Below are 57,671 nucleotides of genomic sequence, written 5' to 3' on the forward strand. Positions count from 1 at the left end.
TCCGCATCAAGAACATTACCTTCGGATACACATTCCAGAAAAAAACAGTACAAAGTTTGGGGATAGACGCCCTGAAATTATACGTATCAGCAGAAAATCCGTTCACGATCCGTGCCGACCACAGGATGGAAGACTTCGACCCGGAAACAGCATCAGGTCGTGGAACCAATACACGCGGAACATCTTCCGTATCACTTGGTGTAAACTTAACATTCTAATATAAATAAAATGAAAACATTCAATAAACTATTCAAAAATATCTTCTTCTGTACGCTTCTGGGAACAGCCGTCTGCAGTTGCGACCTGGAAGTGGAACCCACTTCCAATATTGCAACGGAAACATACTGGAAAACAGAAAAAGACGCATGGTATAATCTGAATGCCATTTATTCAGCCAGTATCCCCGGATCGGCAGTGCACAGTGACTCCTATTCAAATGATGCATATTGCCAATATGCATGGGAATCAAACGGTCCGGTCTATCAGCAAAACGGATTGAGTGCCCTGTATGATGAAGGTTGGAATTTCGAAACAATCCGTAAACAAAACATCTTCCTGCAAGAGGTGGACAATTGTGAAATGGACGAAGCTCTAAAAGAACGTTTCAAAGTAGAAGTCCGTGCAATGAGGGCCTGGAGCTATCTAGGTATGACTCTCACTTTCGGTAAAGTTCCACTGATCACAGATGTATTGTCTTATGATGCGCCAAATATTCCGCGCGATGAAGTCAGTGTAGTCCGTGAATTTATCATGAAAGAGCTAACAGAGGCTGCCGAGGCTCTACCAGCCAGCTATTCCGGCGGTTACCCGAATGAAAAAGGGCGCATTACCAAATATGCCACATTGGCGGTAAAAGCAAGAGCTGCCCTCTATTTCGGTGACTATGCGACAGCCGAAACAACAGCTAAAAGGATCATGGATGAAGGTGGTTTCTCGCTGTTCAGGATTTCCCAGTTGTCAGAAGCCCAGCAAAAAGAGGCAGAAGAAATGAGCCTGTTCATTGATTTCGATAAATATGGCATAGACAAAGATAAATTCATCAAAGGAATGTTCAGCTATGAAACCCTGTGGCATACAGAAAATGGGAATCCGGATAACCCCGAATATGTCATGACACGGCAATATACCGCATCCAGTTGGGATTATCAGGATATGGCACGCTATACAAGCATACGCCCGAACCAGTTAGGTGGTTGGTCATCCGTTACCCCGACACAAAACCTGGTGGATTCTTATTGGGCTGTCGACGGAAGCGAACCTAATGTTCCAACGACCGATCAACGAAAAGAGGCCTACAATAAAATAAAAAGTGACCTGGATGCCTATACACCACCGGCAGGGGAAGCTAAATTTCTCTCTTTCGCATCAAACCTTATCGATAATGGGAAATTGAAAGAATATGACTACATAAAGGAATTCAGAAACCGCGACAGCCGCCTATATGTATCCATCCTGTTCCCGTTCAAGAGTTGGTATGAAACAAACTATGGCAACGACTTCATCTATGAATGGATCAAGAACGGTAACAATGAATCAAAAACCGGTTTCAACTTCCGTAAAATGTCTCCGTTGGAAAACGATGCGAACAACGACGGACAAGCGACAGGTGATTATCCTTGCATCCGCTACGCCGAAATCCTGCTGATTTTTGCCGAAGCACATACGCAAACAACAGGTTTTGATGCACAGACACAAGCCGCTCTGAATCAACTGCGTGACCGTTGCGGCATGCCGAACGTACCAACCAGCCTCAGCAAGGAAGCCGGACTTGCATTGATCCGGAACGAACGCCGGATTGAACTGGCTGGAGAAGGACTACGCAACGACGACCTGTGCCGCTACGGCAACGATTACTGGAGTAAACAAATGAACAATGTTGATATCACGACCCCGGACGGCGAAAGAATCATCACCATGAAATGGGATACGCGCATGCAGTTGAGGCCGATCCCTCAAACCGCTATCGACCTGAATCCATTGCTGGCTACTGACCAGAATCCAGGTTATTGATCATATCGGTTAACTGATAAAAACAGGAGGCTGCCGGGTTTACATAAAAGTGAACCGCAGCCTCTCTATTTAAAGAAGAACCGCATCAGATGAAAAAATAGACACTGAATGATCGAATTATACAATGAATGCTAATTGCCATTATCATATAAATTGTTATCTTCGTCCCCAAATTAACTACTAACAATTTATAATTCATGAGGAAAAAAGGTTTAACGTTATTAGTGGCAACTACTTTAGCCAGCAGTGTTCTATTTTCATCTTGCATCGGATCATTCGGCTTAACTAACAAACTTCTTGACTGGAATAAAAATATTGACAGTAAGTTCGTTAACGAATTAGTATTCATTGCATTCTGGATCGTCCCCGTATATGAAATTTCTGCACTTGCAGACATACTGGTCCTGAACTCTATCGAATTCTGGAGCGGAGATAATCCTGTTGCCGATGCCGGAACAGTAAAAACAATCAACGGAAAAGACGGTGTTTACACGGTTGAAACCAAGAAAGACGGATACCATATCCAAAAAGAAGGTGAAGAAAAGGCAATTGACCTTGTATTCAACGAAAGCGATAAAAGCTGGAGCGTAGAAGCTGACGGTGAAGCTACAAAACTGTTAAAGTTCAAAGACAACGACGAAGTTGTCATGTACCTGCCGGATGGTAAGGAAATGAATGTTGAATTAAACCAGGCAGGTGTATTAGCATTCCGCCAGGTTGCAGAAGGTTATTCTTTTTACGCAGCTAAATAAGAAATAACATTTGAATGGAGGTGTATCAAAAGTCACTATCCTGTCATCCCGGGTCAAGTCCGCCATGACAAAACTGACTGTTGTAACACCTCTATTTTTTTATCAGATACTACCAACCTAAATAAATACAAATGAAACACTTGGTTAAGAAAGCAATGCTCACCGGAGCATTCGGTTGCTTCCTTTTGGGTACTGCATTGGCTGATAATGCGACTGCATCCCAGGACACGAAGCCTTACTGGCAGGACGTTCAGGTCGTTGCCGTAAACAAAGAACTGCCGCGCAGCTCGTTTATGACGTACGGCGACCGTTCGACAGCCCTTACTTCACGTTTTGAAAAGAGTCCCTACTATTCATTACTGAACGGAACCTGGAAATTCTATTTTGTAAACTCCTACAAAGATCTTCCGGCAAATATCACAGATCCTTCCACAAGCACTTCTTCCTGGGATGATATTACCGTGCCGGGCAACTGGGAGCTTCAGGGACATGGTACAGCCATCTATACAAACCATGGCTACGAGTTCAAACCCCGTAACCCGCAGCCTCCGTTATTGCCGGAAGCAACTCCGGTAGGCGTTTACCGTCGTGATTTCGAAATCCCGGCAAACTGGGACGGACGTGATGTGTATCTGCACATTGCAGGTGCCAAATCAGGCCTATACGTTTATGTGAACGGCAAGGAGGTCGGATACAGCGAAGATTCTAAAAATCCGGCAGAGTTCCTGATTAACGACTATCTGCAACCGGGAAAGAATGTTCTTACCCTGAAGATATTCAGATGGAGCACCGGTTCATATCTGGAATGCCAGGACTTCTGGCGCATCAGCGGTATCGAACGTGATGTATTCCTGTGGTCACAACCCAAGATTGCAGTAAACGATTTCCGCGTAATCTCTACCTTGGACGATACTTATAAAAACGGTATCTTCAACCTGGCCGTAGACATCAAAAACCATACGAAAGCAGCAAAAGACATCACTGTATCTTACGAACTGCTGGATGCAAAAGGACAGACTGTTGCAACTGCCGACAACAAGTTATGGGTCGGAGCCAACAGTATCAAGACAGCTTCTTTTGAAAAAGAGCTGAACGATGTCGCCACCTGGAGTGCTGAACATCCGAATCTTTACAAACTGTTGATGACGGTAAAGGAAGACGGTAAAGTAACGGAAGTCATTCCTTCGAACGTTGGTTTCCGCCGCATCGAAATCAAACCGATCGACCAGATTGCCGGCAACGGGAAACCCTACACCGTGCTATTGTTCAACGGACAGCCGATTAAGTTCAAAGGGGTGAATATCCACGAACATAACCCACAGACTGGCCACTATATGACAGAAGAACTGATGCGTAAAGACTTCGAACTGATGAAGAAAAACAACATCAACTCTGTACGTTTGTGCCACTATCCGCAGGACCGTCGGTTCTATGAACTCTGCGACGAATACGGATTATATGTCTATGATGAAGCCAACGTGGAATCGCACGGTATGTATTATAGCCTGAGCAAAGGCGGTTCGTTGGGTAACAATCCGGAATGGTTGCTGCCGCACATGGACCGTACGATGAATATGTACGAACGTAACAAGAACTATCCGTCGGTAACTATCTGGTCTTTGGGTAACGAAGCCGGTAACGGATATAACTTCTACCAGACTTACCTGTATGTAAAGAATAAGGAAAAAGGATCAATGAACCGTCCGGTCAACTACGAACGTGCTCTTTGGGAATGGAATACCGACATGTATGTACCGCAGTATCCAAGTGCTGGATGGCTGGAAGAAATCGGAAAAGAAGGTAGCGACCGTCCGATAGCTCCTTCCGAATATGCCCATGCCATGGGTAACTCGACCGGTAACCTTTGGGGACAGTGGAAAGCTATCTACAAATATCCGAACCTCCAGGGTGGTTGGATTTGGGACTGGGTAGACCAGGGACTTCTTGTTAAGGATGAAAACGGCAAAGACTATTATGCATACGGTGGCGACTTCGGTGTTAATATGCCTAGCGACGGTAATTTCCTTTGCAACGGTATCGTAAATCCGGACCGCACTCCGCATCCAGCCATGAAAGAGGTGAAATTTACACATCAGAACGTTGGTTTCGATGCCGTGGATGTAGCTAACGGCGTGTTTAAAATCACGAACCGCTTCTACTTCACCAACCTGAAGGATTATACGATTACATATACTGTAAAAGCAAACAACAAGGTAATCAAGAGTGATAAAGTTTCACTTGACCTGGTTCCGCAGGCTTCACAGGAAATCACTGTTCCCGTAGCAGGTCTGAAACCACAGGCCGGCGTCGACTATCTGGTTAATTTCGTTGTTACTTCTAACAAACAGGAAGGTGTAATTCCTGCCGGTTATGAAATAGCTCAAGACCAGTTCCGCTTACCGATAGAAGCCGATAAAGTTGCTTATAAGGCAGGTGGTCCTAAACTGGCCGTATCAGAAGAAGGTGACAATGTAAAAGTAACTTCTTCCAAAGTGAACTTCGTGTTCGACAAGAAGTCAGGTGTTGTTAGTTCCTATAAGGTGGGCGGCACGGAATATTTCAACGAAGGCTTCGGTATCCAGCCGAACTTCTGGCGTGCTCCTAACGACAATGACTACGGAAGCGGTAACCCGAAACGTTTAGAAATATGGGAACTGTCAAGTCGTAACTTCAACGTGACTAAGGCTGCTGCCGAAATCGTCGACGGAAATGCCATCGTAAATGTGGAATATAAATTACCGGCCGGTAACGAATTCCTTATCACTTATAAGATTTATCCCGACGGTGTAATGAATGTGGCTACCCACTTCACCCCGGCTCATCTGGATGGCGTAAAGATTGGAATCTCCGAAGCGACTGCCACTGCTACGTTTTCACCCGGACGTGACAAAGTCAGCGACCGTGACAAAATGGTTGTTCCCCGTATCGGCGTACGTTTCCGTCTGCCGGTGACTATGGACCAGTTGGAATACTTCGGTCGCGGACCAGTAGAGAATTATTGGGACCGTAAAGCCGGTTACATGATCGGGCAATACAAGAGCACGGCAGAAGAGCAATACTTCCCCTATGTTCGTCCGCAGGAAAACGGCCACCACTGCGATACTCGCTGGCTCACATTAGGCGGCAAAGGCAAGAACCTGTTAATCGTTGCTGACGATGATATGGAATTCAACGCCATGCGTAACTCAGTAGAAGATTTCGATGCCGGTAAGACAACCAACCGTCCGTACCAGTGGAACAACTTCACACAGGAAGAAATCAACAACCGTCCGAACATCGGTCCGTACGATAAACCTCGCCAGACACACATCAATGATATTACCCCGCGTAACTTCGTTGAAGTATGTGTTGACCTGAAACAACAGGGACTGGCCGGTTACGACAGTTGGTATTCACGTCCTGAACCTGAATATACATTACCTGCTGACAAGGAATACAAGTGGGGCTTCACTTTAATCCCGGCAGAAAATGCCAGCAGCGCACAAAAGAAAGCGGGCTATAGCTACAAATAAATAAAGCAATCATAAGATAGAAAGGGGACTCTGTGTATTCAGGGCCCCCTTTTTTATATTATGTGAATTCGGTATAACTAATTTAGAAATAATTGAGCTATCGGTTTTGTGACTGGTTGTAACTGGCTCCCCTCTCGAGAGGGGGCAGGGGGTGTGTTAAAGCCAGTCAATAAAACAAGCCTTGTTACAGGTTTATTTGCCGTCTGCTTCAGCTGACGGATTAGTAAAGGATCTATCTCATTGGACTTTAGTCCCATTTCTTACAGTTTTCTATCTAAGAGAAATGTGGCTGAAGCCAAAAGAGAGAAACAACTTGTAAACCGTCAGCTGAAGCAGACGGCAAATGAACCTGTAATAGTCAAGTGACTCTGATTATGGTGATTGTATGGGCGGGAATATGACACACCCCCTTCCCCCTCTCAAGAGGGGAGCCAGTTACAACCAGTTGCTATAAACAAACACTCATATCTGATAATAACTGAAACAAATTAATTCCGCGAACAGGTAAATAAACAGAATAGAAAGATACTACACAAAGTTTTGTATATTTATCTACCATCTGCAACCAATCCATATAACACACTGTATATATGCCATATAGATGGTGACAGATACCTGATTTTATCTGCAACCACATCTGTCATCTACCACTCTTTAATTAATATTATTCTGAAGCGTTTACTATATATGCAGGTGACAGATGGCAGATACAGTGGCAGATAAACACACTGCATCTGCAACCCTTAATTTATTGGTAATTAATAATATATCCGAGATAGTAACAGATGGCAGATGTTTTTGTAAAACATTATGTATTATATTTGTATCAGCTTAGAGAAATTGTCACTGAATATTATCTCAAAAGTTACTACTTATTATCACTAAAGTCACTGCTAACTAATGCATAAGTCGTTAGTAAGTATTACTACCCTGTACAGGATAGCCGATTACGGTGTACAGGTTGTCAGACTAAGGTGTACACCGTAATTCACCAGGGTGTACAGGATAATTTTACTGAGTCAGGACTTTAGAGATAGAAGTTAAGGAGGTATGTAATTGTTTATCCTTTACTTCTTTATAATAGATGAAAGAAGTAATCTTTCCGTGCCTACTACATCATGAAACTAAGTAACGCCAGCCGTATATCCGAATAACGGAATACATACCCTGCTGAAAGTAACCGGGCCGGATAAGCCTGTTGTCCTTTGGTGATTAATTCTTCTCCTTCTCCATAAAGATACCTGAATACTCTCCGGGGAAGGGGTAACCAAGCCGGGCGATGCATCACTTCGGCAACCACCTTTGTAAAAGCCCGGTTCGTCAGTGGTTGGGGAGCAACCAGGTTGACAACTCCCGACAAATCCTTATGTTCGATAATAAACTGCATGGCATGCAGCACATCTTCCATATGTATCCAGGAGAATCCCTGTTTGCCGGAAGCAATCTTTCCTCCGACAAAAAAGCGGAATGGAAGCAACATCTTAGGTAATGCCCCTCCATCCTTTGACAATACAACTCCAAAACGGGCTACCACCAACCGGATGTCTCTCGACAACTTCTGCGCCTCATCTTCCCAACGGATACAGACCTCAGACAGGAAACCCGTTCCCACAGACGTACTGCTTTCCGAATAAATACCGTTATCCGGATAAATGCCGACAGCTGATGCGGAGATAAATACCTCCGGCTTCACCTCCATCTCATTGATGATAGATACCAACCGCCTGGTAGTATAAATACGGCTGTTCATTATTTTACGTTTGGCTTTCCTTGTCCAACGCTGGTTTATCGTAGCTCCGGCCAGATTGATTACAACATCACATCCGGTCAATGCCTGTTTCAGCTTTTCGTCCGACCTCGAACGGAACATCGCATGTTTCAAAGGGACAACGACATCTCCGCCAACAGATAGAAACTCTGTCAGATGCTGTCCTATAAAACCTGAATTACCGCTGATTGCAATTCTCATCTCCTTCTTCTTCAATATTCTTCTTCAATAATAAAACAAGAAGGGTTTATAGTTTGTTGTAACTAGTTGGATGACAATTGTATTAAAGGTTGTAATTCTTGTTCAAAAATTTCTTTACTGATGATACGGTAATGCGGAGAGTAACTGTCGGCTCTGCAATCTCCCCTTCCGTTTCCGTATAGGAAGCCATTTCGCGGCGAAGATAATTACCGGCGGCTGTTGTGTCGCTGACGATATGCCCCGGACCGAACTTATCCTGGAAAAAGTTCTTGTACGGCAGAGAAGACTGAAAAAAGAGATAAGCAGATTGCGCTTCATGCTTATTTGATTACTTCTTTTAATGTATTAGGCAAATCTTCGCCAGTGATATTCTTGGCGATGATTACACCGTCAGGATCGAGCAATACGTTTGCCGGAATGCCGCGGACACCATACAAGGCAGGTATCTCTGAATCCCAATATTTCAAATCGGAGACGTGTGTCCAGGTCAGGTTGTCATCGGCGATGGCCTTCAACCATTTGTCTTTGTTGTTATCCAGGGAGATACCGATAATCGTAAAGTTCTTATCCTTGTAATCCTGGAAAGCCTTCACTACATTCGGATTCTCACGACGGCAGGGAGGACACCAGGAAGCCCAGAAATCAAGTAATACATATTTACCGCGGAAGTCGGACAGAGAGACAGCCACACCGGCTGTATCCGGCAAAGAAAATTCGGGAGCCGTCTTGCCAATCTGCACATTCTCCAACTGGCCGATGATGCCATCCAGGTCTTTTACATAAGGACAGTCAGCCAGTGCCGAAGCTATCTTGGCACGGGTCGCCTTCAACTGGTCCAACGGAAGCTGATAGGTGAAATAACGATACAGGTAGAAAGCCGCAGCCGGCGAATCCGGGTACTTGCTTATCAGGCTATCTATATTGAAACCTTTCTCAAAGACCTTACTCTGGTTTTCCTGGAAAATCGTATTGACCGGAGAGTTCTGAACGATAATCGTCTCGCCGTCATTTCCGAGCGTTACGTCCATATTCGTATTCTCAACAAAGAGTTGTACCGGATAATTCATATCCTCGGTAGCCAGGCCATACAGCAGGGGCTGGCTCACTTCTCCCTTGAATGTAAATTTACCATCCTTAATCTCGGCGGTATCCACATCGAAGAACATTTTATTACGGAACGTTTTCAGGTAAATCTTACCGTCAGGCATATTCTCCACGACTCCGTTTATCACATAACCTTTAGGCGTTTCCTGGCAACTTGCCAACAGGAACACAGCCATAACCATCATTACTAGTTGTTTCATTTTGCTTTACTTGTTTTTATAGTTGACAGGCGCAACTTATTTAACATCGGGATGATGATACCTTCCTTTCTTCAGGGTAATCTTGCCATATTCTATGGCACGTACCGGACAACGGTGGATACAGGCAACACATTGCACGCAGGTATCCGACCAGACAGGCTTTCCTTCGGACAGCGTTATGGTCCCGGTCGGACAAACTTTCTCACACAAACCGCATGAGATGCAGGCATCCGTTACCCGAAAGGAGTTCTTCCCTATGGCAAAATTAGCAAAAAGAGGATATATCCAGTAGCTTTTGAGTCCCGGCAGGCTTCCTTTATTGTATAAATTAACGTTTTTACTTTCGCGGATAGCAGCAGCGATAGCAGCGACGGCAGCGGGCGCATCTTCCAGTTTCTGTCTTTCGACTTCCTTGCTGTCTACGTCAAAACCAGGCAGGAGGATATAGTTATTCGGCATAATGACCGAGTAACCGGCAGTAAGCCTAATCCCCCGTTTAGACAAGGCTTTCTGCATCCTGTCAGCGGTATAACCGCATTCGTCGCCACAGGTGGATACGGAATATACGGGTTGCTTATCGTAGCCGGTCAGCTTCAGCTTCGAGATAAAACGGGTAACAGGGACAGCCGGTCCCCACGAATGTACGGGATAGACAAACAGCACTTTCTCATCTTCCCTGAGCGGGCAGACAATTTCCTTTTTATTGGTTTTTAACTCCTCCGCTATCGAAACGACAGGTTCTCCCAACGCGATACTCAAAGCATTCGCCACCCAACGGGAGTTTCCGGTACCTGAAAAGTAAAATATCATACGCTTATCTCTGTTTTGCCCACAAATGTAAATATAATTCAGAACTAATATCTTATCTTTGTCAAATAAGAAAACCAAAGAAGAGATATTATGACAACAATGGAATTAAATTTACGGAAACAACACTTTACCGAGTTCGTCCTTTCGATGGATGAAGAGGAGTTCACTGAATTGGAGAAATACGCTAAAGCATTATCTCTAAAAAAGGCTGCATCTAAAAGTAAGCCCTATCCCTGGGCACCTACTTCCGATGAGTTCAGAGCGGTTGTTGCTGAATCTGAAGAAAATTACCGTTCCGGTAAATTTATCGAAGAGGATGATATGGACAACTATCTGGATTCACTCAGATGAAAAAGTTAAGATGGGACCCCATCGCAAAAGAACAAATCACAGAAATATTCCACTTTTATAAAACGCTATGCGGATTACGTACTGCAAAGAAGATTACCGATGCAATCAGACAAAGCAGTAAGAGACTGAAAGAACAACCTTTATTAGGATTCAGAGAACCTTTGTTACTCAATCGGCACTACTTTTACAAAAAGGTAACGATTCTGTTATTATTTCCTGCTTTTCATTTGGTATACGTTATTTTTATCCATTAATTTGCAAGACTTAAACAAACACTGATATGAAAAGGACTATACTTCTCTTCGCAACCATGGCCTGTATGACCATAACTTCCCTTCCGGCACAGGAGGCCGCCGTAAATAAAATCATTGAAACCGGACGTTCCGACAATCAGGTCATGAACCATCTGGACATACTGACCAACCGTTTCGGCGGACGCCCTATCGGTTCGGATGCCTATGACAACGCCACCGAATGGGTAGCCTCCAAGTTCAAAGAATGGGGGCTGGAAGTGGAGTTACAGGAAGCCGGAACTTTACCCGTCGGATTCAACCGGGGCCCGTGGTTCGGCAAGCTGCTTGGTGAAAACGGGATGGAGTTGCATTTCGTCACCCCTTCCTATACCTCCGGTACGAAAGGACTTCAACGGGGACACGTGCTGCTAGAGCCCCTGACACAAGATGAGTTCGACCGGATGAAAGGACAGTTGAAAGGCGCCTGGATACTGGTAAACGGCAAAAACACAGGCTGGCCAATCGATTGGTCGGCAACAGCAGACTATGACCGTGCAGGTGTTATTGCAGAAAACAACACAATCGCTCAAAAAAACCGTGAGATAATGAGGGATAACTGGGTAAATAAAAAGAATACCCCCTTACTGCCTTTAAATGAAGAAAAACCGGCTCTCTTTTACAAGGAAATGTGCGAAGCCGGTGTCTTAGGTTTTATCCAGTCGGCTTCTGTCCCACTGCGTGCACTTTATGATAAGAATGTCGTATTCGATAAGGATATGACCATCGAAAAACTACCGACCGTACCCGATATCAAACTGGATGAACATCAATACGCCATCATCAAACAGATGGTAAAAGAACGCCGTTCCTTTATGCTGGAGTTCGATATACGTAACCATTTCCGCCTGGGACCGGTCAAATATTATAATGTAATCGGTTCCATAAAGGGAAGTAAACATCCGGGGGAATATGTTATGCTGAGTGGCCACCTCGATTCTTTTGATGTAGGAACCGGCGGGGTCGATGATGGTTCAGGCGTTACCCCTGTTATGGAAGCCGCCCGTCTGATTGCCACTTCGGGAGCAAAGCCTAAACGCACGATGCTTTTCTGTGCTTTTGCAGGTGAAGAATTCGGTCTGCTCGGTGCACAGGCCTGGGTTAAGGGGAATCCAAAGAAGATGGATAAAATATCGAATCTGTTCAACCGTGACGGCGGCCCTACTCCTCCGGTGGGTATTAGTGTACCGCAAGCCATGTATGATGATTTTGTGAAGATATGCGAACCGGTAAAGAAGATTAATACCGAATATCCGTTCGAAGTCAAAGTAGCCGAACCGCGTAAACAGCCGACCACCATGGGCGGTACGGATGCTTCCGTCTTTGCACTGGATGGCGTACCGACCATCGGTTTTATGGAGAAAGACATCAAAGGCTATAACTTCAGCTACGATGAGATATGGCATACGGAGCGTGACTTATACACCAAGAGCATTCCTGAATATCAACAACATGCTGCAACGGTCATGGCTATTGTCGGTCTGGGAGTAGCCAACCTCGACCATCAGCTATCACGCGAAGGATTATATCTGAAAGAAGAATAAGAGTAAATCAGGCTACCTGACGACACAAATAAGGCAGACGCCCCTGGGCATCTGCCTTATCTCTTTTACGGTTGTAAACCTTTTTCGATACATGCACCCGATTATGACTGACCGGACGTCCGTGATTCTCTATTTCCGCTTCTCGGCTTCCCTTGCGGTTTGCCTTGATGTACTCGTCCAGCGGAGAGACTTTCTTTTTCTTCTTCATAGCTGTATTCTTTTACGGCTACAAAGATACAATTATTTTTCCGGATATTGTCTTTTTGGATTTTTAGGGAACCATCCTTTCAATACGCGTTCTTCCTGCTCGAATACTTCCTTGATTGTCCAGAACGAAGAAAAGGCAAACACACCGCAGATAGCGGAGACAAAAACACTCTCTATCAGCAAAGAAGCAACCGTTCCGGCAATCCCCAGAAGAAGGAATATCCACCAGCATTTAGTCCCCCAATAATATTCAGCCTTAACAACTATCGGATGAAACAACCCGATTATCAGAAAAGTAACGATACCAATCAGTAGCCCGTCAAAATTTATCATCTCCATATTTGTATTGTTTAATATAAAACAGTTTAATCTGTCTCAACAAAGATACAAAAATCAACTGTCATTCCTCATAAAATATATCTATCCGGATATAAACATCCACAAACCGTTCACCCCTACCTGCACCACCCTATATCTATATAACTATCCTTTATCAGTATTGCCTAAAAGCCATTCGGACATATATCCAACGATTCTTTTGTCAGAGGTAGGTGTAAATAAATTTAGAGGTAGGTCTATTTTCATTTAGAGGTAGGTCTAAATCGATTTACACCTACCTCTAAATAAAAAAACATTAGTACTATCCTTTCTTTTCATTCTAGACGAAAAGGAATCATTGTAGAGAGTTTCCTTATATGATTCCTTTCTTGACAGAGGTAAGTGTTTCAATAATTATCAGATGTGAATGTTGCGTCGTTGGTAGGGGCGGTTCGCGAACCACCTTTACGGTGTCAATATAAGCCTGTAAGGCTTTAACAAACCAGCCCAGGGTTCCAACCCTGGGATTATAAAACTCGCTCCTACCTTTCCGCCCTGTAAGGGCGGAACAAGATAAATATCAACCCTTTCTACCTTGTCGCACCCCTACAGGGTGCCTCAGAAAGAGAAGGATTCAAGGGGACCCAGGGTTAGAACCCTGGGCTAGTTTGTTACAGACCTACAGCCTGAAGACACCGTCGCCAACTAGCTCATCCTATAATTAGCAGATAGCTCAAATCTTTCTAAATTTAATATGAAGCCTAATATAAAAAAAGGCATCCCGAAATGGAATGCCTTTAGTATATGCAATAAAATCTAAATCTTATTCAGCCTGAGCAGGAGCTTCTGCCGGCGTTTCTTCTTCAACCGGAGCATTTGCTGACGGCTGAGCAGTTCCAAAGTTAGGAGCTACCGTATTCGGGTCGATTGTTACAGCTTCGTTTACCTGTTTTTTGATTTCAGATTGTGTAGTAGTTGTTGCTCTTGGGATAAATGCTGTAATAACGATACTACAAACAATAACAAAACCAGCCAGGCCCCATGTTGCTTTTTCCAAAAAGTCTGTGGTTTTACGTACACCCATAATTTGGTTAGATGAAGAGAATCCCGAAGCCAGACCTCCCCCCTTTGAGTTCTGGATCAATACTATCAAGATCAGAAGTATTGAAGCGATCAGGATTAGAATAGAAATAAATACGTACATTTTAGTTTTATTTTTTAGTGTTAATAATCAATTTTTCCAAAAATCTAATTTGGTCTGCAAAGTAAGCATTTTTTTCTGGATAATTCAAATATAAGTTTTTAATAATTTGCAATGCCTTCTCATACCGTTTCTGTTTAACATAAATATGAGCCAATGTCTCGGTAAAATAAGAATCATCGTCCAACGATCGGGGTTGTTCGTTCTCCCCTTCTTTCAATGGTCCCTGGGAAACTGGCTCATCCGGTTGCAAGGATAAGACTAATCCGCTGCCCGGTGCCCGCTGTTCGTCATTTTTAATGAAAGAATCGATCAGGTCATGATGCTGAAGCTTAGCTTCCGGCTCCTCTTCCGCCGATATATCATCCTTTGACAACGACCAATATATATAATCAGATGAAACGGAAGGCTGAAACAATATGGTAGGATCAGCCGCCTGTTGTTCTCCCTCACTTTCACGATCAGCCAAAAAAGCATCGATCAGGGAGAAAGAGTCTGTTGCCGGTTCATTTTCTTCCGCTGATGCCGCAAACGGCATCCCGTAACGTTCTCCCTCGATCAGTGCGAATAGTTTTCTTCTGTCCGGTATGTAAACTGCCATTCTTTTCAGTTCTGCGGCAAAGCGTATATCATTCAATACAGCCAGATTCTTCAGATAAAGCATCCGGGCTATATGGAAATACGGATATTCAGCCACTACCTGCTGTAACGGGGAAAGTGTTTCCTTCGTCAGCAAAGAGGGGTCTTCCATCAGTAGATATAAGTCTGCAGCTTTCATATATTACCAATTGGCTACGGTTGCATTATAAATCTGATCCGTCAACTCGTCAATGATCTCCGTACAGAGTTCGGCCTGTACGTCCTGCAACATCCGGGTAGCATCAAACTCACGATATGCAGAGAAACTCTGTTCGAAATCTTCATCCGGATTCGTACGATTGGAATAACGTACACGCACAGTAATCGTCAGCTTTGTCTGCGAAGACCAGGCATCTTCCTTTACGGCCATTGGTGTCAGTTCATATCCGGTAATCTCACCTTCCAGCTCCAGGTCACCATTATTGTTGACCATCTGAAGGCGTGTCTGACGGATATAAATATCCTTCAATGCTTCGGTAAACTCCTGTGATAGCGGAGGATAAACCAAAGGTGCCTGATTAGGAAAATCCTTGATAGATATTGTTTTTACCTTTGTATAGTCAATCGAAGCTCCGTTGAACTTGTAGGAAATGGAACAGGCCGTCACCATGACTCCTATCAGTAAACAAAACCAGATTATATTCTTTCTCAACATATTATTCCAAATTATATTCTTTAATCTTTCTATAAAGAGTACGTTCTGATATTTTCAGATCAGCCGCCGCATTTTTCCTCCGTCCGTTATGTTTCTCCAATGCTTTACGGATCATTTCTTTCTCCACTTCTTCCAAAGAAAGTGTTTCTTCTTCCTCTACGGCTTCCGCTTCCTGAATCGGAGCAGAATGTACCGGACGAATCGGATGGGCATAGGGTGTCTCATCGGCAACCGGCATAGGCATCTTACCTCCCATTATATCATGAACCAGCTTTTTCAGATCATTGACATCTTTCTTCATATCGAAAAGAACCTGGTAAAGTATCTCGCGTTCACTATTGAAAAACTTCTGGTCGTTATCCTGCTTTTTGACCAGCACCGGATATTTTTCCACATTCAGATCAGGAAGATACAAACGCAGAACGTCTGCTGTAATATCACGGTTCTCTTCGATAACCGAGATACGTTCCGTTATATTCTTCAACTCACGGACGTTGCCCGGCCAACGGTAGGAGGTCAGCAGCTGGCGTGCTTCATCATCCAAGCGAACCGGCGGCATACGATATTTCTCCGCACAGTCTCCGGCAAATTTACGAAACAACAAAATGATGTCATCCGGACGTTCACGCAACGGAGGGATCTGGATAGGTACGGTATTCAAACGATAATACAGATCTTCACGGAATTTTCCGTCGGCTACCGCCTGTATCAGATTAACGTTGGTTGCAGCAACAATCCTCACGTTCGTTTTCAGCACCTTTGAAGAACCGACTTTTATAAACTCACCGGTCTCAAGCACACGCAGCAGACGGGCTTGTGTCGGAATAGGCAGTTCCCCTACTTCATCCAGAAAAATAGTTCCGCCATCGGCTACTTCAAAATATCCTTTACGGTCGGCCAAAGCTCCGGTAAAGGAACCTTTTTCATGTCCGAACAACTCTGAGTCAATCGTTCCTTCCGGAATGGCACCACAGTTTACGGCTATATACTGTCCGTGTTTACGCGGACTGTTCTGATGTATAATCTGTGGAAAAGTTTCTTTACCGACACCACTCTCCCCGGTAATAAGCACAGACAAATCTGTCGGAGCCACCTGCAGAGCGACATCGATTGCCCTGTTCAGGCCAGGGCTGTTTCCTATTATTCCAAAACGCTGTTTTATTTGCTGGACATCAACCTTAATCATCATATCTTCTATTGAATATCTGTAATTATTTCAGTTTGTCTGCCAAAATTACAAATCTTAATTCAAATTCCAGCTATCAGGAGTAGAATCTATCAGCGGTTTCTTATTTTTTTGCACCATAGGTACGATTAAATAAGAATTCAGCCAATGCCGTATCATCCGTAAAATCCTTCATTTCTTCCGGAGAGATAGGTTTCCCCACATACACATCGACTGTTTTACCGCGTTTGTTGAAGGCTTCGGCTGGAATACGCAAGGTACGTATTTTCCAACTGATACTTCCCAACCAGTAAAAGAAACGGGAATTAAGGAAATCAAAGTAAACAGGGTATACCGGCACATTCGCCTTCCGAATCAGACGGATCACACTATGGGTCCAGGGCAAGTCATGGATCTCTTTATCATCCTTATTATAAAAGGAGATCGCCCCTGCCGGAAAGAATCCCATCGGATGCCCTTCTTTCAGTCGCTGCAAAGAATAACGCACCCCGTTTATGTTGGCCGGATTCGGACCATTACCGGTTGAATCGGGCAACACCGAAACAAAATTATCCTTCATGGCACCGATCTTTACCAGAATCTCGTTCACCATCACTTTAAAGTCCGGACGACGAGCAGCCATAATGTCGATCAGTATAATACCGTCGATCGAACCGATCGGATGATTGGATATGGTTATAAATGCCCCTTCGGGCAGGTTATCCAGTATTTCCGCATGATGCAGATTATACTTGATATCGATCAGTGGATCACTCAGTAATGCTGTAGTAAACGCTGAACCGCGCAGATGGCAGTTATTGGCATGTACTTTGTTTACTTTGTCAACACTCAACCACTTAATCAATAATTTGCCAAGGAAGGTGCCTATACGGCTTTTGAAGAACGGGGCAGCTTCCTGCAAATCATTAATGTCTACTACGCTCTTTTTCATACTTTTTACTTATTCTATAAACGATGCGCACATTTTTTCGTGCTTGCGCATCGACAATAGCAGCACGATATTCAATACGATTATTTCATACAGGAAATAAACCCATACTTCTCCGATCAATACAACTATAAACATAACGATTGTACGTCCGTTAAATGTCAAGAGATCAATATAACGCATTAACTCACGACTTTGTTTACGAAAAGCAATACGCACATTTTCCGGAATATCATCTCCATATTTGGCATGGAGGCTCTGCAACATACGCTGCAAGGCTGGAGTGGCTTTCACCTGAAGTAATGTGTATCCCCTATAAAGGAAATAAAAAGTTTTATTGATACCCAGCTTCATCTCCTTATGACGGGCAATGACCTGTTCCAGCGACTGGAACTCAGCTCCTTTGTCCTTACTGATAAAATAGAGATGCAATGTTTTATAATAATCGGTTATATTAGCCTGCACCAGATGGGATAAACCGGACACAACGGCCAAAGCAAAAAACCAATAAGTACCATACTCATGAGACAGACGAAGGGCAAAACCTACATAGATAGAGGCAAACCAGATATCACCGGCAAATCCGTCCAATATACGTCCGATAGCGGACTTGATACCTGTCAGACGAGCCAGCTGTCCGTCTACGCAATCCAGTATATTGGCAAAGACCAACAATAAAATACCACAAATATTATAAACCAGATTATCATGATAAAACATGAAGCCGACAGCAGCTCCCACAAATATAGAAATAACCGTTACCATATTCGGGGTAATCCCCGTGCCGCGCAACATACGAGCGATACGAAAACCTATCGGACGGTAAAACGCCCGGTCGACAACATTTTCTGTTTCTATTGATTTTAGTGATGCTTCGTATTCTTTATCCAAATTACTCATGATCTATTATTTATACGAATATCCGCCGTCTACAACGACCACTTCGCCATTAAAATAACTATTTTCTATTAACATCTTATACACTTCGGCCAACTCTTCCGGATCACAGAAACGGCCTAAAGAAACTTTATTTTCTATATTCCGCCGTATTTCTGCCGGTTTAGTCTTCTGCCATTCGGTGTCGACAAACCCGGGAGCAACTGCGTTCACACGCAATTCATAAGGAACCAGGAATTTAACCATATTCTTCACTAAGGCATGTACAGCACTCTTAGTCACTCCGTAAGCCAGAGATACCGAATGAGGCTGGATCCCCATCAGGGAACCGGTAAAGACCACACTACCACCTTTATTTATCCGTCCGACAATACGTTGCAATAAGAACACCGGAAAATGAACATTAGCAAAGAATACACGTTCCCAATCAGTAAGTGACAAGTCCTCGAACGAATCGCGGCAAGTCAATCCCGCATTAAAGATCAGTGCATCTAAAAGCAAATTCTTCTCCTGCAAATAAGCATCTATTTTATCAATGGACTCTTTTTTTGTAATATCAGCCTGTAGCACAGACACATTGATTCCGAATTGCTGTTGCAAACCTTCGCGGGTTTGTTCGGCCATCCCGGGATCGGAAGCATAAGTAAGCACAAGGTTATACCCGGCTTTCCCAAAACAGAGAGCCACCGCTTTACCTATACCCTTTGTACCACCGGTAATTAAAGCACACTTTTCCATGAGTAATCTTTATTCCTCCCCTTTTCCCTTTACAGTGGCAGGTTTAGCATGTCGTTGATATTTCAGATTTTCTTCGTAAGAATCATGAATCGTTTTCTTCAGATTAGAGGAAGAAACACCGGTTCCATAAGGGAAATAAAAAACCTGTACGCCTAAATCTTTTAAATAATCATATTTACCAAACCAGTCATCCCCCACAACAAAAGCATCAATATTCAGTTTCTTTACGATCTCCGTATGATCCAGTGTATGCTGCGGTATTACAATATCCGGAGTTTTCAACGCTTCAATAATTTGAAGGCGTTCATTGAACGGGATAATAGGATTCGCTTTATAAGAAGAAACCAGTTCGTCCGTGCTCACTCCTACAATCAGGATATCAGCCAGGCTACGGGCATAATTGATCATCCGGAGATGATTATAATGAAACATATCAAATGTTCCGGAGGTATATACGATCGTTTTATCTTTAAACATAATTCATGTTGCAATTTTGAACCACAAACTTACGCAAACTTTTCCTATCAAAAAAAGTTTGAAGTCAAAAAGCGCAATACAGACCATATTATTATAAAATACAACAGATATGGACTGTTAGTCTTTATAACAAATATCCCCTGAAAAAGTGTATTTCCAGGGGATCTGTTTTTATTATTTACTGAGGACAAACCTCTGCATCGTCATCTTTGGTAAGATCCAGCTTTTCATTATCGCCTCCCTTATCAAAATATTGCTTGCGGAGAGGGTTTGCAGTAGCTTCCCGATAATTCAACCTGTTCCGATAAATATCCAGCGCAGTATATAACGCCTGGCGGAACGACTCTTCGGAAGCCACATTCTGTCCGGCTATATCGTAAGCTGTTCCGTGAGCCGGCGAAGTACGGACAATCGACAGACCGGCCGTATAGTTAACCCCGTCATCCATGGCCAGCGTTTTAAACGGCGCCAAACCCTGATCATGGTACATCGCTAATACGCCATCAAATTTATCGTACATCTGAGAGCCGAAAAATCCGTCTGCCGCATAAGGTCCAAAAGACATGACACCTCTTTTTTCCGCCTCTTCCATGGCCGGAATAATGATCGTTTCCTCTTCTTTTCCCAATAAGCCATCATCACCTGCATGAGGATTCAATGAAAGCACGGCAATACGTGGTTTTACAATCCCGAAGTCCTGTTTGAGCGACTGATTGAATATGCGCAATTTCGACACGATATCCTCTACGGTTATTCTGGAAGGAACTTCTGCCAATGGGATATGTCCGGTCACCAAAGCAACACGCAGACCATCCTTCATCAAAATCATCAATGCCTTCCGGCCCACTCCGCCAAAACGCTCTTCCAAGTATTCGGTATGTCCCGGAAAATGGAACTGGTCATTCTGGATATTGTGCTTATTGATCGGTGCTGTCAGCAATACATCTACAGCACCCCGTTTCAGGTCTGTAACAGCAGCTTCCAAAGCTAAAAATGCAGCTTCTCCGGCTATCGATGTCGACTGCGATAATTCTACTTTTGTTTCATCGTCCACACAGTTGATGATATTCACCCGGTTTATACCGGCATCTTCTGCCTGGGAAATGATGTTCATATTCACAGGAGGCAATTCCAACGCTTTCCGGTGATAAGCTGCTATTTTTGATGATCCGTATATAACCGGAGTACAAAGTTCGGCAACTCTGGCATCCGAGAATGTTTTCAGTATCACCTCATATCCGATGCCATTTATATCTCCGTGGGTAATGCCCACCTTAATCAATCGTTCTTCCATGTATTATGTTTGTTTATTTCTTACTTTCCGGTATGTCCAGCTTCCCTTCCACCGATTTATCAAATTCACCCGGCAAGCGAAGTGTATATAAAGCAGCTTCGATACGACGGATAAAGTTACGTTTATCTGTTTCAGGAGCAAAAACAAAGCCTTCGGCTACAACGACCCGGTTATTCTTTTCATCCAGACGGACATGGCTGACAAACGGTCCACCCATCATATCACCGACCATTTTCCACAAACCGCGCAGTACACCGCAATACTGCCCGTTTACAGTAATCGGCGTATAATCAACCCCAAAACGGGACTCAGTCGTCATATACGATTCAGGGAAAGCTCCCGGCAGATTTTCCTTCAACACCGAGTCGCGCTTTGCTACCAGATATTCTGCCGTGAAGGTATTCGGATCGGTATAAGGAAAAGTATATACAATCAAATCCGTACGACCAGTATTAGCATTATTAGACGCCCAGAAGAAATCTGTCGTATCACGATAATAGGTCATATTAGACGGAGCATTCAGCATCAGGTCATGATTATTTTTCAGGTTATCCATGACAACAGTACTGTAATCTTTCTCCAACTGGCCAATCGCCCGGTTCATTTCGACTTTCACAAAGAAATCAACCAGCGCTTTCGGATGAGCCTGTGAATATTCAATAATAGCTTCAGGAGAAGGAGCATTCAGTGTCACAACTACCTGCCCTTTAGCCCAACGGTCGTTCTCATAACTTACCGAAGCCTTCGTGTAAATAGACGGATCAATATTTACAATCAGTATATTGCGGACATAAGTCAATAATCCGTCGAATTGTGAAGGATCTACATAAGTAATCTTCAATGCAGGTTCAGATTGAGGAAGACCAGGGACATCAGATGTCAGCTCTTGTTTAATAGCCTTTCCCGAAGGGCCATCCCAATCAGCTTTTTTCATTACAACTACAACCTCATAAGCAAGGCCTGTGGCGCGTTTTCCAACCGGTCCTGAGCTACATGCTCCCAGCAATACCAGAAACATGAGTAAGCTAATCTGTAAAGAAATCTTTTTCATACCCATTCGTTTTTATAACACAAATATAATTCTTTTCTATCAAATGACTTGTCTTCTATCCGTTTTGTTGTTTTTTTGCTGTCGACAGCATTCCACAGGCAGCAAATATATCCTCTCCTCTCGAAGCACGGATTGTACAAACAATCCCTGCATTGTTCAATGTATCACGAAAGACTTCCATCTTCGCCAAATCCGAACTTTCCAACGGGACGTTAGGGATAGCATGAAAACGAATCAGGTTAACCCTGCAATCTACATCATTTAATAAACAAATCAGGGCTTTAGCATGTTTCAGACTATCATTTAAATTTTTAAAAACTATATATTCAAAAGAAACACGACGTTGATGGGAGAAATCATATTGCCTGATGAGATCAATGACGCCCTGCGCCGGATAAGCTTTTTCTACAGGCATTAAAGACAAACGTTCTTCATGAAAAGGAGAATGCAGACTGACTGCCAAATGGCAGTCGCTTTCTTCCAGAAAACGCTTCAAGCCTTTTGCCACCCCGATAGTGGAAACTGTTATCCGCTTGGGACTCCACCCATATCCATAGGTAGAAGTAAGGATTTCAAGCACCTTAAACAACTCATCCACATTATCCAAAGGTTCCCCCATTCCCATAAAAACCAGATTTGTCAATGATTCTGATTCCGGAACAGACTGGATCTGGTTCAATATTTGATTTGCCGTAAGATTGGCAGTAAAACCTTGTTTACCCGTCATACAAAACAGGCAGTTCATCTTGCATCCGACCTGCGAAGACACACATAATGTAGCCCTGTCGTCGGTCGGGATATAAACAGCTTCCACAAAATTGCCGTTCCCTGTAGCAAATAAATATTTAATCGTTCCATCGACCGATTTCATACAATCAACCGGAGGGAGTGCCCCTACCTCAAAAGACTCTTCCAAAAGAGTACGTTTGGCAACAGCAATATTAGTCATTTCCGCAATAGAGGTAACTTTCTTCTTATACAGCCAATCGGCCATCTGTTTTGCAGCGTATCCCGGTAAACCGACCTGTGCCGCCACTTCCTTCAGTTCGTCCAGCGTCATGCCTAACAATTGTCTCTTTTCTTGCATTGTATATTGTTATATAACGATTAATCCGGCACAAAGATAAAAAAAGCTGCCGGACTTTTCTGAATAAGTCCGGCAGCTTTCCTTAAAAAGGATTATGTAATACCTTTTGAGCTTTATTTGTTTAGAAGAAACGTATACGGTTATCTTCTACATCTGCTTTGTTAACCAGTGACTGGATAGCCTGGAATCCGAAGCGATATGCGTTTGATGCATCCAACGTTTTAATTTCTTCTGCTTCATTGTATTCTTTTGCATCCTTGTTTCTATCGTATACTTTAAATACATATACGCCATTGTTACCGGCAACCGGAGCACTTACCTGACCAACCTCAGCAAGAGAAACCATTGCATTCAGTTTCGGTTCTACACCGATACCGGAGATACGACGTGTTCCGAAGTTGATAAACTTCACTGAATCAACTTTTGAACCCATTGCATCAGCATAAGCTTCAACTGATGTCAGATTTTTAGCCTTCAGATCAGCAGCGATCTTCTCACCTTTCTTCTGAGCAGCGATTTCAGCTTTCAAAGCAGGAGTTAAAGAGGCAACCGAGCGGTAACCTTCTTTTATAGTACCTTCTACGCCTGCAATTACAAACTTATCGTCACATTCAAAGATCTCAGAGATTTTACCCTTATCATTCTGGAATGCCCAACGGATTACCGGACGAGAATTTTTAATGCTACCCAACGTCTGGTTATCAGCAGTAACATTTACACCTGCAATCAGATTATATCCAGCTTCTTTAGCAGCTTCATCCAACTTAGCTAAATCGTTGTTCTGTGAAATGAACTGGTTCAACTCGTTATAGATATTGCTATAAGTTTTAGAGCTCGGAGATACTGTCATGTCAATATCCGCTACTTTATACTTATTTACATTAGCTGTTTTTTCTGTTACTTTCACCAGGTGAGTTCCATACAAAGATTTTACTTTGGCAATTTCGTTTACCGGAGTAGAGAAAACAGCATTCTTAAAGTCTTCATTTACACCTCTCAGTGCAGTAATTTCTGTGAACCATCCCAGTTCACCGCCATTTTCAGCAGCCTGGTCAGCAGAGAATTCTTTTGCCAATGCAGCAAAGTCTCCACCGTTCTTCAATACATTCATCAAGCTGTCAGCCAAAGCTGTCGTACGGGCTTCGTCTCCATTTGCCAACATAATATGGCTTACCTTAACAGAGTCCGGAGCAACTTTCTTGTCCACCAACTTGAACATTCTGTATTTGTTGTTATCGAATACCGGGCCATACACAGAACCAACTTCCGAAGTCGTTGCGAATTGTTTCATTTCCGGATCAAAGGCATTTTCTGTAAAGAAAGCATCCATGTAAGGAACTTCTGAATTTTCATTTACAATATCAGCCACCTTTTCAGAAGTAGTGAATTCTTCTTTCAAAGATTCGATATCAGCACTTGCTTTGTCATAATCTTCCTGGCTGGGACGAATGTCAACAGCGATATACTTGATCACTTTACCTTCTTTTTGTTTGTAAAGTTCCTTACGCTGGTTGTACAGCTTTTCGATTTCACTCTTGCTTACTTCGATTGTTGAGTCAGGAATGCTTGCATATGACTGCATAGCATAAACAATGTCAGAGTTTTCAGCTGCGTCATTGAATGCTTCTTTTGCATCCAGCACGTTTGCTGAAACAGCCTTACTTAACAATGTTGTATATTTTTGTTCCAGACGCTGACGTTTAATGTTCTTTTCCCAGAACAACCAGAAATTGCGAGCCTGGAGCAACTGAGCCTGCTGATCTGCAGGGTAGCTTGCGATATTGTCGTCGTCAATTGTTTTCAGGAAATTCAACAGAGCTGTTTTGTCGAATTGTCCGGTCTGCGGATTAACAAACATCTGCATCTGCTGAATCATCGGTGAAATATTCTCACCCTGAACCATGTCAAACAATTCTTCCGGACTTACAGCCATACCTAATTTATCAGTTGCTTCGTCAAGTACAATTTCCTGTACCATAGCATCGAATACCGACTGACGGATCTGATTCATGTATTCTTCGGGCAGATTGGTCTGACCGGATTGCATCTTGTACATCTCAGTCATTTCATCAATACGTCCTTGATAATCCTGAATTTTAATTACTTCCCCGTCAACCTTAGCAACTCTCTCCTGAGTTTGTCTGAAATAAGTAGAACCGGAGTTCAAAAAGTCTCCAATGATAAAAGCGAACAATGCCAAACCCACAACGAGTACGAGCAGTCCTGCTTTGCTTCTGATTTTTTCCAGCGTAGCCATTTATCGTTATTTATTTTTAAAGTTTATATTTTACAGTTTAAGGGCACGAAGATACGAAAAAAAGAATTTGTTACATCTTTTATTCCACTTTTTTTCATCAATTGCCTACTTTCATTCGCACAAGTTCTATTTTCGTTGCCGTTACTTTTATGATTTTAAAAGTATATTTATCAATTACGATTGATTCATTCAATTTAGGAAATTTTTGGTAGAAATGCAGGATATATCCGGCAATCGTTACGTAATCGTCTGATTCCGGGAGCTCAAGGTTGAACTTTTCATTGAGAGTATCTATCTCCATACGACCGGATATCAGGTATTCATCGTCCGAAACTTTCCGGGCTACGTATGATTTCATATCATGCTCATCCTCTATCTCTCCAAAGATCTCCTCTACCAGATCCTCCAGCGTCACAATCCCCGCTGTACCGCCAAATTCATCCACAACCACAGCCAGACTCTTTTTGTCCTGCATCAGAACCTTCATCAGCTTATTGGCTGCCATCGTTTCCGGGACAATGGAAACAGTCTTTATACTCTGTGTCCAATCTTCCGGATTTTTAAATAATTCCGATGAATGGATATATCCGATAATATCATCTATATTTTCGTTATAGATCAATATCTTTGACAACCCCGTTTCAATAAACTTAGAACGAAGTTCTTCCATACTGACAGTCTTGTCACAGGCGACAATCTCCGTACGGGGAACAATACAATCGCGCAAACGGACATTGGAAAAATCAAGCGCATTCTGAAATATTTTCACTTCCGTATCCATATCTGAGTTCAGAGGAGCATCTTCGATACTTTGCTGAATAAAGAAGTCAAGATCCACTTTACCTAAAGTACGCCTGCTCGATTGAGTAATATTCTTTACACCCACCAATTTCAGTATCAGATAAGAAATCAGTGCCGAAAACTTCGAGATAGGATATAATATAATGTATATGATCAACAAAGGAACCGAAAACAAATTCAAAGAAAAGTTTGGATTCAATTTGAAAATCGTCTTCGGGATAAACTCGCCTGTAAACAATATCAGGAGTGTCGAGATAATAGACTGAATAAGAACAATCAGAGCCTCATTATCAACGAAACGGGCGATAAACGGTTCCAGAACAATTGCCATCTGTAAACCATAGACAACCAGTGCGATATTATTACCCACCAGCATCGTTGATATAAACTGGTTTGGATTCCGGTAAAAAATATCCAATATCTTACCGGCCATATTCTTATTCTTTTTATCCAGTTCATGCCGCAACTTATTAGAAGAAATAAATGCGATCTCCATGCCGGAAAAAAAAGCGGAAAAGGCTAATGAAATCAATATGTACGTTAATGCATTCACATCAGTTCTATTTTATTGAATCCGGCTTTGCTATATTCACAGCCACAGAATCGCCGGTTGCAGTATTCACACGCGAAGTATCACGTGCTGTATCGCTGACAGGAAATGTTCCCTGCGAATTAAATATCTTATATTTCGTCATGTTCTGGTTCGACTTAAATCCGATGCCGGTGATAATCTTATCCCCTTCTTCCAGCTCAAAGTATTCATCTGTGTAAATTTGGTCTTCTTTCTGGTCGAAATACAGTATTGAAGTATCCAACTTTTTACCTTCCTGGCTTAATATACTCACATGACCAATCAGCTTATACAGCCCTTTCTTATCCCAATAATAAGCAGTATCTGCTTTTACACTTGCTTCTACATTAAACAAGGAATCAAATTTCTCCACGTAAACACCCTGGGGAAAATAGCTGTAAGGCTCCTTGGCTTTTCCGAACACCAACCACTCTTTCGCGTTCATCCGGTAACGGGTGATACCGGAATCAGAGATAAGACTGGAGACATCGGTCGTTCTCAGCGTATAGGTATTTTCCGGATCGAAGGTTACTTCCACCACTTCTTTATTCTCCTTGCCACAGGAAGCCATAAATAAAAGAAGCATAACAACTACCGCGAAAGTAGTTGTTATGCCATATTTGTTCGTTTTACAAAGAAAACGCGTTTCCGTCATAATTATCTGATTCTTGTTGTCTCACCGATCCAACCACCTACAGTAAACGATTTACCCTTTTCCAGATCCGGATGCATGAAAATTTCCTCTGTAGAAGGTAAATGAGCACGATAAGTACCGATCAATTTATTAGCTTCCTCTACACAGCTTTCATCAACCTGTTTTGCTTTTTCCCACTGGTCGATTGCCACATTGTAGGCAGCTCTTGCCAAAACACCGTCATTCGGAAATACATTCTTAACTGTAGCAGCATACATCTGGCCAATCAGGATGTACGGCTGACCATAGCTAGTATTTGTAGCTGCTGCTTTCTTTGCATATTCCCTTGCTTTTGAATAATTTTTCTGATCCAGATTAATCACTGCGATCATATAATAATCTTCAGCTTTTGAAGAAGGGTCTGTTTCCATATTGGCAGCTTCTTCAAAATATTTGACAGCTGTGTCATATTCTTTATTCTTTACAGCACGTTTAGCGATACCGATAGCGGCATCTGCACTCGGCTCAAGTTCATAAGCATAGGCTGCTGCTGCAAAGAATGCATCGATTTCCTGGCAACGAACACGTCTCAACAGAGAAACGATTTCTTTTAAAGCAGCCAGATCACTCTTGCTTTCTTCAACTTTCGGAGCATACAGGTTCTGCAATGTTTCGCAATCGGCAGCACCACTGTTTGCAAACGCACCGTTCACACTGGTTTTGAATGTTGTCAGGTTGTTAACTTCTTTTTCATTGTTAGCAGCCTGTGCAGCCTGCAACTGAGTATCCAGGATTTTAGATGCTTTCAGATAATCTTCAACATATTGTCCTTTGTGATTAGGATCATCAGCCATCTTCTGGTAAGAAGCAAACATATACAAAGAAACACCTAATGCTTCCGTATTGTCTCCATATTCGTTGATGATTTCACCCAACCAATTATACAATTTATTATAATCGGCTTTATCTCCCATTTGCTGGATATAATCCTGTGCCTTACGGGAAACGATCCAGTCTTTACCATAACGTTTGTCATCACCGAAATATTTCACACGTTTGTCATATACTCCCATCAGATCATCGATCAAAGCAGCTTTCTTTGCCGGATCTTTTTCATTGGCAATCTTCCATGCCATGATCTTTACACCATGCAGATAAATATCCTTTGTTGCAGCAGGACATTCATCGTAAACAATTTTCCAAAAATCATATGCATCCTTAAAATTCCCTGCCTTAGCATAAGGAACGAACAAGCTGATATTGGTTATACAACGGATACTGTCCTCACCAGATCCAAATTGTGTTCCATTATCTACTCCTTTCTGTGCATACGCGCCTAGTGCTCCCATAGAGCATGCAGCCGCAATTAATAATACCTTTATTTTCATATCTGTTTTAATTTAAGTTAGCAATTTAAATTAATCTACCTTTTTCTTCCAGAACCACATTTCATTGAATGTGTAATTAACAGTAAAACGGAAATACTGTTCATCAATCATGTTTTTACCACTTGGGTTAATCTTCGTGTATTCAAAAGACACATTTACCAACGAACGGTTATCAACCAACGGTAATCCAAAACCGACACTCACACCATATTCATTATAGCCATTACCTTTATATGCTGCATCATCTGTATTATTTATCATCAGATAGGAATTGCTATAATGGGCACCTGCGCGGTATCTTACCCGACCGAAAAAATTACGATTCTGATAATTTGGAATAAACTCGCCTCCGGCTGCAACCCGAACACGGTTCTTAAAACTATCTTTTGAATCATCATAATACGCTTTATCCCATGTTTCATACAGTACATCCGCAGCTAATGTCATCTTATTATTTTTCACATATGATGCACCAAAACCAATCGAGTTCGGTATATCAAATGCTTTACTCTTTGTCGTATCCGAAGCTACGATCTCGGCAGAACCGGAACTGGTTGCCGCATAAGTCATATTAATATAAGTCGCATTCAAACGGTTTTTGGGAGAAAAGGCCAACCCGAATGTAACATTTTCTGTTTTACTGATCGGGTGGGTATACTGAACACCAAAGTCCAGTTTTATATCCCGTACTTCCAGATTCTGATTACGAATCGTGTTCCGTTCTGAACCCTGTCCTACAATAGAACTCTGCTCATGCTTGATGTTTCCAAAAAGATATCCGACATTCGCTCCGACAGAAAGACGCTTCTTCCATATATCTATAGACAAACCTGCATACAAATCGTTTAATCCGCCGGAACCATTAAATGTTTCCACATAATTAAATCCACCTTCAGATGTTCTCCGGGCACCAAAACTATATCCGACATATGAGTAAGGTAAAATACCCACACTCATCGCAATACGTTTATGTATCGGGAACTGCATTGCAATATACTCCACATTCCCATTAATATTGTGCTGTTTATTGACTCCGTCATCAAACCATGAAAGCTGACCTGAAGCACCAAAATCAAACAAAAATGTCAATGAATCCATACAACTGTACGATGCCGGGTTCATCGGGTTGATCTGTTTCGACGATCTTAATCCGAAACCAACGCCACCCATTGCCCGTCCGGCTCCGAATGAACGATCCGCTAATTCACCATACCCAAAACGGGTATAGGGCGAGTTAGTATTATTTTGTGCCGCTAGCGACAACTGTGTCAATATAAGAATGCTTGCTATTAGTAGCTTATTAATCTTCAACATTATACTCTAAGATTCTGTTTAATCCTGTCAACACTAAATTAATGTCTGCAAAGATGGAGTTTTTTAGTCGGCTTTCAAAATAAAACGAATGACCGCCTGTTAAAAAAACCAAAAGGTTAGGATATTTTATCCGTAACTTCTCGATATACCCGTCCATCTCGTAGACTATCCCATTCACTACTCCTGCCTGGATAGCACTCTCGGTATTGGTACCCAATAAAGGGACTTCCTCCTGTTCCGTCACCAAAGGTAGTTTTTTTGTATAAAAGTTCAAAGCCTTGAAACGGGTAGTCATTCCCGGAGAGATATTCCCTCCCAGATAAGCACCCGAGGCCTCAATCAATTCGTAAGTAATTGCTGTGCCAGCATCAATGACAAGCAGGTCTTTTCCCGGTTCCAGGTAATTGGCACCGACAGCCGCAGCCAACCGGTCTTTTCCCAAAGTTTCGGGCGTTTCATATTGAACCGTTATAGGCAACTTTACAGTTTCATCCAAAAAGATAAAGCGCCGGAGCTTACCACGCAGGTAATCATTCAGCACTTCATTTTTGCCTATCACAGTCGACAATATTCCATGTTCAAAATCGTATTTCCCAAAGAGAGACTCCAATTCATCAACATCGAATTTCTTATATACAAAAGAGGCTTCCATGTGCTTCTTGTTGTATACCGCAACTTTTGAAGAGGTGTTTCCTTGTTCTATAATTAAATTCACGTGACTGAAATTTTCCGCAAAGAAAAGCAAAATTGGTGAAATAACACCTATACAGGCAGCACAAACTGAAAAAAAGAGTTATCCAAGCAATTGTATTTCTACCTGTGACCAAAACGATGCACAGCCGAAAAATCCCGCTAACAGCGAGTTGTAACCAGTTTATATCAGAAATCTGTCCCATCTGAATTTATTCCGTATATGGGTCTACCGACTTCCAGATAATCCATGCTTTCCCGACAGTATATTCTTCAGGTAGTAATCCCCAATAGCGTGAATCCTGTGAGTTCATGCCTTTGTCGCCAGCCATGAAATAATAGTTTTCTTGGAAACGATATCCGTAGATCGGCTTTCCATTAAGAAAAGTCGTAGAATCCTTGTATTGAAGACTACCCTATTGTTCCCATTCGATCAGTTTTTTATATAACCGGAAGTTTGTACGCCTTCCACATGAAAGAATCCGTTTCGGATGGATAGGGTATCTCCCGGTATTCCGACACACCGTTTGATGTAATATTTGAGTATATGCATTTCAATTTTATCCCAACTGTTTGGATGCGGAAAATTGAAAACCAGAATATCATTGCGTTTTATCTTTTTGAAACCGGGAATGCGATAAATCTCTGTTTGTTCGTTTCGCATGGAGGCAAACAGGTTGAATATGCGAGGTCCGACGGTCGGTTTCCAGACAAGTATATTGTCTCCTGTAATTAATCCCGGTTCCATCGAATCGCTGGGGATTTTGAAAGAGGCAAAGACAAATACCTGTAAAACAAGCCATAGAGTAACTGTCATACATAGCCAGAAGACTATATTGACGGCTTTGTTGATCAGGGTATGTATTTTTCTATGCTCTTTCATCGAATTAATAGCTTTTTATACTGTCGTTTTCAATAAAAAATATCCGTTGGTTAACGATCCTTTCCGGAATAGTGAACCATAATAATGCATTAGCGGATATTTGATCGTATGTTTGTGTTGTATCAGTTGAACTTGCTATTTGCACGTGTAAATATGACTATGATCAATAGATGCTTTCCTATTTTTCTTATATATCTTTTAGATCATATGCAAGAATATGATCATCCTCATCTATGCCATATAATGTTTTATTCTTCTCATTAATAGAAAAATACAGTACATTGGCATTCAAATATAGTTTATATTTAAAAACTCCGTTCCAATCGTAAGTATATAAAACAGAATTATTGTTTTTGTCTTTTCTTAGTCCAAAAAGAAGTGAGTCAGTAGCAAATGCCTCATAATGTATTTGCTTTTTTTGTTCAATTGCATATTTTGTATTTAATCCCATATTTGATAATCCTATTTTTGTTTTATTTTTCGTGTTCAGATCAATTATTATTATAGCATCCATATAAGTATAAAATAATGCTATTTTATCTCTGTTTGGTTTGATTACAGGATAAGCACTGTATATTAAATTATTTTCAAAATTTATACCTTTCAAATTGTTAATATAAATTGTATCATAAACTATATTTGAGCAATAATTTAGTTTTACATAAAACGGATTTGTGTTTTCTTTAAAAGTTTGAGATCTTATAGGATCTTTAGTTAATAAAAAAACAGAATCACTTAATTCAAAAACAGCATTAGATTCCTCAAATATATTTTTCATATCATTGCTTTTTGTGAAATCAACTTTCTTCCCAAAAAAAGTATTGTTGTTTTTTATTGATTTGTTGATATTTAATAACCCCATAAAGTTCGGATAGGATTGTATCCAAAGTAAAGATTCATTATTTTGTTGAAAAAACTGATTAAATCGTGTAAATAAAACGATTTCATTAGGTCCATTACCTTTGCGAAGAAAATTTCCCAGTATCTTGTAATCATTAACACTGTATACTTTTATTATTTTATTCTCATGTCGTTGAACAAATACTAAGAATGTATCAATTGCTACTATTCCTGTTGGATTCAAAATATCAATTGGAAGTAACTGAGGTGATAAAGAATATTCTACAGCCTCTTCTTTTATATATTTTGTCGTAAACTTATTATTTTCATATTTTTTACAACCAATCAATAGTATGAACGATAGTAAAATATAACCTGTTATTTTATTCATAAATCTTCTATTGTTAAAAATATTAGCTATTGTTATATCCTAGAAAACTACTTTATAAAAACAATTAATTTATCATTTATATATTGTTATTTCCTAGGAGAAACATTTCAAATTTTTACTAATATATTGGTGTCAATTCTTGTTTACTAAATATATGTATAGCATTTTCCAACCAAAGTAACACCCCATGCTGGCTTTTGTGACGTGGCAGCTCCACAAGGGTAGTGAACAGATGTATCAGATGAATATTGGCTACAAGTCAAATAAATATTACTATCATAACCACTAAAAGCAGTATAACAATCTTTTACAACCGTGGGGCCCCACCCTTCTTCTTCCCATCTAGCTAACGCCTCCACGTTAGCTAAAGCCAAGTCAGAGAGTTCCACCTCGTTCTGACTCTGGCTGTAATTCCAGCCTGCTGCAAGAGCTATGGCAGTAAACAGAACTGCCAAAAAAATCTTAAGTTTCATATCTTAATCTTTTTATTTGTTATTTGATCGGGTTATTTTCTATCTTTGCCTACTCTTCTTCGGATTTAGATAGTCGAATGGCACCTGTATCATTCTGTTTTGTCGGTTATATTACCATCATACACCTCCTTTTCGGGGTCTCCGGGGGTTTGCTTGTACTATTTTGCGGTTGTGCAGCAAACTCCCATTCGTTCGATCACCGAACATTCCCCTTTATCTTTACCTTGACAGGTTGATTGTTAATACTATTGTACTTGATCGTAACGACTTCATCGAAGAGACCTGTGTCTTTCGGTGTCATCTTAATTCCTACCCAAAGAGTTTCTCCGGGTTTTGCAGGTCGTTTGTCATAGGTGGCTGCTGTGCAGCCGCAGGTGGTACTTACGTCCACTATCACAAGGGGATTGTCCCCGATGTTTTTTATTTCTATGGTCGTCTCCTTTACTTCCGATTTGTCGAAAGTACCGAAGTCGATTTCTGTCTTTGTTGTTTCGGCTGTTGTTTTCGGTATATTTTTGTTCGGACTGTCCTTACCTGTAATCTGTTTCAGATACAGTTCTTTAACATCTGTGTTATGTACCGGATTCCCTAATACAGTGACTTTATTGTCCTTATCTAGCAGGAATGTCTGGAAAGTTATGTCTGCCGGGAATTTGTTCAGTTTGTTTAGTCGATCGTCTATATCAATACAGATAGGGCGATCGAATGCGTCTCGTTTCAGGAGGTAACGTATTTCCTTCGCATCTTTAGGATGCATGAAGAAGAGGAAAGGAACTTTTCCTTGTGTTACTGAATCAGTATATTCGATCAGTTCCTTCCATTTATGAAGTTGCAGTTTGCAACTGGTGCAACCGATAGAGTCTACATATATTAATACCTTGTATTCAGATTGTGGGATTTGGAAATCCGTAGTATCTGTCAGATAGCGTGTGAAGGTCAGGTTTTCAGGGAACTGTATTTGTTTCCCTTGCCATTCGCTGACCAGATGCGCAATCTTATTTTCCTTCTCTTTCTGCTTATTGTGGCAGGAAAAGAAGGTGGTTGCTATTAATAATATGTAAAGACAAAAGGCTTTCATATCGTTTGCTAAATCTTAAATTCTATAATCGGGTCATCGCTTTTCACCTCGGTGGCGACAATCGTATTTGTTTTTTCGTTTACATCAATGCCATGTATCGCATGGTCAAGGGTATATTTTTGTACCGGATTTCCTTTCAGGTCGAAAACATAAATAAATCTGCCTCCGTCTTCCAGTTCTTTTCCCTGCTTATAGGCTGCCAAATCATCTTTTAACTTCATTCCCTGAAATACCGCATAAATGTATTTGTCGGTAACTTTTATATCATTGAATCCCATAATTCCGTCCGGGACACCTGAACCGTCACGCGCTGTTTTGAACTCGGGCTCTCCGTTTGGGCCATATAAAACTAGATGCGTACTGTCTTTTAAATTGTAAATTTCCAGTGTTTCTCCCAATTGGGTGACCATTGCCAATATACCATTATCGGGATTATAGTCCATGAAGGGACGCCAAGCTTGTGCCAATGCCGGACGCGATGTCTCTTCTTCTGCTGCTTCGCTGGGAATAGTGCCGTGGTTTTGGATGGCTTTACCATTGCCATCTACTTCCCAAAAACGGTGCTCACCCATGTAGTCGGGAACTAAAAATCCCGATTCCATCGTATGAAAGTCGAGCGAACGGACTAATTTCTTATCTAATTTGATCTCTTCGACCCGTTCCGCTGAACCGTTAGTCGAAGAGATTTTCCAACGTGTAATCTCCATCTTATTGGCATCGAGTGCCCATAAAGAATCTAAGGAGTTGAATTGGATGTTGATAGCCGATAGCATTTCTTGTGGAGCCTCTCCACGTCTACCGAATGAGGCGATGTGTTTCCATCCCGGATAGGTAAATGCATGTAAATAATGGTCCATATTATGTAGGTCCATGACAACAGCGATACTGTCCCTGACCGCTACCCGGAAGGGGTAGCGGAACAGGATAGTATCCAGGTTGATTACCTGTGCACTGAGCGCCTTGGTTTTGGGAAAATCCGAGTATCTTGGAAAGTGCGAATCCGGAGAACTCGAACAGGCGGTCAGATAACTAATACCTATTAATAATATGGATAAAGGATACTTCATCTATCTACAATTGATATATTTTCTTTTAACCCAATCTCCATAACAATCAACGGAACCTTCTCCCAAGCACAGAACATCTATATATTCATCTTCAGGATTTGCCAGGGCTTCGATGTTTGCAAATGTCAATTCTGTCATGTCGTTTTCATTGCTTTGTGTCGTATATAAATAAGTGGCAGCAATAAAGGATATCAGTCCTAATGTTAGTTTAAATGTTTTTTTTCTCATCATTTATTGTATTTAAGTTTTGACGAAGATAGGGCTATTTATTTGAAAAAGCAAGTGCGTTTACTCTTTTGAGGTAATGAAAATCAAAGATCTTGTCATTTTTACTGGTTGACGATTAGTATAGTATGGAGATGGATGGATGCAAAAGATATGCAGTTTATATGCATATAATATGCAAGAACCTGTTTTCCGTTTGATAATGTTTTGTTTATGGCTTTGCATGAATTGAGCATATTTTATATTTAAGATTAAAGCTTATTGTTGAAAAAAATATTCATATTTTTGTTGAAATAAACAGATTGAATCTATGGAAAAAAACATGAGTCTATATTGGGCATTTTTTATTTTGTCGGTAATCCTGAGCGGAGGCATACTCTATTATAAGGTATATAACGAAATAAAGATAGAAGCGTATGATATTTTTGAAGAAGTAGTGAATATGGATGTTGATGCGCGGATAAAAAATGAAAAAGTTGTTTATAAGAGGGTGAAAAAGGAGCAGTTTCATTTGGATTCTACCTATATTCAGACGTCAGCGGGAATAGATGCCCAAAGAAAAGAATTAACGTCGAATGCATCCAATAAGTATAACCTGATGCAGCATTATCTCAGTGATTGTACTCCCGTGCAAGTTTCGGCCATTGATAGTTTGTTTCAGATTGTTTTACAACGAGCTGGCATTTCTGCTAAAACTGTTGTAAAATCTATAGGAAAAGATTTCCCAGATAAATCGGCTGATGTGGTTACTTACAGTAAAGACATCCCTTTTATCTTTTTATATGTCGATTTACCGATGAAAAAAATAGAAATGCCGGTTTACAATTTTACTTTAGGTTTGCAGGGCTTTATTCAATGTCCATTCTCTTATTTGTTAAAGAAGGCGCAGCACTTATTCTTATTCTGGTTTTTGGTATCAATTTTGGCTATTGCTTTATTGGTGCTAATACTATTTACGATAAGTCCGTTTATCCGGAAAAGAGGTAGAATTCTTTTTCCGAAAAATAAGGGATCTGATATTATCAAACATGTAGAACAAACAACCAGAGAGTGGCTAAGCGTTACAGATACAATTCTTCTGGATGAAATAAGTGGCGAAGTTAAGTGTGATGATGAAATAGTATTACGTTTGAAGGGGTTGAATTTAAAGTTATTTGCTCTATTTGTTAAAAACAAGGATGTCTGTGTTGTGTATGATCAGTTAAAAGTAGATATATGGAATAATGAGAATTTAAGTAATGCAACAATAAGTATACAAATTGGAAAATTGGAGAAAGAATTACAAACAAAAATACCATTTTTGTCTATTGAAAATATTCGTGGAGTAGGATATCATTTAGTAGTTTCTAAATCGCCTTCCGACAAATGAAGATGTATTTCTATTTTTGTTTTCTCCAACTATCAAAATGACATTACTCTACCAGGTAAATCGGATTAATATACCGGGTAAAATAAAATACCCCACCGGGTAATATTTTTTAACATATCAAAGTAGCTTTGAAAACCGCTATTTGCTATCAAAATGGCAATTCGGGATTTTGTATGTATTGCTATAAAAAGAAGGTGTCTGAAAAAGATGTCTTCTGACGATACAGAGACGCCTCAGAAAGATCAGTAAAAGAATCATAAAGATCGACCCGGCTCTCGAAATACCGGATAATTGGGCAAATGAAGGGGTTATTGTTGCAGAAACCCCGGTTATTGCAACAGAAACTCCGGTTTATGTAACGAAAACCCCGGAAAATGGAAATGGAAATCAAAATGTAAATTACAACACCTTTCTGATCGAGTAATACCTAACCATCAATTCGTTTAAACATAAACTCCCTATCCCTTGTTTATTAATCAGAACACTAAATTAAGTTATTATGGGAATTATCGGTTCGATTATTATTGGTATCCTGGCAGGCTTCCTGGCCGGGAAAATATTGAAAGGGAGTGGATTCGGGTTGATTGTAAACCTGATAGTCGGTATTATCGGTGGCGTATTAGGTGGATGGCTATTCGGCCTGCTGGGACTGAGTGTAAACGGAGTGATCGGCAGCCTGGTGATGTCAACCATCGGCGCAATCGTTTTACTATGGATCGTTTCACTATTCAAAAGAGAATAAGCTGCTTTGAGAATTGAAAAAAGTATACCTTTATCATATATACAACTATATATATTACAGTTAATACTTAATTTTCAATTCTCAATTTTAATTTTCAAAGCAAAACCCCTACCTTTGTACGGTAAAAACAAATATCGTATGAAAAAGAACCTGCTTCTGCTTTTCCTGTTCCTTTGCTTGATTCCGGCAAAGGCACAAACCGGATTAAGCGACGAAGCGCAGATAAGCATATTGACGGCAGCTCCATCCGACGATGAAGTGTATACCGTGTACGGACATACGGCCATACGGGTAAAAGATACTTTACATAAACTCGATGTAGTTTTCAATTATGGTATCTTCGATTTCTCAAAACCCAACTTCATCTATCGTTTTACAAAAGGAGAAACCGATTATAAACTGGCAGCCTATAATTTTTCACATTATATAATAGAATATCAGATGCGGGGTAGTGAAGTGACCGAACAGGTACTCAACCTCACCCCCGAAGAAACCCATAAGATATGGAATGCCCTGATAACGAATGTACAACCGGAAAACGCCGTTTACCGATACAATTTCTTTTTCGACAATTGCGCGACTCGTCCGGTAGCCATTGTGGAGGAACAGGTAGACGGGAAAGTGCAATATAACAACCCGCCCGAACCTCAAACATTCCGCGACCTTATAAATTATTGCACGCGTAATCATCCCTGGCTGACATTCGGATGCGACCTGGCACTCGGAAGCCCGACCGACCGGATCGCCACCCCGCATGAAATGATGTTCCTGCCGCTTTACCTGAAAGATGAATTCGAAAAAGCAACAATCGTGAACCCCGACGGAAGAGAAAGGAAACTGATAAAACAGACAAACCGGCTGGCTGAACAACTGACAGACGACAATAATGGCAGTAAGATATGGTTTACGCCTATGTTATGCAGCATGATTTTTTTCCTGCTGATAGCAGCAATCACATTCATTGAATGGAAGAAAAAAACATATTTCCGACTGGTGGATTGTATCCTCTTTTTCCTTGCAGGACTGGCGGGTACGGTATTGTTCTTCCTTTGTTTTATATCGACTCATCCTTGCATCTGGCCGAACTGGTCGATCGTGTGGTTACAACCTTTCGCCCTTATCGCTGTTATTTTGTTTGCAGTAAAAAAGTTCGGAAAGGCTGCATATTATTATCATTTTATTAACTTTGCGGCGCTTACGCTGCTGTTGGCGGGTTGGTATTTCATTCCGCAACACTTAAATATAGCTTTTATCCCGCTTGTTGCCACGCTTTGGCTACGTTCCGGATACGGTATATACAGGGGTAATATGGCAATTAAAGAATGTGCCAATATGCCAATAAAAGGAAAATGAAGCGTATAGCTTGAATATATGATGGAAAATCGGATGAGAAAAATAATAACGTCGCTTATTGCAATCCTGGTAGTCACTAACCTGGAGGCACAACAACGTACCCCCAAACTTGTGGTTTGCATCACCGTGGACCAACTGAGAGGCGATTATATAGAATACTTCTACAATACATTCGGTGAACGCGGTTTCAAACGGTTGATGAACGAAGGATTGGTTTACAACAATATCAAATTCGAATTTTCCGACATCGACCAGGCTAGCGCCTTCGCAACGCTGTTTACCGGAAGCAACCCTTGTTTCCATGGGGTTACAGGAAGTAAATACTACGACTTCGAGAATGATAAAGAAGTCTCTATCCTTTACGACAAAGATTATATCGGTAATTATACCCGCGAAAATTATTCTCCTAAAAAGATGTTCAGCTCCACAATCGGAGACGAACTGAAGATTGCATCCAAAGGCAGAAGCGACGTGTATGCCATTGCCCCCGACGCGGAGAGTGCAATCCTTTCTGCCGGTCATGCGGCAAACGGAGCATTCTGGATGGACGACATGAACGGGAAATGGGCGACGACCACCTATTATAAAGGTCTTCCCTGGTATGTGGACCGTTATAATAATGGAGTGGAATCTTTGTCAGCACGTCTGGAGCAGATGGTGTGGACTCCTACCCTTCCGTTGGACAAGTACAATGCTTTCCCTTACGTATTGGATGATATTCCTTTCAAATACACATTTAATGAAAAGACAAACGATTGTTTTCCGAAGCTGAAAACGACCCCTTTCATTAATAAAGAGATTAACCGGCTGGCCCTGCAATTCCTTGAATACGGTGCATTCGGCACACGAAGTTGTCCGGATATGTTGTCGGTTACCTATTATGCGGGTAACTACAAAGGAATCATGAACAAGGACTATACCCGGGAGATTCAGGATACATATTATCAGCTGGATAAAGACCTGGAACAGTTTTTGGATGCCATCGATAAAAAGGTCGGCCTGGCTAATACCCTCGTCGTATTCACCGGCTCCGGTTATTATACCAGCGAAGAAGAATATGCAGACGGACTACTGATAAACGGTGGAGAATTCCATCCGAAACGTTGCGTCGCCCTGCTTAACATGTATCTGATGGCGATATACGGGCAGCAAAGCAGTTGGGTGAAAGGTTTCTATAATAACCAGATTTACCTGAACCGCAAAGCTATCGAAGACGCCAAACTCGACCTGAGAACGATACAGGATAAAGCTGCCGAATTCCTGATGGAATTCAGCGGTGTACAGCATGTAACCACCGACCATGCCCTACTTGCCGGTGAATGGAACGAAGGAACGGTTAAATTCCGTCAGGGAACGCACCATCTGAAACGCGGCGACCTGATCATCGAACTGCAACCCGGCTGGATCATCAATAACGACAACCCGAAAGAAAAGGTAAAAATAATTCGTAATAACGCAGTAATTACCCCGTTGGTATTTATGGGTAACGGCATCAAACCGGAACATATCTACCGCGAAGTAAAAGCCACAGAGGTAGCCCCCACGGTAACCCATGTGCTGAGGATACGGCCACCGAATGCATCCCAGAGTTTACCTCTTTGGGAGTTGACGATCAAAAAATGAGATCTTGACCGGTCACTGGTATTATTGTTAACCTCCCATCCCTGGAATAAACAGAATTTGACAAGTATTTACTTTGGCACGGAATTTGATAATGATATATCATTCCGGTGATCAATTAAATCCGATCGTCAGCAAATAATCACTTTACGAAATAAATAAATTAATATATATCATGGGATTTAATGAATTTATGACGAAGCTGTTCGGCAATAAGTCGCAGCGAGACCTGAAAGAGATCACTCCATACGTGGATAAGATCAAGGCCGTATATCCGTCAATCCAGAAGCTTTCAAACGATGAGTTGAGAGCAAAAACAGATGAAATCAAACAACGTATTCAGGACTATGTAGCCGATGAACGGAAACAGGTGGAAGACCTCCGTAAAGGCATCGATGATAAAGAACTGGAAGAACGTGAAGCCATCTGGGCAGAAGTAGATAAAATTGAAAAGGCTATCACCGACAAGATGGAAGTGGTCCTGGAAGAATCTCTTCCGGAAGTATTCTCTATCATGAAGGAAACAGCCCGCCGCTTCACGGAAAACGAAGAAGTAGTGGTTACCGCTACCGATTTCGACCGCGACCTGGCAACCAAACACGATTTTGTCCGTATCGAAGGCGACAAGGCTATCTTCCTGAACCACTGGAAGGCCGGCGGTAACGAAATTACCTGGGACATGGTACACTACGACGTTCAGTTGTTCGGTGGTGTCGTTCTTCATAAAGGTAAAATCGCCGAAATGGCAACCGGTGAAGGTAAAACATTGGTAGCAACCCTACCGGTATTCCTGAACGCCTTGACCCGTAACGGCGTACACGTTGTAACCGTGAACGACTACCTGTCAAAACGTGACTCGGAATGGATGGGACCGCTTTATATGTTCCATGGACTTTCCGTAGACTGTATCGACAAGCACCAGCCTAACTCGGATGCCCGCCGCGCGGCTTACAATGCAGACATCACCTTCGGTACAAACAACGAATTCGGTTTCGACTACCTGCGTGATAACATGGCGATCAGTCCGAACGATCTGGTACAGCGCAAACACAACTATGCCATCGTCGACGAGGTCGACTCCGTATTGATCGATGATGCCCGTACGCCATTGATCATTTCCGGTCCGATACCCCGTGGCGAAGAACAGTTGTTCGAACAGTTCCGCCCGAATGTGGAAGTCGTTGTAAACGCACAGAAAGACCTTTGCTCCAAGTTACTGATCGAAGCCAAAAAGAAAATGGCCAGCAGCGACCCGAAAGAAGTAGAAGAAGGTTCTATCCAATTATATCGTTCATACAAGGGATATCCACGTAACAAAGCGTTGATTAAATTCCTGAGCGAACAGGGTATCAAGGCACAAATGTTGAAGACGGAAGAATACTTTATGTCTGAAAATATGCGCCACATGCATGAAGCGACTGACGAACTGTACTTCGTGATCGACGAAAAGAATAACAGTATCGAACTTTCCGATAAGGGTATCGACCTGCTGACCGGCCGTTCCGACGACCCGACATTCTTCGTATTGCCGGATATCACTTCCGAACTTTCCCAGTTGGAAAACTTCAAGGGAACGGAAGAAGAAAAGCAAGCTAAGAAAGACGAAATCCTGGCTAACTATTCTGTCAAGAGCGAACGTGTACATACAATCAACCAGTTGCTGAAAGCCTACACTTTGTTTGAAAAAGACGATGAATATGTAGTGATGGACAACAAGGTCATGATCGTCGACGAACAGACCGGACGTATCATGGACGGCCGCCGTTACTCCGACGGTTTGCACCAGGCTATCGAAGCCAAGGAAGGCGTAAAAGTGGAAGCTGCCACACAGACATTCGCAACTATCACTTTGCAGAACTACTTCCGTATGTACCACAAACTGTCAGGTATGACAGGTACGGCAGAAACAGAAGCCGGTGAATTCTGGGACATCTATAAACTGGATGTCGTAGTGATCCCGACCAACCGTCCGATTGCCCGTAACGATATGAACGACCGTATCTACAAGACCAAACGCGAAAAGTACGCTGCTGTTATCGAAGAAATCAGCGCATTGGTTGAAGCCGGACGCCCGGTACTGGTGGGTACGACTTCCGTAGAAATTTCGGAATTATTGAGCCGTATGCTTACCCTGCGTAAGATCAAACATAATGTATTGAATGCGAAGTTACACCAGAAAGAAGCCGAGATCGTTGCCCTGGCAGGTCAGAGCGGAACGGTAACTATCGCAACCAACATGGCCGGTCGTGGTACCGACATCAAGCTGTCGGCTGAAGTAAAGGCAGCAGGCGGTTTGGCTATCATCGGTACGGAACGTCACGAGAGCCGTCGTGTAGACCGCCAGTTGCGTGGTCGTGCAGGACGTCAGGGTGACCCGGGTTCTTCTGTATTCTATGTATCACTGGAAGATAACCTGATGCGTCTGTTCGCTTCCGACAAGATTGCCGGACTGATGGACAAGCTGGGCTTCAAAGAAGGTGAAGTGCTGGAACACAATATGCTGAGCAAGTCAGTGGAACGTGCACAGAAGAAGGTAGAAGAAAACAACTTCGGTATCCGTAAACGTTTGCTGGAATATGATGACGTAATGAACTCACAGCGTAACGTAATCTATACCCGCCGCCGTCACGCCCTGATGGGAGAACGTATCGGACTGGACGTATTGAACACAATTTACGATACATCTATCGCTATCGCCGAACAGCACTCCGATGGTCTCGACTATGAAGGTTTCAAGCTGGAACTGTTCAAAACATTCGCCATGGAAAGTCCGTTCACCGAAGAAGAGTTCAAAAACATGAAAGCCTCTCAGCTGGGAGACAAATTGTTCGAAAACGCATTGCAGACATTCAAACGCCGTATGGAACGTATGACCCAGGTAGCCAATCCGGTTATCAAGCAGGTTTACGAACACCAGGGTGCGATGTACGAAAACATCATGATCCCGGTAACCGACGGAAAACGCATGTACAATGTTTCATGTAACCTGAAAGAAGCCTACGAAACTGAAAGCAAGATAATCGCTAAATCCTTCCAGAAGTCAATCGTGCTGCATACGATCGACGAGGCTTGGAAAGAACACTTGCGTGAAATGGACGAACTGCGCCACTCGGTACAGAATGCCAGCTACGAAAACAAAGACCCGTTGCTGATCTACAAGCTGGAATCATATAACCTGTTCAAGACAATGGTCGACACCATGAACCGCAAGACAGCCGCCGTCCTGATGCGCGGACAGATCCCGGTACGTGAGGAACCGACAGAAGAAGAAAAACAGGCAATGGCTCAGCGCCAGGCTGCTGCACAAGCCGCTCAGCAAGCTGCCGAACGCCAGCGTATCGAAGTAAAACAGGCCGGTCCGGAACAACGCCAGGACATGAGCCGCTACCGTACGGAGAAAACCGATATCAGCGGAAACAATGATCCGGAAGAACGTGCACCGCAACAGCCCAAACAGGAACCGGTTCGCGCCGAAAAACGTGTAGGCCGTAACGATCTTTGTCCTTGCGGAAGCGGAAAGAAGTACAAAAACTGTCACGGACAAGGTTTATAATACCTGACAGAATAACAGATAAGAAAAGGGTGGCTTGTAAAAGCTGCCCTTTTTTTCTATATTTGCACCAGATCACAATAAAGATAAATCCCATGACATTAGAAGAAAAGAAAATGGAATTCGTTGTTTTCTGCATCGAAAATGTTGCGGAACAGTTGAATGAACTGCCGGAAAATATTTATTCCAGATTAAATAACCTGGGACTTATTGATGATTTATTATTCGACTGTTACGAAGTTCTTCATACCCAAAGCAAGCAACATATAACGGAAGATATTATATTAGCCCTGAAAAACAGGGAGAAAGGAGAAATAAGTCAATGATAGTATATCATGGTTCTACCCTTTGCGTAGAAAATCCTTTAGTTGGCGTATGCCGTGACAATCTTGACTTTGGCAAGGGCTTTTACCTCACGGATATATGTGAACAAGCCATTAGCTGGGCCAAACGGGTAGCTATTATTTACAACAAACCGAACGCATACCTCAATAAATATGAATTAGACTATGAAACAATATGCCGGAATTACCGGATATTATCATTTGAAACCTACAACGAAACCTGGCTCGACTTCGTTATGGCTTCCCGGCGTGGCGAGCGTCGTTGGTCTGATTATGACATAATAGAAGGAGGCATAGCCAACGATCGTGTATTCAACACAATAGAACTATATTTTAACGGTCTGATCGATAAAGGCGAGGCTTTGAAGCGTCTTAGTTATGAACAACCGAATAATCAGATATGTCTGTTAAACCAATCACTTATAGATAAATATCTGCATTTTATAGATGCTACTAACATTAACAAGGAGGAAAGAAACGATGTCACAAGCCAATAATACATTGCTTCAAATGAAATATGTCCGGATTATTATGGGACTTTCCAAACGCCTGGGAATCAGTAGTCGCAGAGCATTAGCGCTTTTTTATGAATCGAATACCTATCAATATCTACGTCAGAAAATAGGAGATCTGCACTGCATGAGTGATAACTACCTCATTGATGAATTGATTATCGAATATACCGGTAAACAGGGTTCATAAGCCATTGAACATGAAAAAAGTTGTCATTGCCGTCGACTCTTTTAAAGGCTGTCTTTCTTCTTCCGATATAGCAGAGGCTGTAGCGGAAGGAATTCACCATGTCATCCCCGGATGCGAAGTAATAAAGGTGCCCATTGCCGATGGTGGCGAAGGTACTGTTGAAGCACTGACACAGGCTACTCACGGGCAAATTATTACTATTCCTGTACATAATCCATTCATGCAACCCATTCAGGCCAGCTACGGCATAACCGGTGACGAACAAACCGCTGTCATCGAAATGTCGGCAGCCAGCGGACTGGACCTGATTCCCCGGAAAGAAGGAAACGTGATGCACACCACCACTTACGGAACCGGCGAACTGATAGCCGATGCCGTCGATCGCGGTTGCCGTAACTTCATCATCGGTGTGGGCGGCAGCGCCACAAACGATGCGGGTGTCGGCATGATGCAAGCCTTAGGAGTCCGTTTCACCGACGATAACGGCAACGAAGTGGAAAAGGGCGGAAAGGTACTATCTGCTATCTGCCATATCGACACCCGGAGCCAGCTTCCCGAGTTATCCGCCTGTACCTTCCATATAGCGACAGACGTGACCAACCCTTTCTTTGGTCCGCAAGGAGCCGCCCACATCTTCGGTCCTCAGAAAGGAGGCAATGAAATGCAAGTCGAAGCACTCGACAAAGGGATGAAACACCTGGCCGGCCTGATCCTTGAAACAACCGGTAGAGACATCAGCAACCTGCCCGGAGCAGGAGCCGGAGGGGGCATGGGAGGCGGCTGCGTAGCTTTCCTTCAGGCAAAGATTTCATCCGGTATCGAACTGATTACAGAATATATCCGTTTCAAAGAAATAATCAGGGAGGCTGACCTTGTCATCACCGGCGAAGGAAGAATAGACAGGCAAACCCTGTTCGGAAAAGTCCCGGTCGGCATCGCCCGTATAGCAGCATCACAGCATATACCTGTTATCGCCATCACCGGACAAGTGGAAACTGATGCAGAAACGGACAAACAATTACGACAGGCCGGATTATCCGCAATCTTTCCTATACACCCCGCTCCGGTTAGTCTGGAAGAAGCTATGCATCCCGATTATGCTTTCCGGAATATCCGGAGGACAATAGAACAAACCTGTTTTCTCTTTACTGTTTCACGATAGCACCATGATAATTAGGTTGTTATCCGTTTTGAGCTAATTATAGTGACTGATTGTAACTGGCTCCCCTCTTGAAAGGGGGAAGGGGGTGTGTCATATTCCCGCCTATACAACCACCATAGTCAGAGTCACTTGACTATTGCAGGTTCATTTGCCGTCTGCTTCAGCTGACGGTTTAAAAGCTGTTTCTCTTTTTTGGCTTCAGCCACATTTCTCTTAGATAGAAAACTGTAAGAAATGGGACTAAAGTCCAATAAGATAGATCCTTTACTAATCCGTCAGCTGAAGCAGACGGCAAATGAACCTGTAACAAAGCCTGTTTTATTGACTGGCTTTAACACACCCCCTACCCCCTCTCAAGAGGGGAGACAGGTACAACCTGTCACTATAAACAGACAGTTCAATTATTTCTATACTTCAGCCATCTCTTACCATCTTATTATTTTTGTCAATAAGTAATAAAAAGAGATTTATAACAGCATAATGTCATATTTTTCTGTACATTGCAGCATAATAACTATTAAAGACTAACATTATGATCATCGGAATTCCTAAAGAAATCAAGAACAATGAGAACCGGGTAGCGCTTACGCCTGCCGGAGCAAAAGAGTTGGTAAAAAGAGGACACACCGTATATGTGCAGCATACTGCGGGTGAGAACAGCGGTTTTCCAGATTCAGCCTATGAGACAGTCGGAGCAAAGATTCTCCCGTCGATCAACGACGTCTACCAGACTGCTGAAATGATCGTGAAAGTAAAAGAGCCGATTGCCGTAGAATATCCTTTAGTACGGAAAGGACAACTGGTCTTTACTTATTTTCATTTTGCCTCGGACGAAAAGCTGACGCTTGCCATGATGGACAGCGGCTCCGTCTGCCTGGCCTACGAAACGGTAGAAAATCCGGACGGTACACTTCCTTTATTAATCCCTATGAGCGAAGTCGCCGGTCGCATGTCGATACAGGAAGGCGCACGTTTCCTTGAGAAACCCCAGGGAGGCAAAGGCATCCTGTTGGGTGGCGTACCGGGAGTGAAACCTGCCCGCGTACTGGTACTCGGCGGCGGTATCGTTGGCTACAATGCCGCGCTGATGGCTGCCGGAATGGGTGCCGACGTGACAATAGCCGATATCTCACTTCCACGCCTGCGCCATCTGGAAGAGGTCATGCCCGCCAATGTCAGGACTTTATACTCTTCTACGCATAACATCGAAACGGAACTTCCGGCGACCGACCTGGTGATCGGTGCTGTCCTGATTCCCGGAGCCAAGGCACCTCATCTGATCACAAAAGAGATGTTGGGACTGATGAAACCCGGCAGTGTATTGGTAGACGTAGCGATCGACCAGGGCGGTTGTTTCGAAACTTCACATCCGACAACCCATGCCGATCCCGTTTACACAGTCGACGGTATCGTACATTATTGCGTAGCCAATATCCCGGGTGCCGTGCCCCAGACTTCCACGCTGGCATTGACCAACGCTACCCTCCCCTACGTGCTGGAACTGGCTGACAAAGGTTGGAAAGAAGCCTGCAAAGAAGATAAGACACTCTATCCCGGATTGAACATCATTGAGGGACAGATTGTCTATCCCGCTGTTGCCGAAGCGTTCGGATTACCTTGTTATCCGGCGGTATTATAATCTACAAATAGCACGCAGATGACACTGGTTTCATCCAACTTTGATAAATCAATTACTCCCTCTCTTTCCTTTATAATTACAAAAAAATGTAAAAACGCTTTGATACTTTTATGGAGGTTACTACCTTAGCGCAACTAATAATAAAAATTAAATCGTTTAACAACCATGAAGAAAATTGTTTTGTTATTGGCTTTTTGCCTGAGTATTGGAAACGTATTTGCACAAGACGCTGATAAACTGCGTGATGAAGGTGATGCTGCCTTGAAAGCAAAGAACTATGCAGAAGCTTTTACAAAGTATGACGGGTTCCTGAAACAAACAAACAATGAAGATGCAGACCGTGTTTTCAACTGTGCATTTGCCGCTTTCCAGGCAAAAAAGTATGAAGATGCTGTAAAGTATTACGATCTGGCTATTCAAAAGAACAAAAACATTGATGACGCTTATACAGGTAAAGCAATGGCATTGCGCAACCTGAATAAAGCTCCCGAATTTACTGCAACTGTTGAAGCCGGCTTGAAAGCTAAACCGGGTGATGCAGATCTGGAAAAACTGCTTTATGTATATTGCATGAAACAAGGTCAGGCTGTACAAAAAAGCGGAAAGATTGCTGATGCTGAAGAATTATACAAAGACGTGCTGATCGTAAGCAATCCCAAATATAAAGAAAATGCTTTGTATAGCTTAGGAGCCATGTATTACAACGAAGGAGCCAAGATTCTGGCTGCTGCTACCGACCCGGCTAAATATGAAGCTGAAAAAGATAAGGCAGACGTTCAGATGAAAAAGGCAAAAGAATATATGGAACAGGCAGTAGCTCTTAACGCAGCGAACGCTAACGCCAAGAAAATCCTTGATTCCATCAACGAAACATTGGCGAAGTAATTTCGAAACAAATCACAGTCAAGTCTGTAAAATTATAAAAAGGAAGGGGCTGTGTCAAAACTACCTTGTCCCCGTGCTTGACACGGGGCCGCAAAAGAACAGGCCTTGTCAATCAGATATTTATACGGTCTGTTCCTATGCGATCCCGTGTCAAGCACGGGAACGGGACAGTTTTGACACAGTCCCTTCCTTTTTACTTTTCATGCTCCTTCGGTAAACCCCCGTTTTCATCCCAGCACACCCACTCCAGATTTTTGCTGATCAATGTCTGGCTGGTAATCTGCCCGCGTTGTCCACGGGTATATTCGGGAATGAATCCCACCTTGGCAGCGGTGATTTGCTCAGGCGACACTTCCTCGGGAGTCTCCACCCCCTGCCCGCTGGCCTGGCAAGTCAGAAAGAAAGTTCCGACCCCCATCAGGCGCACCGACTGCCCCGTGCTCAACATATCGGCCAGCACTTCGCCCAGATTAGCCAACACGGCATATGTATCTCCCCGGCTCACGGTGGAGATCTCGGACAAACGGCGAGCTACATCATCCGTCGTAAACGGACGCTTCCCTGTCACCGCTCTCGGATACCACTTTCCTTTCTGCTTTTGTTTCCTGTAAAACGCCATATTCATTACTATTAGTTATCGGTGAGTAAGGAATCATGTAAGATGATTGTATGAATCATGTGGGATGATTATGGCAATCATGTAGGATGATTCCTGTCTTTTCCACAAAGGTAATATAAACAAGTCATAACATCGGAAGAATAGAGGTATTTATTTTTCATCGGAATTTATAAGCAACCGACAAAACGAAAAAGGGGAGTGCTACTTTTAACACTCCCCCTATCGAATATCTTTACTTATCTTCAGGACTTGAAGAAGAAGCGGAATATATCATTACCGTTTGCGTAGATCAGCAAAGCGAAAAGCAGGAACATACCGGTTATCTGGGCATATTCAAGGAACTTGTCGCTTGGTTTGCGACGGGCAATCACCTCATACAAGAGGAACATCACATGGCCGCCATCCAACGCCGGAATAGGCAATATATTCATAAAGGCCAGGATGATTGACAGGAAGGCTGTCTGCATCCAGAACACCTGCCAGTCCCAAACTGTCGGGAAAATGCTGCCGATCGTACCAAAGCCGCCCAGGCTCGAAGCGCCTTCCTTGGTGAATACATACTTCATGTCGTTCACATAGCCTTTCAAGGTATTGATACCCAGTCTGACACCGGCTGGAAACGATTCGAAAAAGCCGTAAGTACGGGTTACCGTCGGGTATAAATCCGTTTTGCTCATCAGATAAACACCGATCTTACCCGCCGTATCCGGTTGGATAACGACCGACTGTTCCATTCCGTCACGGTAAAATCCCAAAGTAATATCCTTTCCTTTATTCTGATCCAGAATTTTAGCCACATCTTCAAACAGAGGGGTTGCCTGGCCGTTAATCGAGACAATACTGTCTCCCGGTTGCAAACCGGCAGTAGCAGCAGGCGAATCTTTCTCGGAAAGTTTCTTTACAACCATCGGTACACGATCCGGACTGGCAAATCCTTTTCCTTCGCGCATAAAACGCTGCATCATATCTTCCGGTATAGGAATAACCGTTTCCACACCATCACGCAGGACTGTTACATTACTTGCTTCCACTACCTTACGGAAGCTGGACTGATCCAGGCGGTCCAATTCCTCATTGTTGGCCTTCAACAGGATATCACCGTCGCGGAAACCTACCTCCTGAAATGCTTCGCTGTAATACATGCCATGCTTCATATTTTTCAGAGGCAAATAAGTTTCGCCCCAAGTATAAAGCACCATCGAATAAATAAACAACGCTAACAGGAAGTTAAACAAAACCCCTGCGATCATGATCATCAAACGCTGACCGGCCGGCTTGGAACGGAACTCATACGGTTTGGCAGGCTGTGCCATCGCTTCTTTGTCCATACTTTCGTCGATCATGCCGGATATCTTGCAATAGCCGCCTAAAGGCAACCAGCCGATACCATATTCCGTATCACTGTTCTTCGGCTTGAATTTGAACAATGAGAACCAAGGATCGAAGAAAAGATAAAACTTCTCTACCCGTACCTTAAAAATACGGGCAAAGATAAAATGTCCGAACTCATGTACAAGGACCAATATCGATAAGCTCAGGATGAGCTGTAACGCTCTAATTAAAAATGTCTCCATCTATTTGTTTGTCTGTATTAATTTATTTCTTTTTACTCATATAACCTTCCCCGGTTTATTTTCCGGCTATCGTATTCGTATTCATGACCGAGGCCGCTACCCTACGTGCCTCGGCATCTGTCGCCACATAATCCTCATAAGTAGGCGTTGCGATAAAAGAAGAGGTTGCCATCGTCTTTTCAATCACATCACTCATTTGAAGGAAACCTATTTCGTCGCGCAGGAAAGCAGCCACCACCACTTCGTTGGCAGCATTCAGGATACACGGCATATTTCCTCCCGTACGAATGGCATCGAACGCAAAAGCCAGGTTACGGAAACGCGTCATATCGGGTTCCTCGAACGTCAACGTGGAATAGAGGTTAAAATCCAACCGGGGAGCCTTACTCGTCAGGCGCTTCGGATAAGAAAACGCATAACTGATAGGCAATTTCATATCCGGAATCCCCAACTGAGCCATCACAGCACCGTCTTCAAACTGCACCATCGAATGAATGACCGACTGCGGATGCACTACGATCTGTATCTGTTCAGGCGTTACGCCGAACAGCCATTTCGCTTCGATCATCTCAAAGCCTTTATTCATCATAGAAGCCGAATCGATCGTTATCTTTGCTCCCATGCTCCAGTTCGGATGCTTCAACGCCTGTGCCTTGGTGACCACTGCCAGTTCCTCCATCGTCTTCGTGCGGAACGGACCACCGGATGCGGTAAGCAGGATCTTTTCCACCTGATTCTCCCATTCTCCCGCTAAACACTGGAAAATGGCGGAATGTTCAGAATCGACCGGCAATACCGGCACTTTATGTTCCGTGGCAAGCGAGGTAATCAGTTCGCCGGCTACCACCAATGTTTCCTTATTTGCCAACGCTATGGCTTTGCCTGCCTTGATAGCGGCAATCGTCGGTTTCAGGCCGGAATATCCAACCATGGCAGTCAGTACCATGTCGATTGGCTCCGACTGTACCACCTGGGCGATAGCGTCCGAACCGGCCCACACCTTGATCGGCAGATCTTCCAAAGCCTCTTTCAGTTCGGGATATTTCTGTTCGTTGGCAATAACGACCACTTCGGGCATATATTTTCGTGCCTGGTTAATCAGTAAATCTACCTGGTTGTTAGCGGTCAGAGCATATACTTCAAACAGATCGGCATGTTCGCTGATCACCTCCAAAGCCTGTGTCCCGATTGAACCGGTAGAACCTAATATGGCTAAACTTCTTTTCATCGATTTAAAAAGCTATATATTCTTCTGGATTGACCGGAATACCTTTATACCACAACTCGAAATGGAGATGCGGACCGGTAGACAGTTTCCCCGTGTTTCCCACCAAAGCAATCGCTTCGCCGGCAACGACGTGGTCGCCAATCTCTTTCAGCAATAATTCATTATGTTTATAAACGGACAGGAATCCGTTCTTGTGTTGCAACTGGATCACATTTCCGAAATTGGGATCAAAGCCGGTGAATACCACCGTTCCGTCCAGAGTTGCCAGTACGCTTTCTTTCGGAGCTGCCACCAGGTCTACCCCGAAATGACGGGCATCCGCCTCGTAATGCGAAGAGACCACACCGTTTACCGGCTTATAGAAAAAGATACCATCGGTAGGAACCGGATTCGGATTCAGCACCGTCAGGTTATACTTTTCTTCTTCCTCAAAACTCTTTACAAATTTCTCTTCCGATTTGCTGCGGGGAATCTCATAATTGGCATCCACATGGGCCAGGGAATCTATCTGACGGATAGAATCGAGTTCGATCGTACCGGACAAGATACCGGCTACATTTTCCAGGTAAAGCGACTGGATAGAGATCATCCGCTCCAGCGAATCGGCACGCAATGCATTCTGCACGATCTCCTTACGTATTTCCACGTCCAGATAACCCGGCAAATAATTTCGTATCGGTGTTTTAATGATAATCAACGCAGTGAAAGCGATCAGCATGAAAGCAAACAAAGCAAGGGTAAGAAATGCCGTCAATTGCGACAAACGAAAAGACCATACTTCTTCGAGCGTCGTTTCATTGAAAAAAGACAGCTTGTATTTAAACCTTATCCGGTGCCAGAATGATTTCTTATTGTTCTTTCGTTGTTTTCGTGCCATGTTTTTATGTTAAAACGCAAAAGTAACAAAAACCGTATCTACACGGGCATTGTTTACTCTAATTAACGTTATTATAAATCAAGCAGACCTTCAGGAACGGATACCCGCAGTGTTTTGTTTTCATGATCCGCAGCCGTTATCAACTCTTCGACAGCCGGAAGCAGCAGTTCATTGCCGTGATGGTCGATCTGCAAAAGAACATTGATCGTCGTTTCATCCACGTCGGTGATCTTGCCCAGTTCCCCGTGACGCTCGTCGGTCACAGTGTATCCGACAAAGCTGTCCCATGACATGTCGCCCACCAAATCTTCCTCATCTGCATCTTCCAGCAGGAAAAAGACTTCACGGTTCGTAAACTCACGGGCGGCTTTCTCGTCGTCTACATTCTCCAGCTTCACCAGCATGACAGTATCGGTCTTGTAACGGTATTCCTCTATAAAAAAAGGTACCAGGATGCCATCCATTTCACAGATGATACAAGGGTCTTCGACATCATCAAACAGGTCGCAATTGGTCACCAGCGAGATTTCTCCCTTTATCCCGTGAGGTTTGGCAAACTGCCCGATCTTAAAAACTTCTTCTTTTCTTATCATAACAGGGTATGTCAGAGCCGGGTAATACGGGCTCCTATGTTATTCAAACGTTTATCGATATTCTGATATCCACGGTCGATCTGGTCGATGTTATGGATATGGCTGGTTCCTTCGGCACTCATTGCCGCAATCAGCAGGGCGATACCGGCACGGATATCCGGAGATACCATATTGGAACCGCGTAGTTTGAAACGGTTACCCAAACCGATCACCGTAGCTCGGTGCGGGTCGCAAAGGATGATCTGCGCCCCCATGTCGATCAGCTTATCCACAAAGAACAGGCGGCTTTCGAACATCTTCTGATGGATCAGCACACTACCGACAGCCTGGGTGGCAACCACCAGGAAGACACTCAGCAGGTCAGGCGTAAGTCCCGGCCAGGGAGCATCGGCTATCGTCATGATAGAACCGTCGATAAAGGTATCTATTTCGTAAGAATCATGTGTAGGAATATGGATATCATCACCTATCTGTTCGACAGTGATACCTAAGCGGCGGAACGACTCAGGGATAATTCCCAGCTTGTCATATCCGGTATTTTTTATGGTGATGTCCGATGCGGTCATGGCTGCCATACCGATAAAACTGCCGACTTCGATCATATCCGGCAAAATGGTATGGGTAGTTCCTCCCAGGGACTCGACACCTTCGATGGTGAGCAGATTAGAACCTACCCCCGATATGCGGGCACCCATCTGGTTAAGCATGGACGATAATTGCTGCAAATAGGGTTCGCAGGCTGCGTTATAAATGATAGTTGTCCCCTCGGCCAGCACGGCTGCCATCAGGATATTGGCAGTACCGGTCACTGAAGCCTCATCCAGGAGCATATAAGCACCTTTCAAACGTTTGGCTTCGATTTCATACAGTTGGCGTTCGGCATCATAGCTGAAACAAGCACCCAACTTCTGGATACCGACAAAGTGCGTATCCAGGCGGCGGCGTCCGATCTTGTCACCTCCCGGTTTCGGGATCAAAGCCTTTCCGAAACGGGCTACCAGCGGACCGACGATCATCACCGAACCGCGCAACGACCCGCATTTACGCAGAAAGTCTTCCGTATTCAGATAATCCAAGTCGATGGCATCTGCCTGAAAAGTATAGGTATCAGCAGCAGGATGTTCCACTTTCACCTGCATGTCACGAAATAGCTGGATAAGATTATTCACGTCCAGGATATCGGGAACATTATGGATCGTTACTTTCTCCGAAGTCAATAATACGGCACAGATCACTTCCAGCGCCTCGTTCTTGGCTCCTTGCGGAGTGATCTCACCGGATAATTTATAACCACCTTCTATAACAAACGAACTCATCGGCTTTTACGGGGATAATTCTTTTTGTTAGTATTATTCCGGGCCAGAATATCGCGGCTTTCTGCTAATTTATGAACTTCTTCATCCAAAACGATCTTTCCGCTTGACAGTTCGTCAAGGTCTTTGAATATCTTACGGTCGTCGACCGACTCTTTATTCCAGGTAAGGAAAGATTTCTTCATCTGGGTAGCCAGCAGTTTGATTAGCTGGTCTTTCTCTACTCCCGCTTCCAGTTCCGTTGCTTTACGGATCATCAGTTCCAATGTCTTTCCGTAATGGCGGTAGCGGATACGGTTGTTATTGTAAGGGATACGGGGAGGACGGGCATATAAATTTTCCTTCTTCACGATTTCGTAAGGATAGTCGATATCCAGCTTGAAATCTGCCATGATAGCCAGGTGATCCCACAAAATGTGTTTGAAATCGTTTACATCACGCAGGTGGGGAAACATATTTCCCATGATGTTGATTATCGTATTGGCACAACGTTTACGTTCTTCTCTGTCCTCTATTGCAACGCAATAATCAACCATGTTCTGGATATTGCGTCCGTATTCGGGCATAACCAATTTCTTTTCTTCTGTATTATATTTCATTATCATATTCATTTATCCGGCAAATGTACTTATTTTAATTGATTTACACAAGATACTCTCAAACTGTATAAAGGTTCTATAAGTGTTGGGAACATACATGATTATTAGTAATATAACGAACTAAACAGACATCGTCATGAATTGTAAAAAATACATACCACTGCGTGTTGTGATTCTTTTTATATTTCACATAATACATATCCTTTCCATATCGGGAAAAGTACTCCGGAGCCTTTTTCTTTAATTCTACACATAAACTATCCTGTATATTATTTACCAAATCTTCGACATAAGATATCGCTGAATCATAATAACTGAAATATTGCTTCTGATAAAGAATATCCATCAACTCAAACAAATATTCTTCCACATCTGGTAAGAACAAGACTTTCATTTATCAAACAAGGCTTTTATCCTGGGGCGAAGACGGTTCAACAATTCTTCGCCAGTAATGGCTGAAGTCAAATTCTTTTGCGTAGAAACTGACTCATAAAGAGAAATAACTGGTTCAGAGACCTTCTTTGACTTCTCTTCCGGTTTTGGGTACTGTTTAGCTTGTGTCATATCATATATCTGATTTTCCACAAAGATAATTATAAATACATAATAACAAATGTCCCTATACCCGATTTTACAGATATAGGGACAAATAATTATTTATCTGGTTACTTTGACAATTGGTTAATCACCGCCTGGTTGGCATTCTTCACGGCAGCTTCGTTTATCTTGATTTCTTTACGGTCGTATGTCATCAGGCCGTTCACTTCGCCTTCCACATCTGTCGTTTGGGTGTAAACGGCTGCGGAGAAACCACGGTCAACCATCTCTTTCAGTTCGTTGGCATATTTTACATATTCGGCTGTTACTTCATCGCTGTTCTTGAACTGGACATATCCCCAGTTGCGTTTATTCCACCACAAATGGTTTTCCAATGGCAGACCTATTCCACCGTACTCACCCAACACTGTTACCCGTTGCGGGTCAAACAGGAACATGCTCGGCCCCGGATAATTATGCAGGTCGAGAATGTCGCCACAAGCCCGGTGGTTTCCTCCGCTGGCCGGATTTACCAGGCGGGAAGGATCATAGTTCTTTGTCCATTCAGCCACTTTTTCGGTATCAAACTGTCCCCATGCCTCATTAAAAGGAACCCATACGACAACGGACGGATGGGATACACATAAGTCCATAATTTCTTTCCATTCCTGATAGTAGTTCGCAATCGATGCGGAAGAACGTTCTTTATCCGTTCCGCCATTATAAGTATGAGGTGCCCACTGATTCCCCATATCACCGCTCGGCATATCCTGCCAAACCAGCATACCCTCCTTATCGCAATGATAATACCAACGGGCCGGTTCCACTTTCACATGCTTACGGATCATATTGAAACCCCAGTCTTTTGTTTTAACGATATCATACAGCAAAGCCTCATCCGTCGGAGCCGTATATAATCCGTCCGGCCACCAGCCCTGATCCAACGGACCATACTGGAAAAGATTTTTATTATTCAACTGCATACGCATAATCCCGTTCGCATCCCTTTTGGATGATATTTTACGGAAAGCCGTATATGACTTCACGTCATCCACTACTTTTCCATCTTTCGTCAACGATACTTTCATATCATACAGATACGGATTGGAGGTATCCCAAAGAGTCGGGTTCTG

54 protein-coding genes and 1 pseudogene (2 of these 55 cut by a window edge) are annotated in these 57,671 nt (G+C 42.9%); 18 read left to right on the forward strand and 37 right to left on the reverse strand.

What is annotated here, in order from left to right:
* From NBH15_RS08965 to NBH15_RS08980, 4 genes are all read left to right on the forward strand, one after another.
* Nucleotides 1-218, forward strand: the final stretch of a protein-coding gene (locus NBH15_RS08965) for a SusC/RagA family TonB-linked outer membrane protein (RefSeq protein ID WP_250822501.1). It extends 2,905 nt beyond the left edge of the window; 218 of the gene's 3,123 nt are visible here — the last part of the coding sequence; the start codon falls outside the window, past its left edge; the stop codon is at nt 216-218.
* Nucleotides 219-228: 10 nt separating this feature from the next.
* Nucleotides 229-2,010, forward strand: a complete 1,782-nt coding sequence (locus NBH15_RS08970) for a RagB/SusD family nutrient uptake outer membrane protein (protein ID WP_250822502.1) — start codon at nt 229-231, stop codon at nt 2,008-2,010.
* 197 nt (nt 2,011-2,207) lie between these two features.
* Nucleotides 2,208-2,762: a DUF3332 domain-containing protein gene (locus NBH15_RS08975; RefSeq protein WP_128135654.1), complete on the forward strand. Its 555-nt coding sequence runs from the start codon at nt 2,208-2,210 to the stop codon at nt 2,760-2,762.
* Between the two features lie 131 nt (nt 2,763-2,893).
* Entirely contained in the window at nt 2,894-6,274 is a 3,381-nt protein-coding gene (locus NBH15_RS08980; RefSeq protein WP_250822503.1) for a glycoside hydrolase family 2 TIM barrel-domain containing protein, read from the forward strand.
* A gap of 1,111 nt (nt 6,275-7,385) precedes the next feature.
* Here the strand turns inward: NBH15_RS08980 and NBH15_RS08985 are convergent.
* The 3 genes from NBH15_RS08985 to NBH15_RS08995 all read right to left on the reverse strand — a co-directional run bounded on the left by NBH15_RS08985 (nt 7,386) and on the right by NBH15_RS08995 (nt 10,357).
* Complete coding sequence (locus NBH15_RS08985; RefSeq protein ID WP_250822504.1) at nt 7,386-8,243, reverse strand: TIGR01777 family oxidoreductase; 858 nt, start codon at nt 8,241-8,243, stop codon at nt 7,386-7,388.
* Nucleotides 8,244-8,563: 320 nt separating this feature from the next.
* The gene (locus NBH15_RS08990; protein ID WP_250822505.1) at nt 8,564-9,547 is read right to left on the reverse strand and encodes a TlpA disulfide reductase family protein; all 984 of its coding nucleotides are present in this window, start codon (nt 9,545-9,547) and stop codon (nt 8,564-8,566) included.
* Between the two features lie 36 nt (nt 9,548-9,583).
* Nucleotides 9,584-10,357, reverse strand: a complete 774-nt coding sequence (locus NBH15_RS08995; protein ID WP_250822506.1) for an EFR1 family ferrodoxin — start codon at nt 10,355-10,357, stop codon at nt 9,584-9,586.
* A 90-nt stretch (nt 10,358-10,447) separates the two neighbouring features.
* On the opposite strand from NBH15_RS08995, the gene NBH15_RS09000 reads away from it, so the two are divergent.
* From NBH15_RS09000 to NBH15_RS09005, 3 genes are read left to right on the forward strand one after another with little or no spacing between them, the layout of a single operon-like run.
* Complete coding sequence (locus NBH15_RS09000) at nt 10,448-10,708, forward strand: hypothetical protein (protein WP_250822507.1); 261 nt, start codon at nt 10,448-10,450, stop codon at nt 10,706-10,708.
* Nucleotides 10,705-10,962 carry a type II toxin-antitoxin system RelE/ParE family toxin gene (locus NBH15_RS29360; protein WP_128134214.1) on the forward strand — a complete coding sequence of 86 codons (258 nt, stop codon included), beginning with the start codon at nt 10,705-10,707 and terminating at the stop codon, nt 10,960-10,962. Before NBH15_RS09000 ends, NBH15_RS29360 begins: the two co-directional genes overlap by 4 nt.
* A gap of 26 nt (nt 10,963-10,988) precedes the next feature.
* Nucleotides 10,989-12,542 carry a M28 family metallopeptidase gene (locus NBH15_RS09005; protein ID WP_128134213.1) on the forward strand — a complete coding sequence of 518 codons (1,554 nt, stop codon included), beginning with the start codon at nt 10,989-10,991 and terminating at the stop codon, nt 12,540-12,542.
* 7 nt (nt 12,543-12,549) lie between these two features.
* On the opposite strand, the gene NBH15_RS09010 is transcribed toward NBH15_RS09005, so the two are convergent.
* From NBH15_RS09010 to NBH15_RS09130, 25 genes and pseudogenes are all read right to left on the reverse strand, one after another.
* Nucleotides 12,550-12,750, reverse strand: a complete 201-nt coding sequence (locus NBH15_RS09010) for a hypothetical protein (protein ID WP_186961195.1) — start codon at nt 12,748-12,750, stop codon at nt 12,550-12,552.
* Between the two features lie 32 nt (nt 12,751-12,782).
* Nucleotides 12,783-13,088, reverse strand: coding sequence for a DUF4491 family protein (locus NBH15_RS09015; RefSeq protein ID WP_010802445.1), 306 nt, complete (start codon nt 13,086-13,088; stop codon nt 12,783-12,785).
* 802 nt (nt 13,089-13,890) lie between these two features.
* Nucleotides 13,891-14,271, reverse strand: coding sequence for a preprotein translocase subunit SecG (gene secG, locus NBH15_RS09020; RefSeq protein WP_128134212.1), 381 nt, complete (start codon nt 14,269-14,271; stop codon nt 13,891-13,893).
* Nucleotides 14,272-14,278: 7 nt separating this feature from the next.
* A complete protein-coding gene (locus NBH15_RS09025) occupies nt 14,279-15,046 on the reverse strand; it encodes a DUF8458 domain-containing protein (protein ID WP_128134211.1) in 768 nt (255 codons plus the stop codon).
* Nucleotides 15,047-15,049: 3 nt separating this feature from the next.
* Nucleotides 15,050-15,562 (reverse strand): LptE family protein, encoded by a 513-nt coding sequence (locus NBH15_RS09030; protein ID WP_007658893.1) that lies wholly within the window; start codon nt 15,560-15,562, stop codon nt 15,050-15,052.
* A 1-nt stretch (nt 15,563) separates the two neighbouring features.
* Nucleotides 15,564-16,748 carry a sigma-54 interaction domain-containing protein gene (locus tag NBH15_RS09035; RefSeq protein ID WP_007658895.1) on the reverse strand — a complete coding sequence of 395 codons (1,185 nt, stop codon included), beginning with the start codon at nt 16,746-16,748 and terminating at the stop codon, nt 15,564-15,566.
* A gap of 103 nt (nt 16,749-16,851) precedes the next feature.
* Nucleotides 16,852-17,679, reverse strand: coding sequence for a lysophospholipid acyltransferase family protein (locus NBH15_RS09040; protein ID WP_128134210.1), 828 nt, complete (start codon nt 17,677-17,679; stop codon nt 16,852-16,854).
* 9 nt (nt 17,680-17,688) lie between these two features.
* Complete coding sequence (locus NBH15_RS09045; protein WP_128134209.1) at nt 17,689-18,576, reverse strand: CDP-alcohol phosphatidyltransferase family protein; 888 nt, start codon at nt 18,574-18,576, stop codon at nt 17,689-17,691.
* A 6-nt stretch (nt 18,577-18,582) separates the two neighbouring features.
* Entirely contained in the window at nt 18,583-19,311 is a 729-nt protein-coding gene (locus tag NBH15_RS09050) for an SDR family NAD(P)-dependent oxidoreductase (protein WP_250822508.1), read from the reverse strand.
* A 9-nt stretch (nt 19,312-19,320) separates the two neighbouring features.
* Nucleotides 19,321-19,788 carry an FAD synthase family protein gene (locus NBH15_RS09055; RefSeq protein ID WP_007658908.1) on the reverse strand — a complete coding sequence of 156 codons (468 nt, stop codon included), beginning with the start codon at nt 19,786-19,788 and terminating at the stop codon, nt 19,321-19,323.
* Nucleotides 19,789-19,966: 178 nt separating this feature from the next.
* Entirely contained in the window at nt 19,967-21,082 is a 1,116-nt protein-coding gene (pdxA, locus tag NBH15_RS09060) for a 4-hydroxythreonine-4-phosphate dehydrogenase PdxA (protein ID WP_007658914.1), read from the reverse strand.
* 13 nt (nt 21,083-21,095) lie between these two features.
* Nucleotides 21,096-22,133 (reverse strand): DUF4837 family protein, encoded by a 1,038-nt coding sequence (locus tag NBH15_RS09065; protein WP_250822509.1) that lies wholly within the window; start codon nt 22,131-22,133, stop codon nt 21,096-21,098.
* Between the two features lie 55 nt (nt 22,134-22,188).
* The gene (rlmN, locus tag NBH15_RS09070; RefSeq protein ID WP_250822510.1) at nt 22,189-23,220 is read right to left on the reverse strand and encodes a dual-specificity RNA methyltransferase RlmN; all 1,032 of its coding nucleotides are present in this window, start codon (nt 23,218-23,220) and stop codon (nt 22,189-22,191) included.
* A 121-nt stretch (nt 23,221-23,341) separates the two neighbouring features.
* Nucleotides 23,342-25,477: a peptidylprolyl isomerase gene (locus NBH15_RS09075; protein ID WP_128134207.1), complete on the reverse strand. Its 2,136-nt coding sequence runs from the start codon at nt 25,475-25,477 to the stop codon at nt 23,342-23,344.
* A gap of 97 nt (nt 25,478-25,574) precedes the next feature.
* Nucleotides 25,575-26,831: a hemolysin family protein gene (locus tag NBH15_RS09080; protein WP_173015292.1), complete on the reverse strand. Its 1,257-nt coding sequence runs from the start codon at nt 26,829-26,831 to the stop codon at nt 25,575-25,577.
* Nucleotides 26,832-26,838: 7 nt separating this feature from the next.
* Nucleotides 26,839-27,504: an LPS export ABC transporter periplasmic protein LptC gene (gene lptC, locus NBH15_RS09085; RefSeq protein WP_007658920.1), complete on the reverse strand. Its 666-nt coding sequence runs from the start codon at nt 27,502-27,504 to the stop codon at nt 26,839-26,841.
* A 2-nt stretch (nt 27,505-27,506) separates the two neighbouring features.
* Nucleotides 27,507-28,871, reverse strand: a complete 1,365-nt coding sequence (locus NBH15_RS09090) for a tetratricopeptide repeat protein (protein WP_010802438.1) — start codon at nt 28,869-28,871, stop codon at nt 27,507-27,509.
* Between the two features lie 30 nt (nt 28,872-28,901).
* Nucleotides 28,902-30,185 carry a BamG family beta-barrel-assembly machinery protein gene (gene bamG, locus NBH15_RS09095; RefSeq protein ID WP_007658923.1) on the reverse strand — a complete coding sequence of 428 codons (1,284 nt, stop codon included), beginning with the start codon at nt 30,183-30,185 and terminating at the stop codon, nt 28,902-28,904.
* Nucleotides 30,172-30,900: a type III pantothenate kinase gene (locus NBH15_RS09100; RefSeq protein ID WP_187386414.1), complete on the reverse strand. Its 729-nt coding sequence runs from the start codon at nt 30,898-30,900 to the stop codon at nt 30,172-30,174. Before NBH15_RS09100 ends, bamG begins: the two co-directional genes overlap by 14 nt.
* Nucleotides 30,901-31,059: 159 nt before the next feature.
* Nucleotides 31,060-31,758 (reverse strand): annotated as a pseudogene (gene lepB / locus NBH15_RS09105) (signal peptidase I).
* Nucleotides 31,759-31,945: 187 nt separating this feature from the next.
* Nucleotides 31,946-32,989, reverse strand: a complete 1,044-nt coding sequence (locus NBH15_RS09110) for a hypothetical protein (protein ID WP_250822511.1) — start codon at nt 32,987-32,989, stop codon at nt 31,946-31,948.
* Between the two features lie 146 nt (nt 32,990-33,135).
* On the reverse strand, nt 33,136-33,462 hold the full coding sequence (locus tag NBH15_RS29215; protein WP_007658930.1) for an NVEALA domain-containing protein: 327 nt from the start codon (nt 33,460-33,462) through the stop codon (nt 33,136-33,138).
* A 196-nt stretch (nt 33,463-33,658) separates the two neighbouring features.
* The gene (locus tag NBH15_RS09120; RefSeq protein ID WP_250822512.1) at nt 33,659-34,540 is read right to left on the reverse strand and encodes a DUF1573 domain-containing protein; all 882 of its coding nucleotides are present in this window, start codon (nt 34,538-34,540) and stop codon (nt 33,659-33,661) included.
* Nucleotides 34,541-34,548: 8 nt separating this feature from the next.
* Nucleotides 34,549-35,607: a BF3164 family lipoprotein gene (locus tag NBH15_RS09125; protein WP_250822513.1), complete on the reverse strand. Its 1,059-nt coding sequence runs from the start codon at nt 35,605-35,607 to the stop codon at nt 34,549-34,551.
* The gene (locus tag NBH15_RS09130; RefSeq protein ID WP_250822514.1) at nt 35,608-35,835 is read right to left on the reverse strand and encodes an NVEALA domain-containing protein; all 228 of its coding nucleotides are present in this window, start codon (nt 35,833-35,835) and stop codon (nt 35,608-35,610) included.
* Between the two features lie 307 nt (nt 35,836-36,142).
* Between NBH15_RS09130 and NBH15_RS09135 the strand changes: the two genes are divergently transcribed.
* The 11 genes from NBH15_RS09135 to NBH15_RS09185 all read left to right on the forward strand — a co-directional run bounded on the left by NBH15_RS09135 (nt 36,143) and on the right by NBH15_RS09185 (nt 49,198).
* Nucleotides 36,143-37,201, forward strand: a complete 1,059-nt coding sequence (locus NBH15_RS09135) for a winged helix-turn-helix domain-containing protein (RefSeq protein ID WP_250822515.1) — start codon at nt 36,143-36,145, stop codon at nt 37,199-37,201.
* A gap of 499 nt (nt 37,202-37,700) precedes the next feature.
* Nucleotides 37,701-37,943, forward strand: coding sequence for a GlsB/YeaQ/YmgE family stress response membrane protein (locus NBH15_RS09140; RefSeq protein ID WP_007658943.1), 243 nt, complete (start codon nt 37,701-37,703; stop codon nt 37,941-37,943).
* A 138-nt stretch (nt 37,944-38,081) separates the two neighbouring features.
* A complete protein-coding gene (locus NBH15_RS09145) occupies nt 38,082-39,296 on the forward strand; it encodes a lipoprotein N-acyltransferase Lnb domain-containing protein (protein ID WP_250822516.1) in 1,215 nt (404 codons plus the stop codon).
* Between the two features lie 33 nt (nt 39,297-39,329).
* Nucleotides 39,330-40,919 (forward strand): alkaline phosphatase family protein, encoded by a 1,590-nt coding sequence (locus NBH15_RS09150; protein ID WP_010802433.1) that lies wholly within the window; start codon nt 39,330-39,332, stop codon nt 40,917-40,919.
* A gap of 172 nt (nt 40,920-41,091) precedes the next feature.
* Nucleotides 41,092-44,469: a preprotein translocase subunit SecA gene (secA, locus tag NBH15_RS09155; protein ID WP_244050891.1), complete on the forward strand. Its 3,378-nt coding sequence runs from the start codon at nt 41,092-41,094 to the stop codon at nt 44,467-44,469.
* A gap of 92 nt (nt 44,470-44,561) precedes the next feature.
* Entirely contained in the window at nt 44,562-44,792 is a 231-nt protein-coding gene (locus NBH15_RS09160; RefSeq protein ID WP_007658949.1) for a DUF3791 domain-containing protein, read from the forward strand.
* Nucleotides 44,789-45,307 carry a DUF3990 domain-containing protein gene (locus tag NBH15_RS09165; RefSeq protein ID WP_007658950.1) on the forward strand — a complete coding sequence of 173 codons (519 nt, stop codon included), beginning with the start codon at nt 44,789-44,791 and terminating at the stop codon, nt 45,305-45,307. The genes NBH15_RS09160 and NBH15_RS09165 overlap by 4 nt, the downstream gene beginning before the upstream one ends.
* Nucleotides 45,291-45,512: a DUF3791 domain-containing protein gene (locus NBH15_RS09170; RefSeq protein WP_250822517.1), complete on the forward strand. Its 222-nt coding sequence runs from the start codon at nt 45,291-45,293 to the stop codon at nt 45,510-45,512. Before NBH15_RS09165 ends, NBH15_RS09170 begins: the two co-directional genes overlap by 17 nt.
* 10 nt (nt 45,513-45,522) lie before the next feature.
* Nucleotides 45,523-46,674, forward strand: coding sequence for a glycerate kinase family protein (locus NBH15_RS09175; protein WP_250822518.1), 1,152 nt, complete (start codon nt 45,523-45,525; stop codon nt 46,672-46,674).
* A gap of 532 nt (nt 46,675-47,206) precedes the next feature.
* Nucleotides 47,207-48,313 carry an alanine dehydrogenase gene (gene ald, locus NBH15_RS09180; RefSeq protein ID WP_046145010.1) on the forward strand — a complete coding sequence of 369 codons (1,107 nt, stop codon included), beginning with the start codon at nt 47,207-47,209 and terminating at the stop codon, nt 48,311-48,313.
* 165 nt (nt 48,314-48,478) lie between these two features.
* A complete protein-coding gene (locus NBH15_RS09185; RefSeq protein ID WP_186960041.1) occupies nt 48,479-49,198 on the forward strand; it encodes a tetratricopeptide repeat protein in 720 nt (239 codons plus the stop codon).
* Between the two features lie 193 nt (nt 49,199-49,391).
* On the opposite strand, the gene NBH15_RS09190 is transcribed toward NBH15_RS09185, so the two are convergent.
* From NBH15_RS09190 to NBH15_RS09230, 9 genes are all read right to left on the reverse strand, one after another.
* Nucleotides 49,392-49,817 carry an HU family DNA-binding protein gene (locus NBH15_RS09190; RefSeq protein WP_250822519.1) on the reverse strand — a complete coding sequence of 142 codons (426 nt, stop codon included), beginning with the start codon at nt 49,815-49,817 and terminating at the stop codon, nt 49,392-49,394.
* A 242-nt stretch (nt 49,818-50,059) separates the two neighbouring features.
* Nucleotides 50,060-51,391: an RIP metalloprotease RseP gene (rseP, locus tag NBH15_RS09195; protein WP_250822520.1), complete on the reverse strand. Its 1,332-nt coding sequence runs from the start codon at nt 51,389-51,391 to the stop codon at nt 50,060-50,062.
* A 55-nt stretch (nt 51,392-51,446) separates the two neighbouring features.
* Nucleotides 51,447-52,619, reverse strand: a complete 1,173-nt coding sequence (locus NBH15_RS09200) for a 1-deoxy-D-xylulose-5-phosphate reductoisomerase (protein WP_250822521.1) — start codon at nt 52,617-52,619, stop codon at nt 51,447-51,449.
* A gap of 4 nt (nt 52,620-52,623) precedes the next feature.
* Entirely contained in the window at nt 52,624-53,496 is an 873-nt protein-coding gene (locus tag NBH15_RS09205; protein ID WP_007658971.1) for a M23 family metallopeptidase, read from the reverse strand.
* A gap of 71 nt (nt 53,497-53,567) precedes the next feature.
* Nucleotides 53,568-54,089: a ribosome maturation factor RimM gene (gene rimM, locus NBH15_RS09210; protein ID WP_195438609.1), complete on the reverse strand. Its 522-nt coding sequence runs from the start codon at nt 54,087-54,089 to the stop codon at nt 53,568-53,570.
* Between the two features lie 11 nt (nt 54,090-54,100).
* On the reverse strand, nt 54,101-55,405 hold the full coding sequence (murA, locus tag NBH15_RS09215) for a UDP-N-acetylglucosamine 1-carboxyvinyltransferase (RefSeq protein ID WP_250822522.1): 1,305 nt from the start codon (nt 55,403-55,405) through the stop codon (nt 54,101-54,103).
* Nucleotides 55,402-56,001, reverse strand: a complete 600-nt coding sequence (locus NBH15_RS09220; protein WP_007658975.1) for a DUF4290 domain-containing protein — start codon at nt 55,999-56,001, stop codon at nt 55,402-55,404. The genes murA and NBH15_RS09220 overlap by 4 nt, the downstream gene beginning before the upstream one ends.
* A gap of 390 nt (nt 56,002-56,391) precedes the next feature.
* The gene (locus NBH15_RS09225) at nt 56,392-56,565 is read right to left on the reverse strand and encodes a hypothetical protein (RefSeq protein WP_158579657.1); all 174 of its coding nucleotides are present in this window, start codon (nt 56,563-56,565) and stop codon (nt 56,392-56,394) included.
* A gap of 101 nt (nt 56,566-56,666) precedes the next feature.
* On the reverse strand, nt 56,667-57,671 hold the 3' portion of the coding sequence (locus NBH15_RS09230) for a glycoside hydrolase family 2 protein (protein ID WP_244050890.1). 807 nt of this gene lie beyond the right edge of the window; the window shows 1,005 of its 1,812 coding nt (coding positions 808-1,812); its start codon lies off the right edge, out of view; the stop codon is at nt 56,667-56,669.

The sequence above is a fragment of the Parabacteroides caeci genome (assembly GCF_023656795.1).
GTDB classification, from domain to species: domain Bacteria; phylum Bacteroidota; class Bacteroidia; order Bacteroidales; family Tannerellaceae; genus Parabacteroides; species Parabacteroides segnis.

What these genes read in the sequence shown, in the direction of transcription:
- secA (WP_244050891.1), top strand. Translation starts at nt 41,092, where the DNA reads ATGGGATTTAATGAATTTATGACGAAGCTGTTCGGCAATAAGTCGCAG.
- NBH15_RS09125 (WP_250822513.1), bottom strand. Translation starts at nt 35,607, where the DNA reads ATGAAGTATCCTTTATCCATATTATTAATAGGTATTAGTTATCTGACC.
- NBH15_RS09200 (WP_250822521.1), bottom strand. Translation starts at nt 52,619, where the DNA reads ATGAAAAGAAGTTTAGCCATATTAGGTTCTACCGGTTCAATCGGGACA.
- NBH15_RS08990 (WP_250822505.1), bottom strand. Translation starts at nt 9,547, where the DNA reads ATGAAACAACTAGTAATGATGGTTATGGCTGTGTTCCTGTTGGCAAGT.
- NBH15_RS09050 (WP_250822508.1), bottom strand. Translation starts at nt 19,311, where the DNA reads ATGGAAAAGTGTGCTTTAATTACCGGTGGTACAAAGGGTATAGGTAAA.
- NBH15_RS09030 (WP_007658893.1), bottom strand. Translation starts at nt 15,562, where the DNA reads ATGTTGAGAAAGAATATAATCTGGTTTTGTTTACTGATAGGAGTCATG.
- NBH15_RS08970 (WP_250822502.1), top strand. Translation starts at nt 229, where the DNA reads ATGAAAACATTCAATAAACTATTCAAAAATATCTTCTTCTGTACGCTT.
- NBH15_RS08995 (WP_250822506.1), bottom strand. Translation starts at nt 10,357, where the DNA reads ATGATATTTTACTTTTCAGGTACCGGAAACTCCCGTTGGGTGGCGAAT.
- rseP (WP_250822520.1), bottom strand. Translation starts at nt 51,391, where the DNA reads ATGGAGACATTTTTAATTAGAGCGTTACAGCTCATCCTGAGCTTATCG.
- NBH15_RS09145 (WP_250822516.1), top strand. Translation starts at nt 38,082, where the DNA reads ATGAAAAAGAACCTGCTTCTGCTTTTCCTGTTCCTTTGCTTGATTCCG.
- NBH15_RS09000 (WP_250822507.1), top strand. Translation starts at nt 10,448, where the DNA reads ATGACAACAATGGAATTAAATTTACGGAAACAACACTTTACCGAGTTC.
- NBH15_RS09175 (WP_250822518.1), top strand. Translation starts at nt 45,523, where the DNA reads ATGAAAAAAGTTGTCATTGCCGTCGACTCTTTTAAAGGCTGTCTTTCT.
- NBH15_RS29215 (WP_007658930.1), bottom strand. Translation starts at nt 33,462, where the DNA reads ATGAAACTTAAGATTTTTTTGGCAGTTCTGTTTACTGCCATAGCTCTT.
- NBH15_RS09055 (WP_007658908.1), bottom strand. Translation starts at nt 19,788, where the DNA reads ATGTTTAAAGATAAAACGATCGTATATACCTCCGGAACATTTGATATG.
- NBH15_RS09005 (WP_128134213.1), top strand. Translation starts at nt 10,989, where the DNA reads ATGAAAAGGACTATACTTCTCTTCGCAACCATGGCCTGTATGACCATA.
- NBH15_RS09130 (WP_250822514.1), bottom strand. Translation starts at nt 35,835, where the DNA reads ATGAGAAAAAAAACATTTAAACTAACATTAGGACTGATATCCTTTATT.
- ald (WP_046145010.1), top strand. Translation starts at nt 47,207, where the DNA reads ATGATCATCGGAATTCCTAAAGAAATCAAGAACAATGAGAACCGGGTA.
- NBH15_RS09010 (WP_186961195.1), bottom strand. Translation starts at nt 12,750, where the DNA reads ATGAAGAAGAAAAAGAAAGTCTCTCCGCTGGACGAGTACATCAAGGCA.
- secG (WP_128134212.1), bottom strand. Translation starts at nt 14,271, where the DNA reads ATGTACGTATTTATTTCTATTCTAATCCTGATCGCTTCAATACTTCTG.
- NBH15_RS09160 (WP_007658949.1), top strand. Translation starts at nt 44,562, where the DNA reads ATGACATTAGAAGAAAAGAAAATGGAATTCGTTGTTTTCTGCATCGAA.
- NBH15_RS08975 (WP_128135654.1), top strand. Translation starts at nt 2,208, where the DNA reads ATGAGGAAAAAAGGTTTAACGTTATTAGTGGCAACTACTTTAGCCAGC.
- NBH15_RS09015 (WP_010802445.1), bottom strand. Translation starts at nt 13,088, where the DNA reads ATGGAGATGATAAATTTTGACGGGCTACTGATTGGTATCGTTACTTTT.
- NBH15_RS09185 (WP_186960041.1), top strand. Translation starts at nt 48,479, where the DNA reads ATGAAGAAAATTGTTTTGTTATTGGCTTTTTGCCTGAGTATTGGAAAC.
- NBH15_RS09170 (WP_250822517.1), top strand. Translation starts at nt 45,291, where the DNA reads ATGTCACAAGCCAATAATACATTGCTTCAAATGAAATATGTCCGGATT.
- rlmN (WP_250822510.1), bottom strand. Translation starts at nt 23,220, where the DNA reads ATGCAAGAAAAGAGACAATTGTTAGGCATGACGCTGGACGAACTGAAG.
- NBH15_RS09075 (WP_128134207.1), bottom strand. Translation starts at nt 25,477, where the DNA reads ATGGCTACGCTGGAAAAAATCAGAAGCAAAGCAGGACTGCTCGTACTC.
- NBH15_RS09120 (WP_250822512.1), bottom strand. Translation starts at nt 34,540, where the DNA reads ATGAAAGCCTTTTGTCTTTACATATTATTAATAGCAACCACCTTCTTT.
- NBH15_RS09150 (WP_010802433.1), top strand. Translation starts at nt 39,330, where the DNA reads ATGAGAAAAATAATAACGTCGCTTATTGCAATCCTGGTAGTCACTAAC.
- murA (WP_250822522.1), bottom strand. Translation starts at nt 55,405, where the DNA reads ATGAGTTCGTTTGTTATAGAAGGTGGTTATAAATTATCCGGTGAGATC.
- NBH15_RS29360 (WP_128134214.1), top strand. Translation starts at nt 10,705, where the DNA reads ATGAAAAAGTTAAGATGGGACCCCATCGCAAAAGAACAAATCACAGAA.
- pdxA (WP_007658914.1), bottom strand. Translation starts at nt 21,082, where the DNA reads ATGGAAGAACGATTGATTAAGGTGGGCATTACCCACGGAGATATAAAT.
- lptC (WP_007658920.1), bottom strand. Translation starts at nt 27,504, where the DNA reads ATGACGGAAACGCGTTTTCTTTGTAAAACGAACAAATATGGCATAACA.
- NBH15_RS09045 (WP_128134209.1), bottom strand. Translation starts at nt 18,576, where the DNA reads ATGAGTAATTTGGATAAAGAATACGAAGCATCACTAAAATCAATAGAA.
- NBH15_RS09110 (WP_250822511.1), bottom strand. Translation starts at nt 32,989, where the DNA reads ATGAATAAAATAACAGGTTATATTTTACTATCGTTCATACTATTGATT.
- NBH15_RS09225 (WP_158579657.1), bottom strand. Translation starts at nt 56,565, where the DNA reads ATGACACAAGCTAAACAGTACCCAAAACCGGAAGAGAAGTCAAAGAAG.
- NBH15_RS08985 (WP_250822504.1), bottom strand. Translation starts at nt 8,243, where the DNA reads ATGAGAATTGCAATCAGCGGTAATTCAGGTTTTATAGGACAGCATCTG.
- NBH15_RS09135 (WP_250822515.1), top strand. Translation starts at nt 36,143, where the DNA reads ATGGAAAAAAACATGAGTCTATATTGGGCATTTTTTATTTTGTCGGTA.
- bamG (WP_007658923.1), bottom strand. Translation starts at nt 30,185, where the DNA reads ATGTTGAAGATTAATAAGCTACTAATAGCAAGCATTCTTATATTGACA.
- NBH15_RS09165 (WP_007658950.1), top strand. Translation starts at nt 44,789, where the DNA reads ATGATAGTATATCATGGTTCTACCCTTTGCGTAGAAAATCCTTTAGTT.
- rimM (WP_195438609.1), bottom strand. Translation starts at nt 54,089, where the DNA reads ATGATAAGAAAAGAAGAAGTTTTTAAGATCGGGCAGTTTGCCAAACCT.
- NBH15_RS09205 (WP_007658971.1), bottom strand. Translation starts at nt 53,496, where the DNA reads ATGGCACGAAAACAACGAAAGAACAATAAGAAATCATTCTGGCACCGG.
- NBH15_RS09140 (WP_007658943.1), top strand. Translation starts at nt 37,701, where the DNA reads ATGGGAATTATCGGTTCGATTATTATTGGTATCCTGGCAGGCTTCCTG.
- NBH15_RS09090 (WP_010802438.1), bottom strand. Translation starts at nt 28,871, where the DNA reads ATGAAAATAAAGGTATTATTAATTGCGGCTGCATGCTCTATGGGAGCA.
- NBH15_RS09190 (WP_250822519.1), bottom strand. Translation starts at nt 49,817, where the DNA reads ATGGCGTTTTACAGGAAACAAAAGCAGAAAGGAAAGTGGTATCCGAGA.
- NBH15_RS09220 (WP_007658975.1), bottom strand. Translation starts at nt 56,001, where the DNA reads ATGAAATATAATACAGAAGAAAAGAAATTGGTTATGCCCGAATACGGA.
- NBH15_RS08980 (WP_250822503.1), top strand. Translation starts at nt 2,894, where the DNA reads ATGAAACACTTGGTTAAGAAAGCAATGCTCACCGGAGCATTCGGTTGC.
- NBH15_RS09025 (WP_128134211.1), bottom strand. Translation starts at nt 15,046, where the DNA reads ATGAAAGCTGCAGACTTATATCTACTGATGGAAGACCCCTCTTTGCTG.
- NBH15_RS09035 (WP_007658895.1), bottom strand. Translation starts at nt 16,748, where the DNA reads ATGATTAAGGTTGATGTCCAGCAAATAAAACAGCGTTTTGGAATAATA.
- NBH15_RS09040 (WP_128134210.1), bottom strand. Translation starts at nt 17,679, where the DNA reads ATGAAAAAGAGCGTAGTAGACATTAATGATTTGCAGGAAGCTGCCCCG.
- NBH15_RS09065 (WP_250822509.1), bottom strand. Translation starts at nt 22,133, where the DNA reads ATGAAAAAGATTTCTTTACAGATTAGCTTACTCATGTTTCTGGTATTG.